The organism is Chryseobacterium sp. CS2K3, from assembly GCF_059515185.1.
In genome coordinates this window covers 1-57,671 of record NZ_JCAKRW010000008.1, presented here as the reverse complement: position 1 = coordinate 57,671, position 57,671 = coordinate 1, and the positions used below count along the sequence as shown (strand labels likewise).

The window sequence follows — 57,671 nt, the reverse complement described above, 5'->3', positions numbered from 1 at the left end:
AAGCTCATTATGAACCATGTCAATGTGGAAGAAATACGATGAGGTTAGGACCCGTGATTGGCAGAAAACAGCAGATGATCAAATACAAAGGAACCACTTTGTATCCACCAGCAATGAATGACATCCTTAATGATTTTAATAATATTCTGTGTTATCAGATCGTAATTCAGGCTAACGAGATCGGATTGGATGAAATCATCATTAAATTAAGCACAGATCAGGAAAACGAAAACTTCGTAAATGAAGTAAGAGATCATTTCCGTGCAAAATTGAGAGTAAGCCCTAAAATTGAAATCATAGATTTTGATATTCTGTCTAAAACTGTTTTTAATCCAAACAGCAGAAAACCAATTACTTTTATTGATTTAAGATGAAATTAAAATAAGAGAAAACAAAGTGCTCTTTTTATAATATCTTTGTATTCTTACATAAAAAAACTAATAAAAACTATGAGAAAATTATTATTACTGGTCTTCATGGTAATGATGACGACAGTTTTCGGACAGGAAAAAATGAAACTTGTTTCAGGTGATTTCGGGGTATTGAAAGATCAGACAGATGTGAATGTGGAGGTCAGATTTGAGAATGTATTATTTATGAAAGAAAATATTACGGAAGCTCAATATCTTGAAAACAGAAAGAAGCAGGTGATGGATAATCCTAAAAGAGGGGAAACTGCCTGGAATGAATGGATTGGAGAATGGGAGAAGTATAAAAAAGAAAATTATGTAGACCGCTTTCTGAAAGGGTTGAATGCATCCGGTAAAAAAGAAATATTCAAAAAAGATGACTCTGCAAAATATACATTGATCCTGAATACCAAATGGATTTTCCCAGGCTGGCATGCCGGATTGGTTGCAATGCCTACACAGATGAGCGGAAATATACAATTGGTAGAAACAAAAAATCCTTCAGTGGTTTTGGCTACAGTAGAGCTCAACAAATATGATAGATTTTCCGGTATGGATGTAACTGTCATGGAATATGGAAGACTAGCCGCAGCCTACGAATCTATAGGAAAGGTTTTATCAAGGCAGATAAAAAGAAATTTAAAATAATAAAACAAAAACGGTCTGAAATTTCAGACCGTTTTTTTATTCTTGGGCTTGCTCCTTCTCCAGTTTGATGAGGTTCGCAAGATTCTTAATCACCGTATCATGTTTTTTCACAAAAGGATTATCTTTATTCCAGACATATCCGGCTAAAACAGCACAGATCTTCTTCTTTACATCAAGATTTTCCGGTTGATGGAAAAACAGTTCCTGAAGATTTCCGGTATACCATTCTTTTACATAAGTTGTAAAAACATCTACACCATATAAAATATAATCTGTATACTCTTTCTGCCAGTCGATAGTCTCACCATTAAGCTGTCTTAAAGCAAGTTTTGCAGCAAGCATTCCGGATTCCGTAGCAAATGCCATTCCTGATGAGAAAACCGGATCAAGGAACTCAGAAGCATTTCCCGTTAAGGCAAATCCGTCTCCGAATAAACTTTTAACCGAGCATGAATAATCTTTCAAATGCTTTGGCTCAAAAAGGAAATCTACATCTCCAAAACGTTTTACATAATAATCTGAAAGAGAAATAGCCTTTCTTAAAGCTTCAGCCGGATCTCCGTTTTCAGATAACTGATCAATATATTCAGTAGGTCCTACAATACCTATACTTGTATTTCCATTAGAAAAAGGAATTACCCAAAGCCAGACTTCCGTTTCAATGATGTCAAAAGAAATTAATGTTCCTTCTTCACCAGGTTCCCTGTTAATATCATTTACATGAGAAAAAATAGCAGAGTGAGGAGAAAGCTTTGAAGGTTTTTCAAGATCCAATAAACGTGGAAGCACTCTTCCGTATCCACTGGAGTCAATGACGAATTTAGCATGGATTTCTTTAGTTTCGCCATCTTTATTCTTTACGGTGGTGATAGAATCCGTTCCGTCAAATTTAATGTCAATAACTTCGGTTTCAAACTCAAGGTCAATTCCTTTATTTATGACTTCCTGAGCAAGAGTGTTGTCAAAATCAGCTCTTGGTACCTGCCAGGTCCAGTCCCAGCCTTCTCCGAATTTGTTGCTGAAATCAAAAATGCAGACTTCATCACCTCGAAGGAAGCGAGCCCCTAGCTTCTTTTCAAAGCCCATTTTATCTAATGCAGGGAATAATCCGGCTTCTTCAAAGTGATCCATTACTCTTGGAATTAAGCTTTCACCCACTACCAATCTTGGGAATTTTGTCTTTTCGACCACTTTTACGTTGACGTTATTCTTCTTTAAGTAAGAAGAAGACACGCATCCGGAAGGTCCGGCACCGATTACAAGAACGTCAACAAATTCTTTGCTCATCTTTGATTTTTTATTTTAATAATAACTTTTATCTTTGCCGCAAAATTAGTGACAAATAATTAATATTTTACAAAATTATCAACTATTACTTTTAATTGATGAAAATAAACAACTTTTTAGAACTGAAAGACTTTCAAAAAATTATCATTGAAAATGAAAAAATAGAACTGGATGAATCACTTTTATCAAGAGTGAATACAAGTTTTCAGTTTTTAAAGGAATTTTCAAAAAATAAAGTAATATATGGTGTGAACACTGGTTTCGGACCTATGGCACAATTCAAGATCAGCGATGAAGATACTCATCAGCTTCAATACAACCTGATCAGAAGCCATTCTTCAGGAATCGGAAATCCCTTACCAGCCCAGGAAGTTAAGGCATGTATGCTTGCAAGGATGAATACACTTTCCTTAGGAAATTCAGGAGTACATGAATCTGTGATTGATCTTCTTAAAGAATTAATAAACAGAGATATCACTCCATTGATCTTTGAGCACGGAGGAGTAGGAGCGAGTGGAGACCTTGTTCAGCTGGCTCACCTTGCTTTAGTTCTGATAGGAGAAGGAGAAGTATTCTATAAAGGAGAAAGAAAATCTACAAAAGAGGTTTTTGAAATCGAAGCTTTAGAACCTATTAAGGTTGAAATCCGTGAAGGACTGGCTTTGATGAACGGAACATCTGTAATGTCAGGAATTGGAATTGTTAATGCTTATAAAGCGAACCAGTTAACAGATATTTCTATCAGACTTTCGTGTGCAATCAACGAAATTGTTCAGGCATATGACGATCACTTATCAGAAGCTTTGAATGGAACAAAAAGACATTACGGGCAGCAGAAAGTTGCAGAAAGAATGCGAGCGCATTTAGCAGACAGTAAACTGATCAGAAAAAGAGAAGATCATCTTTATACTCACTTTGAAGAACAGGAAAAAGTATTCAAAGAAAAAGTACAGGAATATTATTCATTGAGGTGTGTACCGCAGATCTTAGGACCGGTGTTAGATACATTGGAATACACAGAGAAAGTTCTTGAAAATGAGATCAATTCTGCCAATGATAATCCGATTATCAATGTAGAGGATCAACATGTTTATCACGGAGGAAACTTCCACGGAGACTATATCTCTTTGGAAATGGATAAACTTAAAATTGTAGTGACTAAACTTACAATGCTTGCAGAAAGACAGCTGAACTATCTTTTAAATGCAAAAATCAACGAAATTTTGCCTCCTTTTGTAAATTTAGGTAAATTAGGTTTCAATTTCGGGATGCAGGGAGTACAGTTTACGGCAACTTCCACTACAGCAGAAAGCCAGATGTTATCAAATCCTATGTACGTTCACAGTATCCCAAATAATAATGATAATCAGGATATCGTAAGTATGGGAACCAATGCCGCCGTAATATGTAGAAAGGTAATAGAAAATGCTTTTGAAGTACTGGCAATTGAGGCAATTACAATTATTCAGGCAATTGAATACCTAGGTTTCCAGGATAAAATTTCTTCATCTACAAAAGAGCTGTATGATGAGATCAGAAAAATAATTCCGGCATTCTCAGATGATATGGTCATGTATCCGTATCTGGAAGAAGTAAAGAAATATTTAAAGGCAATGTAATTATTCTCCGGAATAAATTGTCTTTAAAAAAGAAAAACGAGGTAACTTAAAAAAACTAAAAACGAAATAAACACTAACGCATGAAATGTGCAATTATAACAGGAGGCTCAAGAGGAATCGGAAGAGCGATCTGTATAAAACTGGCTGAAGAGAAGAATTACCATATACTGATCAACTACACTTCAAACGAGGCTGCAGCAAAGGAAACGCTGACTAAAGTAGAAGAATTAGGAGCTACAGGAGAAATCCTTAAATTTGACGTAGGAAATGCTGAAGAAGTACAGAATGTATTAACAGCTTGGCAGGAAAATAATCCTGCAGCAGTGGTAGAAGTGATTGTAAACAACGCCGGAATTACCAGAGACGGTCTGTTTATGTGGATGCCGAAAGAAGACTGGAACAGCGTGATCAACACCAGCTTAAACGGGTTCTTTAACGTAACGAATTTCTTTATTCAAAAACTTCTTCGTAACAAATACGGAAGAATCATCAATATGGTTTCGGTATCCGGAGTAAAAGGAACTGCCGGACAAACAAATTATTCCGCTGCAAAAGGAGCTTTGGTAGGCGCTACAAAAGCCCTTGCTCAGGAAGTGGCAAAAAGAAATATCACCGTAAATGCTGTTGCACCAGGGTTTATCAAGACAGATATGACTCAGGAAATGAATGAGAATGAGCTTAAAGCAATGATTCCTGCCAACAGATTCGGGGAAGCTGAAGAAGTAGCAGATCTGGTAGCCTTTTTAGCCTCAAAAAAATCTTCATACATTACAGGTGAAATTATTAATATTAACGGCGGAATTTACTCATAAATAATCAACAATATATCAATGTACAATATGGACTTAACTTCAGTAAAAACATATTGTTCATCATAAAAATACATTGTTAAATTCAATATAAACAAATGGAAAATAGGGTTGTGATTACCGGAATGGGGATTTATTCCTGCATTGGGACCTCTTTAGAAGAAGTCAGGGAATCTCTATACCAAGGAAAATCCGGTATTGTTTTAGATCAGGATAGAAAAGAATTCGGGTTCAGGTCTGGGCTTACAGGCGTTGTTCCAAAACCGGATCTGAAGAATCTTCTGAACAGACGTCAGCGTATCAGCATGGGTGAAGAAAGTGAATATGCTTATCTTGCCACTATTGATGCTCTGAAGCAGGCTCAGCTTGATGAAGCTTTTTTAGACGCTCATGAAGTTGGGATTTTATACGGAAATGACAGCGTTTCTCAGGCAGTCGTAGAATCTATAGACATTGCAAGAGAAAAGAAAGATACTACATTGATGGGATCTGGAGCGATCTTTAAATCAATGAACTCAACAGTTACGATGAACCTTTCTACAATTTTTAAGCTGAAAGGGATCAATCTTACCATCAGTGCAGCATGTGCCAGCGGTTCACATTCATTGGGACTTGCTTATATGATGATCAAAAATGGTTTTCAGGATATGATCATCTGTGGTGGTGCTCAGGAAACGAATAAATATTCCATGGCTAGTTTTGACGGATTAGGAGTTTTCTCTGCAAGAGAAGATGAACCTACAAAAGCCTCAAGACCTTTCGATGCAGAAAGAGATGGTTTAATTCCTAGCGGAGGAGCAGCAAGTTTAGTAGTGGAAAGCTTAGAATCAGCACAAAGAAGAGGAGTTCCTATCATTGCTGAAATTATCGGATACGGTTTTTCATCCAACGGTGGACATATTTCAACGCCTAATGTTGACGGACCGGCTTTAGCAATGGACAGAGCCTTAAAACAATCAGGTTTACAGGCTTCAGATATTGATTATATCAATGCTCACGCTACTTCTACGCCTATTGGTGATGCAAATGAGGCAAAAGCAATCTACGAAATTTTCGGAAGCAAGGTTCCCGTAAGTTCTACCAAATCCATGACAGGACACGAATGTTGGATGGCAGGAGCAAGTGAAGTTATCTACTCAATCCTGATGATGCAGAACGATTTTGTAGCGCCGAATATCAACTTGGAAAATCCTGATAATGAGGCTCAAAAGATAAATTTAGTCTCCAAAACAAAAAATCAAAAAATTGATGTATTTTTGTCGAATTCTTTTGGGTTTGGGGGAACCAATTCTGCATTAATAGTTAAAAAATTTGATTAAAAACATGGAAAGGGAAAAAATAGTTGCTATTGTTAACGATTTTCTTGTCAACGAATTTGAAGTTGACGGAGATGAAATCAGTAATGATGCCAACCTTAAAAATACATTAGGCTTAGACAGTTTAGACTATATCGATATGGTAGTGGTAATTGAATCTAATTTCGGAGTGAAATTAGGAGAAGCCGATTTCAAAAAGATGGTAACATTCAATGACTTCTACTCAACGATTGAAAACAAGATTGCTGAAAAAAACGCATAGTTATAAGTAATCTATATTCCTTACAATGTACCAATGTAACAATATAAGAGTATACTCAGAGATATTATTACATTGGTATACTGTTTAAATGGTAAACTCTATTTATGAACAAGTGGAAAGGTAAATCTAAAGGAACCGTATCAGGATACAGAATATTCGTTTGGTGTATTAGAAATATCGGAATCAGAAGTTCATATTTCATCCTGTATTTTGTTGCTTCTTACTTTGTTCTGTTTCAGAAAAAAAGCAATCGGTATATTCTTTATTATTTCCAGAAAAGATTGAACTACGGATATTGGAAAGCAAAGCATTCCATCTTTAAAAGTTACTTTACCTTCGGAAAGGTTTTGATTGATAAAACCGCTATTTCTGCCGGACTACGAGAAAAATATACCTACGAATTTGACGGTATTGAAAACCTCCGAAATCTTTTAGCGGAAAAAAAAGGCGGAGTATTGATCAGTGCCCACATTGGTAATTTCGAAATTGCAGAACATTTCTTTGCAGATATTGATTTTGACTGTCAGATTAATTTAGTAACTACAGATCAGGAGGTTACGGTGATTAAGGAATATCTGGAAAGCGTTTCCGTAAAGAAAAGTAATATAAAATTCATTTACGTAAAAGAAGATCTGTCACATATCTTTGAGATCAATCAGGCTTTGTCAAATAATGAATTGATCTGCTTTACTGGTGACCGTTATTTCGAAGGATCAAAATATCTTGAGGCAGACTTATTAGGGAAAAGTGCCAAATTTCCGGCAGGACCATTTCTTATTGCTTCCCGATTGGGTGTTCCGGTAGTGTATGTTTATGTAATGAAAGAAGATAACCTTCATTATCACTTATATGCAAGAGTCGCTCAGAACATCAAGAACAGAGACTCACAAGGGCTTTTACACTCTTATGTTCAGAATCTGGAAACCATGGTGAAAAAATATCCGCTTCAATGGTTTAATTATTTTGATTTTTGGGATGATGTTGATTAATTTTTCTATTTTTATTCCCTAAAAACTAATAAAAACTCAAAACCATTAAGATTTTTGAAAATTTGAGATCATGAATTTGTATTGTCTGAATAAGATTTTCTGTCTATTGAGTACAAAATAACTCTGAATTTCTCAATTTCTTTTTAACTTATAAAGAACGTTCTCCTTTGAAGAAAGAATATGACATACTTGTAATCGGTAGCGGATTGGGAGGTCTTGTTTCGGCTCTTATTTTGGCGAAAGAAGGTCTGAAGGTCTGTGTATTGGAAAAAAACAATCAGTATGGCGGAAATCTACAGACTTTTTCAAGGGATAAACTCATCTTTGATACCGGAGTTCATTATCTGGGAGGACTTTCAAAAGGACAGAACTTGAACCGCTTCTTTTCTTATCTGGAAATCATGAACGACCTTGAGCTTCAGAAAATGGATGAAGACGGGTTCGACAGAATTTCTTTCGGAGAAGATAATATCGAATATCCACACGCACAGGGATATGAAAACTTTGTAGAGCAGCTTACCAGGTATTTTCCTGATGAAAAAGAGAACCTGGAAAATTATTGTGAAGAAATTCAATATGTATGCAGCCAGTTTCCAAGGTATAATGTCGTAGGAAAAGACCATTACAACGAAGAAATCCTGCATCTGAATACCAAAAGATTCATAGAATCGGTAACACAGAACAAAACTTTGCAATCGGTTTTATTAGGCTCTAATTTTCTGTATGCCGGTGACTCGGAAAATGTCCCCTTTTATGTTCATGCGCTGACGGTGAACTCTTATATTCAAAGTGCTTATAAATGTGTAAAAGGAGGAAGCCAGATTTCAAAACTATTAATTCGTAAGCTTCGTGAATATGGAGCAGAAGTTCATAAGCATTCCGAGGTCTCTGAATTTATCTTTAATGAAAAGAATAGCTTAGCTTCAGTAAAAACAACCTCCGGAAAGGAATATTTTGCAAAGCAGTTTATTTCAAATATAGAAATTCGCGCTACTATTAAGCTTATTGGGGAGGAAAGATTAAAAAAGTCTTTTCTGAACAGGGTTTTAAGCTGGCAGCCGGTTTCGTCCTGCTTTAGTGTCTATCTTGTTTTAAAACCTCACAGCTTCCCGAACTTTAATTACAATATTTATCATTACTCATCCGAAGAGCAGGTTTGGAATGCATTCCGTTATAAAAAAGAAACCTGGCCCGAAACATACATGCTTTCATCCACACAATCCAAGCAATATCCAGATTTTGCAGAAAGTTTGACGGCAATTTCTTATATGGATTTTGATGAGGTGAAGCAATGGGAAAATACTTTCAATACAGTTGCCAATGAACATGAAAGAGGAGAATTGTATGAAAAATTTAAGCTTGAAAAGACTGAAATGATGATGGATGCGCTGGAAAAGAGAATTCCTAACCTTAGACATGCGATAAAAAGAATCTATACTTCTTCACCGCTGTCTTATCGTGATTATATCGGAGGCTTTGAAGGAAATATGTATGGCTATATGAAAAACTCAGACAATCCGCTTAAAACAATGATGTCTCCCCGTACAAAAATTGACAATTTGTTTCTCACCGGACAGTCTGTGAATATGCACGGAATTTTAGGAGTTACGATTGGAGGCTTTAATACCTGCGCTGAAATTATAGGAAAAGAAACTATTGATAACCATCTGAGGAATATACTTTAATAACCGGAAGTGAAAAAAACTAATACTATTTACCCACCTTTTAAAAGACTTTTTTTATACTCTTTTTTCCTTTTTTTCCTTCATTCTTGCGGGATTTCAAAATCCGTACACCATATTCCCGATGTAAAACAATACCCATTGGAAGTCCCGAAAGTGAATAAGATCAATGATTCTACCTACAGCTACAAACAAAATTATCTTACTAAAAATAAACAACAGCTTTGGGAACTTTATATCAAAGGAAACCCTCTTCAGTTAGGATATAATAACGGTGCCCTTACACAAAAGCTGATGCAGGAACAGGAAGAGATCTTTTTCTCTAAAGTGGAAGGATTTGTTCCGTCAAAATTTAAGCAAAACCTTTTGAGTGGCTTTTTAAAATGGTACAACAGGAAAATGTATCTCAATGTAAGAGAAGATTATCAGGCAGAATTATATGGTTTATCACAATATTCATCTGATAAATATGATTTTATTGCTCCTAAATATTTGAGAAACCTTTATCTGCACGGTGCTCATGATATTGGACACGCTTTACAGGATCTGGCAATGGTAGGATGCACCTCGCTTGCCGTTTGGAACGAGAATACAGAAGACGGAGACCTGCTGATCGGAAGAAATTTTGATTTTTATGTAGGCGATGAATTTGCCAAAAATAAATTGGTAGAATTTGTACAGCCTGAAGGCGGAATACCCTATATGTCAGTAAGCTGGGCAGGAATGATCGGCGTAGTTTCCGGGATGAATAAAGAAGGAATTACCGTAACCATCAATGCCGGAAAATCAAAGATTCCTTTGACTGCAAAAACACCTATCTCACTGGTTACAAGAGAAATTTTACAATATGCTAAGAATATTGACGAAGCCATTGCTATTGCGAAAAAAAGGCATGTTTTTGTTTCAGAATCTATCCTCGTAGGAAGTGCCAATGATAAAAATGCCGTGATCATTGAAGTTTCACCTAAAAATTTCGGAGTATATAAAGTTCAGAATACAAGTAAAGTATTTTGTACCAATCATTTTCAGTCGGATGCTTATAAAGATGATGTGAGAAATCAGAAACACATTAAAGAAAGCCATTCTGCATACCGTTATGAAAAGCTTCAGGAACTTTTACAGGAAGAAAAAAAACTGAATCCGGAGAAAATGGCGGCTATTTTAAGAGACAGATCCGGTTTGAAAGACAAAAATATCGGTTACGGAAATGAAAAGGCTTTAAATCAGCTTTTAGCTCATCATGCGGTAATCTTTTCACCTCAGAAAAAATTAATCTGGGTTTCCTCTAATCCTTATCAATTGGGAGAGTTTGTATGCTATGATCTCAATGAAATATTTTCGGAGAAAGGTTTACAACACAATGATTTTTCAAAATCTCAACTCAATATAGCCAAAGATCCTTTTGCCGATTCACAGGACTTCAAAAATTATGAAGAATACAGAAAGGTAACCTTAAAGATCAATGATGCTATTCATCATAAAGAAATGCTTACAGAGAGCTTTCTTGTTCATTATCAGTCTTTAAATCCTGATTTTTGGAAAGTATATTTTATGACAGGGAAATATTATTATCATCAAAAAGAATATTCTAAAGCAAAAACAGCTTTTGAAACAGCTCTTACCAAAGAAATAACCACGGTTCCGGATCAGAAAATCATTGAAAAGTATTTGGCTAAGACGAATAAAAAAACCGGTAAATGATAATTTTTTAATTATTCTCCGGATTCAGCTTATTCAGAAATAGAAAAGTGATAATCCCCGCCAGCGCGGATAATGAGGTACTTAAAATGAAACTTCCGATAACATATTGAACCAGATTGTTTTTGATGAGTTCAAAATTTAAATCCTGACTGAGAATATTGCTGTCCCCCTGAACAAATGGAGCACCCAAAAATAAAGATGCTGCAATGATAAAAGGAATGAAGGGTGGTAAACTCACATTGGATGCAACAAAGGCAAGCACTTTATTCAGTTTAAAAAGAACAGATAAGCTGATCACAAGCAAGGTCTGAAATCCCCAAAAAGGAGAAAGACCTATAAATACTCCCAGCGCAATAGAGAAAGCCTTTATACGATTGCTTCCGTCGCTTTCCAGTACATCTTCCTTTATGAACTTTTTAAAGCTTTTTTTTTTGAAATTATTCACGAAGTTTCTCGGAATAATGTAGAAAAGGGTAATGGTCACCAGAATGGTATTCAGGATACTGATCCTTGTAAAATCCTTGAACGGTCTGAAATGAGAAACACGTTCAGCAGGATCATAAAGAACTTTTATTGGCACATTTTTTACCGGAATATGCCTCCATGCTGTTCTTACAATGATCTCTATTTCAAATTCAAATTTTGGAGTAAAATATTTCTTTGGAATTTTATGTAAAGGATAAAGCCTGTAGCCGGATTGGGTGTCTTCAAGCTTAATTCCTGTCTCAAACCAGAACCAAAAATTAGAAAAACGATTTCCAAAGCTGCTTTTCTTAGGAATACCATCCTGAGACATATTTCTGTTTCCAATTAATAAAACATCATCATTTTCCTCAAGAAGCGCATTCACAAATACAGGAATGTCGTCCGGATAATGCTGCCCATCGGAATCAATAGTTATAGCATAATCATATCCAAGTTCCTTTCCTTTTCTGAAGCCTGTTTTAAGCCCGTTTCCCTTTCCTTTATTCTCAGGTAAGGTAATGACGCTGATCTGAGGATATTGAGCAAGAATCTGCGGCGTAGAATCAGTAGATCCGTCATTGACCACAACAATACTTTCGGTATAATTCAAAACACCGTCGATGACCCTTTTCAGGGTTTTCTCATTATTGTAAGTCGGAATTAAAATGCAGATTTTTTTTTCAGAAATTGCATTTTGTACTTCAGCAAGGGACATGGTTTTATTTTAAAGTGGCTCTTTCAGCCTCGGTAATAGTTTTAGATTGCATTGCAAACCTTTTGATGTAATTTTTCAAGGTTGCATTTTGTTTGCTGTAATGAGTCAGAAGAAATACTTTGTCATCCTTTAAGCTTCCTCTGTAACCTACAATTTTAGGGATATTCTCCTGAACACTTAGCCTGATCAGTCTTAGTTCAGCATTGTTGGGATTACTTTTGATAATGCTTTCAAGGTTGGTAGCACCGGTTTTTACAAGGGCTTTTCTGTTTCCTTTTGAGATTTTAGCTTCCATTATTTTGGCAGCTGCTTTATATCCGGAAGTTACAGCATCAGAACCGGATTGCTTTTCTGCAACTTCAATGAAATTGGCTGTATTGGCATTAGATTCGTTGGCTTTGGCATAGCTGTTTCTCAATGCTTCAAGATCAGACTGAAAGAAAAAAATAAATGCCGCTACGAAGGATAGAATAAGTTTCATGATGGTATTTTTTTATAGCTCACAGACAATTTTAATGCAATAGTCTCGCCAAAGGATGTTATATTTTTTACTTTAACATCTTCCTCATTTTCAGCAATATCCAATTGAAGTTTCAGATGTGGAGTTTCAAAAGGATTGATAATCGCCATGAACTTTACATTCGAAGCTGTTTTTAAAAATAATTTTGAACCAGTAAACTCTTCTGTCAGTTCTTTAATGATCTGCATCATACAAACGCCTGGAGTAACAGGGTTTCCCGGAAAATGCCCCTTGAAAATATCATGATCTTTATTAAGATGAATATTCGCAGTAAAGCTTCCGTTTTCTGCCTTTTCATATGATGTTAACGTATAAAAATCTGTAAGAATAGTTTGCATGATCTTATTTTTTAAGATTAAATGTATAATAAACTCCAAACTGGAATGTCACATTGGTATGGTCATTATTAATATGAACAAAACCTTTTTTAATTCGGGCTTCTACACCAATATTTTTAGTAATATCATAGCCTGTACCGAATAACAATCCAAGATCGGCTTCTGTAGGAGAGTCAATATCCTTATGATCAGTTAAAAGTTCCAAAGTTGGACCAAAATGAATATTAAATTTATCAAAATAAAATTTATTCACTACAGCTGCCCCTACATAAGACAGAGTGACTGTTTTAGAAGATACTGTGGATTTTTGGCTCTCAAATTTTGCTCCCTGACGTGTATAATAAATTTCCGGCTGAAGTGCATAAAACTTAGCAAATCTGATGTTTGCCTGGAAACCTATATAAAAATCAACTTTTGATTTGATGTCAAATGCATTGCTTCCATAGTGGTAACCCTGATTGTCATTGTAATAAAAATAATCCTGTACAGGTCCGTTGGATACGTGTGAAATATTAGCACCTACCCTTATTCCCGGATTAAAAGTTACCTGTGCAAAAGACAGCGTTGATAGTAATGCAAAAAGCAGGAAATATATCTTCTTCATGTGTAATTTATTCAGTTTCGGTTATTTGAAATAGTTTTATATTGATCTTAAAATCCTTATGTTTTAAGTTTAAACTGTCCGCGAAGATATGCTTTTTTGCATCAAAAGTAAAATCGATTTTCTCCTTATTATTTTTTGTGTAAATAACCTCTTTCAGAAAATTGTTTTCTTTGTTGAAGAATAAATAATAAGCTTTATTGTCAATTTTTGACAGATAGATCTTTGCGTTATCATTTTCAAAGGTTTCGCTGACAGGATATTGTCTTTTTAATAGTTGTTGAAAATCGTTTTTCAGAAAATTGATGACAATTTTTTTATCCAGATCAGGAAGTACATAATTAAGCTTGAAGTCATTCTCTGAAACTTCAAAATCAATCAGTTTATTTCCAAAATCAGAAGTTAAGGCGACGCGATGTGTTGTTTCATTCAGTTTTTTGATGATGAGAATACCGCTGACATGGTTTTTATAAATATCCATCTGACATTTATATAAATAATCCTCAGAAGATGAAAAATAAAGATTCTCAACCGTTTTTTCAGTTGTTGAGACCGATTTTACATCACTAAGCTGATACGTTTTGCATGAAACTGCAAGCAAAAGGATCAGACTATAGGTTAAATTCTGACGCAGGAATCGAAGCATTGATCTTTGTATTTTTGAAAACAATATTCGTAGTATCACCGGAAGCTTCCGTCATATTGACCTGGGAAACCGTAGATTGACCTTTCGGGAAATAAAGCTCTATCTGTTTTATATATTTCAGCAGCTGTGATGTTTTAGGGACAAACTTCGCTACATTATAGTTTCCGTTTTTGAAATAGGTCACCGTAAACTCAGGATCATTGAACATGGTTCCGTTGGAGCTTCCTACAATCAGTTTATTGATCTTCTCAAATGTTTTGCTTTTTGCATCCACAGAAGACTTCTTGCCCTGGTCATTGATGTAGATTTTATTGCTTTTAAAAACAATACTGTATTGGTAAGGCTTGATATATTTCCAGCTTAGCATATTGGGAGTCTGAAGAGACATTTTTCCGTAGGTAACAATGCTTTTATCCAGGAAATCCATTTTCTTGGTCTGGGTAAAATCACTTTGCAGGGTTTTGATCTCTTTTGTGTCTGCAGAAACTTTTGATACAAAAGCTTTGGCTTCCGCTCCAGACATTGCTGTGTTTTGAGCAAAAAAGAAACCTGAAATTAATAAAAATGCTCCTAAGGCAATATTTTTAATCATTTTTTTCTTGAATTTGTAATTGAATCAACGGTAAATGTTGAATACTTTTTATCCTCCAAAAATACTAATAAATCTACCAGCGCACGATACGTTTTTTCAGAGGTGTCGTGAAGGAGAATAATGCTTCCTTTTTTAAGGGTTTTCGTAATTCTTTTGAGGATCTTTTTTTCATTATCTATAACGGTGTCCAGAGAACGGACATTCCATCCGATGCTTGTCTTGTGAGTCTGTTTAATGGCTTTGGCAATACTCGGGTTGGTAACCCCGAAAGGTGGTCGGTATAAATCTGTTTTGATATTTCCGACTTGTTTCATCACCGCATCACCGCTTTCAATCTCCTTAATCATTTTTGAAGTAGATAAAAAACCTGTTGCATTGGAATGTGACATCGTGTGATTTCCGATGGTATGTCCTTCTGCGATGATCCTTTGAAAGGTCTCAGGATATTTTTCAATTTGCTTTCCGATACAGAAAAATGTAGCTTTTACCTGATGTTTTTGAAGTAAGTCTAAAAATTGAGGAGTGAATTCTGTAGGTCCATCATCAAAAGTAAGAGCAACCTCTTTTATTTTTGTTCGTTTGTGGGTAATACTATTCACAAAATATCCAAGTTGAATAGCAAATGAACCCCAAACGACAACGGCAGAAAAAGCAAAGAAACAAGCAATATACACCCACAAACTTCCCTGAAACGCATAAATGAAAACGTTACAGAAAAGATAAAATAGAATGAATGAATAGTGTTTCATTGCCGACTGCTTTAATATTTATTTTAGTAAAAAATTGCAAACTGCAAATTTAAGAATCCGCTTTTACCTTTTCTTCAATTAAGCCTTTTCCAGTAATACCAAGCTGTGATCATCACCGGCAAGGTGATTATAAAGAAGTATATTCTTCACTTCTGTCTTTTTTATATCATTGATCATCATCACTTCCGGAATTTGCTGTTCCTTAAGGATATGACATGCTATAAAAGTAGAAAACCCACTTGCTGTATTAAATTCACCGCTTAAATGTTTATAATACAATAATGCTGCATCAGGAAAAAGACTCATTGCCTGAGTATAGTAAGCATCAGAACCAGCATCACTGCTGAAGCCTAAGATGACTGCATCAATATCATTCACGGATAGATTATTTTTTGATACAAACTCCTGAATAAATTTCTGAGTTTCATTCAATTCTAATCGGTTGCTGATTTTAATATCTGTAAGCTTAGCGTAAGAACTTTCTGTTTTGTCTTTTCCAACCACAAAAAAGCTGGCTCCTTCGCCCCAAATAACTCCTTTGGTTTTGGAATTCAGATAGTCTGCGGGAAGATCAGTTTCTTTTTTAATCGTATTGTTCAGACTATAAAGTTCCATAGTTCTGTCGGTCTGCTCATCAGTAGATCCCACCAGAATATTTTCAGCTTCCCCATCATTGATCTGAAGTTGAGCATCCAAAAATGAAAATTCCAGCGATGAAGAAGTATTTACGTAAGTGAAATTATAGGCATGACATTGTAAACCAAGGGCAATCTGACCCGCTACAGTGTTATGAGTGGATTGAATAAAAAATGTAGGGGTTAAAAACTTCTCATGATTATCAATCACGTTTTTCAGGAACTTTTCAGAGTCCTGTGAACATCCCATTCCGGTTCCGACAATAATGGCGTCAGGATTTTCAATTCCAGCTTCTTTTAAAGCATAATTGGATGCTACGGAACTCATTTTTACAGTTTTAGACATTCTTCTGATCATTGCCGGAGGAATGAATTCTTTGTAATTGGGTTCTATAGCTTTTACAATCTTTACCGATTTTTCCGGGTTGAGATTTTGAAGAATATTTTCATTTAAAGTGTCCTGAACAGAGATGCAGGCTGCACTGTTGATGTATACTGCACTCATGATTTTGAGAATATTAAAGTTGAACAATTTCCTCCAAACCCAAATGAATTAGAAAGAACATGATTGATATTCTTCTCCTTAAGTTCAGTAACAGGTGTTAAGTCAAACTCTTCCATTCTTGTTTTAAAATTCAGATTCGGAAAAATAAGGCTGTGCTGCATCGCTAAAATTGAAAATACAGCTTCAATTCCGGCAGCGGCAGCAAGTGTGTGACCTGTAAATGCTTTTGTAGAACTAAATTCCGGGACATTATTTTCCCCGAATATTCTGATCATGGCAATTCCTTCTGATAAATCATTATTAGGTGTTGCTGTACCATGAACATTGATATAGTCGATATTTTCTTTTTGTAATCCTGAAGTTTTCAGAGCTTGCTGCATTGCTAAAAATGCGCCTTGTCCGTTTTCAGAAGAAGCAGTTTGATGGTGGGCATCATTGGCATTTCCATACCCCGAAAGGTAGGCTAATACATTTTTATTTTCTTTCTTTACAACCTCTTCAGATTCCAGAACAAGAAAAGCAGCTGCTTCGCCAAGGTTTAATCCTTTTCGGTTGTTATCAAAAGGAGTATTGTAAGAATCCGTAAGAATCATCAGGGTATTGAATCCGTTCAAAGTAAATTTTGAAAGAGAATCTGTTCCACCCACGATAACACGATCTAGGACTCCGTTTTTAATTAATTTAGCACCCATCATGATAGCATTGGCTGCAGATGAGCATGCTGTACTAATGGTAGAAACCATGCCTTTTAATCCCAGATAATCGGCAATAGCCAAAGAGGAATTTCCGGCATCATGAGCATCAATGTACTTTTGCTTTTCAGGAAAATTTTCGTAGGAGTAGAAATATTTTTCGGTAATATCCATTCCTCCGACACTGGTAGAGGAAATAAGACCGGTTTTGTATTCGTTGATATCGGATATTCCGGCACTTTCTACAGCTTCTTTTGCGGCAACCATTCCCAATAATGATGTTCTTGTTACGTTGTTGTCTTCATCAAGCTGAAGTTTTTGAACAAGTTCTTCATTGGATAATTTTACCTCACCTGTTTTAATAGCTCCGGCATGGCGGGTTTCAAACATCTGAATGTCTGAAATACCGTGTTTCCCGGATTGTAATGAAATAAAATTTTCCTCCACGTTGTTTCCAATGGAGGAGATGATGCCCATTCCTGTTATGGCAATTTTCTGGCTCATTAGTATGATAATGTAACAATGTATCAATGTAACAGTTAATCAATGACTGATCTTCTGTTACATTGTTATATTCATTTTATTTTGTTCTGTTTTCTTCAATGAACTTAGCCATTACCTCAATAGACTGGAAAATTTCCTTTCCTTTTTTAGGATCAGCTAATTTAATTCCATATTCTTTGTCAAGAAGAACGATAAGTTCTAAAGCATCAATAGAGTCAAGCCCTAATCCTCCTCCGAATAACGGATCTGTATCTTTGATTTCTTCTACAGAAACGTCTTCAAGATTAAGTACTTCAATAATTTTGTGCTTCAATTCAGTTTTTAAGTTTTCCATAATTTAATTAAGTTTACCAATGTATCCATGTAAAAGTTTACGAATAGTTAAAATTGTTACATTTTTACGTTGTTATATTGTTACATTTATTACAAGGTTAGCAAATATACAAAAGCTTTATAATTTTCCTGATATAATTCAACCCAGCCACATAATACTTTGTCAGCTTTCCCGGAAAGTAGAATTTGTTCAGCGTAATTGGTTAAAAAATTTTCATCAAATTCATCAAGAACAAAAAAAGCATTCTCTGTCTGCATTTTGTGTTTGATGCTGATTTCTCCCACACATATATTGGGAAGTGTATAGACAAAGACAGCAGGGCTCGGGAAGTAGTTGTCCTGAGAGTTGATGCTTTCCTGATATTTAAAATCGGTATCCAGGCTGGACGAAGTATTGGCAAAAACCAAGGCTGTTTTGCTGTGATCTTCATCTTTTAATATTATTTCAGCCGCAAGAAAAGCTAGTTTGCTTAAGTTATCCATTTTATGAAACTTAGGATAATTCAGCTCCATGGTTTTATAAGCTTCCTTTGCAAATTCCTGGAATGTATGGTTCTGACTTTCAAAAACAATTTTTCCGTCAACGGTTATTTTTGAATGTTCTATGGTACAGGTGGTTTTTTTCTTCATCTTTTTCCTTTTAGCATTTTTCCAAAACAATAGCCGCGTTACAACCACCAAATCCAGATGCTGTTTTCAGGATATACCTGATGGTTGCCGGTTGGCTCCCTCTAATAATATTCAATGGTTGGGAAACTCCCATTTCCTCAAAATTTTTGGAAGGAATTAATGTGCCCTGAATCGCGCTTTCCATAGAAATAATACTTTCCAGTAAGCCTGCTGCACCAAGGCAATGTCCGTAGAAACCTTTCATGCTGTTCAAAGGAATATTTTGAAGCTCCATTCTGTTGAAGGCAATACTTTCCATTTCATCGTTATATAATGTAGCTGTTCCGTGCGCAGAAATAAAATCTATCTGTTCTGAAGTAATATTTGCTTCCATCATAGCATTTTTAATGCTTCCGTATAAGCCGTCTCCGGTTCTTGAAGGTCCGGAAATATGGTTGGCATCATTGATAGCAGAATCCCCAAGCACTTTAAACTTTATCTTTTCATGCTCAGAAATTTCAGACGTGATGTAAGCCGCCGCCGCCGCTTCACCAATATTGATTCCGTTTCGGTTTTTATCATAAGGTTTGCAAGGCTCGGAACCAATTGCCTGAAATGAATTGAATCCGGAGATCACAAATTCCGAAATTTCATCGCCTGCAATTACAAAAGCATCTTTATATTTTCCAGCCTGAATCATATTTTTAGCCACAGCAATTGCCATAGCTCCGGAAACACAGGCATTAGAAACCACGATAGGTTTTGTTGTAAACCCAAAAAAGCCTGCAATTTTCTGTGCTAATTTTGAAAGATAAGCGCCTTCAGGTAATTCAGTCTGATTTTTTAATAAGCTGACATTTCCCTTCGTTGTAGAAAGGATGAAAGCTGTGTTTTCAGTCACAGGATGTCTTTCGATGATTGGTTTCAGACTTAAAAATAACATTTTTTCCAGCCTTGTGAATTCCTGAACCTCAGTTCTTTCCGAATCAAAAACGGTATTGAATTCTTTATTCAGTTTCTCAGAATCAATCATAGAAGCATAAAAAGCATCCTGATTTTCTATAACCTTATGCAAAGCTACTCCTGATTTTTCTTCCAGAATAGCATTCCAGTTAGATTCAACATTAAAGCCTAGCGGAGTTACACAACTATAATCTGTGATATAAATTTCTTTCCTCATGATAATCCCATTTTATCTTTCCATGCCTGAAAAAAGTCCGGATTGTATAAGCACAAGCTTCCATTACTGTCCAGAAATACCTGAATGGTTTCTCCACTGCACACCAATTTATCTTCCTGATTGAAAATCTCATATTTATAGATCAGCTTGGCAGAAACAGAATTGATGAATGTTGTTACAATTCTGAAGGTTTCTCCATACTTTAAAGGTAAAAAATGTTCACACGTACTTTTTACAATAGGCGTTACAAATCCTGCATTCTGAATGTCAAGATAAGTTAGCCCATGCTGACGCCCGAAAGCTTCCCTTCCGTCTTCAAAGTAAACAATGTAATGACCATGCCAGACAATTCCCAGTGGATCTGTCTCGTTGAATCTTACCCTTACTTCTTCAGTGCAGGTTAATATATTTTCGTTAGACTGCATTTTGTTTTCTTTCATAAAAAATAGAAATTGCCACCGTAGCAAGGTAAAATAAAAACAGGAATACCAGTTCTTTGGCAATACCTCCGATTCCGCTGTTTCTTAAAATAATATCGTAATAAGCATTCAATCCCCAGTTCATAGGAGAGAATTTGGCTACCGTCTGCATAAATTCTGGCATTAAGAATACCGGAACCCAGATTCCTCCGATAGCTGCTAAAACAACTACTGATGTTGCGCCAAATGGAGCCGATTGTTCCTGAGTGTCTGCAATTGTTCCTAACAATACTCCAAAACCGATGGCTGCAAGCCCGGCAAATAAAGTAACAGTAACCAGTTGGAACATTTTTCCGGATACATCAAATGCCGGAAGATCCATATAAGGGAAAAGATAAATTCCTACAGCAACCATCAGTAAAAACTGAATCATACAGATGATAAGATACGTAAATGTTTTGCCTAAAATATGTACAAAATATGGAGTAGGGCTTATTCTTGCTCTTACGCTTGTACCCTGACTTTTTTCTTTTACCAGGTTAATTGATAAGGGAACAACAATGAAAAAGATCGCAAAAAGCGTCCAGGCAGGTACATTATGCTGAACGGAATTCGGCATGACATCCATTTCTCCCTTTTTAGGGGTAATTTCTTTAAAACTGATCAGGTTTTTATTTTCATCAAGATTTTCAGCAGTTCCAAGCTGATCCTGAAATGCCTTATAAATCTTTTTATTTTCAATCTCAAAAACCATTTTGTTCACGGAATTCATTACAGAATTTTTAAATCCGGCGTTGGTGGCGGGGTCAAAATATAAATGAATTTCTTTGGCTTTCGGAGCTTCTGTTTTTGTTTTTGATGAATCACTTTCTAATCCGAATGAACTTACAATCGTCTGAACTTTAGAATCAATATTAGAATTTAAATCCTTCGTTAGATTTTCAGGAATAACGATTGCCATCTGGTAATCTCCCGAAAATACAGCATCCTGCGCAGATTTTTCATTGAAATTAGTCAATAGCTGGAAGGTTTTACTGTTTTCAAGCTCACCTTTTATATTCTTTGATACTTCAGATTTATCATTATCAATAAAAATGATCGGAATCTTTGATCCCTCAAGGTTTTTAAAAGTAGAATCTTGAATCAGGGTAATGGTTACTATCAATAGCAACGGCATTACAAAAATGATTACAATTCCTCCGATATCTCTTTTCAGCAGAAGAATTTCCTTAATAAAGCTTCTCCACAGTTTATACAACAACATCTCTTAATTCTTTTCCGGTTAATGAAATGAAAACATCTTCAAGGTTTTCGGCATTGGCAAATTGTGAAACAAGTTCTTCCGGAGTGCCTACCGCATGAATTTTTCCATGGTCTATGATCGCAATTTTGGTACAGAATTCTTCCGCTTCAGAAAGATGGTGGGAAGTGTAAATAATACAAGTTCCCTGTTTGTTTAAATCCTGAAGGTAATCAATAATTGCTTTTTTAGACTGAACATCTACCCCTACCGTAGGCTCATCCAAAAAGAGAACCTTAGGATTGTGAAGCGTTCCGGCGATAAGGTTACAACGGCGTTTCATCCCTCCGGAAAACTGTCCTACCTGTTTGTTGGCGAATTTTGAAAGCCCCATAATCTCCAGGGATTCATCAATGGCTTTGGTAAGATGCTTATGCTTTAATCCGTACAGACTTCCGAAGAACATTAAGTTTTCTTTTGCCGTAAGAGTGGGGTAAAGAGCATATTCCTGAGGAACAATTCCGATAATCTGTCTTATCTTGAAACCGTCTTTTTGTGGGGAAAGCCCATTAATTGTGAACTGTCCCGATGTTGGTTTAATTAATCCCGAAAGCATGGAAATCAAAGTTGTTTTTCCGGCTCCGTTTGGTCCAAGAATTCCATAGATTTCGTTTTTATTGATATTCAAAGAGATATCATTTACAGAAAACTCATCGGAATTTTTGTATTTTTTATATAGATTTTTGATCTCAATCATATTCTCTGCCATATCAGATCGCTTTTCTCAGTTTTTTATAGAAAGCTTCTTCTAAATCTGCGATATGAAGCATTGTTTTTGATAATTCATTGTAAATATTGCTCTTTGAGTTTCTGTTTTTGTACACCCTGGCAATATCCACGGCAAAGTCTCTCCAAAGGTCACCGATAGAAGTGATTTCCTTGGAAAGTTCTTTTAGTTCGTCATTTTTAAGGATAACGGCTGCTTCCTGAAGAAAAGCTCCATAAATAAATCTGAAGCCACCACCACCGGTCCCGATTTCCTCCTGCATTCTGATAAGCTGCCCAAGATAATGGTTCGTTACTTTTGTACCTTTCTTTTCAGCCCATTTCGGGATACTTTTTGCTACCCATCGCATTGCTTTTACGCCAATAAGTGGAACGGGAGCCAGCATGTTTTTACAAGTATCTTTAATTCCCTTTTTAATAGCCTCTTCCAAATGAATATTTTCAGGAATATAGATCGGGTAATACATATGTCCTTTTGGAGGAAGTGCTCCCTTGGCATATCTTACTTTCTCCAGTTCAGTTTCTGAAAGGGAAGTAGTGTAATCCATTACCGGATCACTGATCAGAAACTTTCCGTCTTCCTTACCATATACTACAAGGTTATGAGCATTGAAGTGGAATTTATATTCTTCAGGAAAATAAGTAAGATTGAAAACTCCTACCTGAAGTCCTGTGGGTATATTTTGTTCTAAATTTCTTTCCAGTGCCTTCTGAGCATCCTGAGGATTTGAGAATTTTTCTCTTTTGATTTTAATTCCTAATCTTTTTGCCGCTTTACTAAAGATTGCACCCGGCATCGGACGATAGCTGAAGCCCGGCGCAAAGTTTACCTTTAAAAAAGGCAGATAAACAAAAAACAATCCTGAACCGATCCCGAAGATCATAGGCTCACTGAGTTTCAGTCCTCTGTTAAGCAGTAGATTAGAAGCAACACCGTTTTCGCAATGCGCAGTCTGATGGTGTTCAAAGTTTAATTTCATTGGTCGCTATATCTTTTTCATTGGTTCAATGGAATGTTGCATATGCTTCATTACATTATTTCCCATCGAAGTTTTTTAATTCATTGACTGAAATTCCGAATGCATCAGCATATTTTTTCAGTGCAGTTTCGCTTAGTGTTTTAAATACTTTGGGTTTAAAGTGCCTTTTTACCCTCCATTGCCACATTCCTACATAAGAGGCAAGTACGCCAAGGTCCATTTTATTCAGTTCCATAAAATAAACGATTGGGCTTACGGTATTATTGGCAACGTTTTGCTTTGCTTCATCTATTCTTTCATGAATTAGTTCCATAGACTCATCCAAAGCAGCTTTTTTTGCATTCCAGCCTGTGCTGTTTGCTGTTGTATAATTATCATTCTCGTCCGTTACATATAAGACTTCTGTCATGTTGGCGGATTTCAGATTACTTTCGTCTTGAGGTAGGTCTTGTTTTTTCATCTAAATAATGTTTAATTTTTTTAGATTCCAGATGAAAAATGGTTCACCTGTTTTGATTCTTTTAATCAGTTGGCTAAAATAGTGAAAATACATAATATGAAAATTACACTGATTTTGATGACCGTATTGCTGTGAAACTGAGCCTGTATAAGGATTGATGTTTAAAAGTTCATAGGATGAGTTATTGCTTTTTTTTCCATTTAAAGAGCTGCCGATTAATTTTTTTCATTTTTTCTTTCAGCTTAAACAATTTGTACAAACGTAATTTTTGCAGTTTACTATGCTTAAGTGTTTAACTAATTATAGATATTGGAATCATAAAAAATACAGTTAGTAATTATTATTGATGTTTGTAAAGCTTAGTTGTAACAACTGCGCTGTATAATAATACTAATGAGTAGAAATTGGATAGGAAAATAATTATTAAATAACAACTATGAAGAAGTTTTTTATTTCTGTTTCGCTTTTCTGCATGCTAAGTGCAATGGCTCAGAAATTCGATACACAAAAGCTGACGGATGCTCAAGGCTACACTTATGAAACGGTAAAGAATGACAATGCCGGAGTAAGGGTTTATACTTTGAAAAACGGATTGAAGGTATATCTTGCAAGAAACGAGGATGCGCCGAGAATTCAAACTTATATTCCTGTGAGAACAGGATCTAATAATGATCCAAGTGATAATACGGGATTGGCTCATTATTTAGAGCATATGGTTTTCAAAGGAACTTCTCATTTGGGAACTCAGGATTGGTCAAAAGAGAAAGCTTTGTTACAGCAGATCTCTGATCTTTATGAACAGCATAAGGCTGAAAAAGATCCTGCAAAGAAAAGAGAACTTTACAAGAAGATTGATGAAGTTTCTCAGGAAGCATCAAAGTATGCCATCGCCAATGAATATGATAAAGCGATCTCTTCACTAGGAGCTACAGGAACAAATGCCCACACTTGGCTGGATGAAACAGTTTACAAGAACAATATTCCGGCTAATGAGCTTGAAAAATGGCTGAAAGTAGAAAAAGAACGTTTTTCAGAATTGGTACTTCGTCTTTTCCATACGGAATTGGAAGCAGTATATGAAGAATACAACAGAGCGCAGGATAATGACGGACGTCTTGTAAACTATGCTTTGATGGAAGCTCTTTTCCCAAAACACCCGAATGGGCAACAAACAACTATCGGTACTTCTGAGCACCTAAAGAGTCCTTCAATGGTGGCTATTCATAAGTATTTCGATACCTATTATGTGCCTAACAACATGGCTGTAGTATTAGTAGGAGATCTTGATTATGACAAAACTATAAAATTAGTTGATCAGTATTTCGGTGCTTTCAAGTACAAGGAGCTTCCGATGAAAAAAATGGTTTCAGAAGAGCCAATGACTCAAATTGTTTCCAGAACGGTAAAAAGTCCTTCTAATGCAAGAATGACAATGGCGTGGAGAACAGATTCTTATGGAAGTCAGGAAGCAAGATTAGCAGATGTTGTAGCTGAAATTTTAAGCAACAGAGGAGATGCAGGATTAATTGATCTTAATATTAACCAAAAGCAGAAAACTTTAGGTGCCGGAGCTTATGAATCTCCATTTAAAACATATGGTTACTTTGGATTGGTTGTAACGCCTAAAGAAGGGCAGAGCTTCGATGAGGCTAAGAAGCTATTGCTGGATCAGATTGAACTTGTTAAAAAAGGACAATTCCCGGACTGGATGCTGAAAGCTATCGTAAATGATAAGAGAGTTCAGCGCATGAAGGGTCTTGAAACTGCTGACGGTCTTGCTACAGAGCTTTATGATTCCTATATCAAGGGAAGAACATGGGAACAGGAGCTGGATGAGATCAATCAATATGAGAAAATCACTAAAGCTGATGTTGTAAAGTTTGCCAACGATTTCTTTAAGGATAACTATGTAGTTGTTTATAAAGAGAAAGGTGTAAATGATAAGCTGGTAAGAGTAGAAAACCCGGGAATTACACCTATTAAACTGAATAAAGAAGCACAGTCTCCTTTCCTTAAAGATATTTTAAATACGAAGGTTACAGAGAGCAAGCCGGAATTTATAGATTATAAAACGGCTATTCAGACTTCACAGGTAAAGGATAAGACGGTAAGTTTTGTTAAAAATAAGTACAATGAGATCGCTCAGGTAAGTTATATTTTCCCTTTCGGAACAGATAATGATAAGGAACTTTCTTTAGCAGGAACAGTTTTTGAATATCTTGGAACAGATAAATACACGCCTGAACAACTGAAAGAAGAATTCTTTAAATTAGGAATTACATATAGCTTCAGAACATCCAGCGATCAGACGGTTATCACTCTATCAGGGCTTGAAAGCAATATGAAGAAAGGTGTAGAGCTTATGAATCACTGGATGACGAATGTAAAAGCTGATAAGACCATTTACAGCCAGACGGTTAAAACAATCCTTGAAGCTAGAGATGCTGCTAAAAGAGATAAGGTGAGAATTATGGGAGCTCTTTCCAATTATGCAAAATATGGGAAAGATTCAAGGCTGACTGATGTTATTTCTAAAGCCCGTCTTGAAAGTATTGATGCTGCAGAATTAATGAAAAAGGTAAAAACATTGAACCAATATCCTTACCAGGTATTCCTTTACGGACAGGATCAGGCTGGTATGGAAAAAGCAGTAAAACCTTATATCACGAATACAAGTCTTCAGCCTGCAAAAGCTAAAGAATATGCTGAACCGGCTACAACTGGAAAGGTATATTTTGCAAACTATGACATGGTACAAATGGAAATGGCGAAAGTAGCAAAAGCAAATCCTGTAAACCTAAGCAATTTCGGGAAGTCTACGGTATTCAATGAGTACTTTGGAAGAGGTTTATCTTCTATTGTTTTCCAGGAAATCAGAGAGAGTAAATCATTAGCATATTCTGCTTATGTTTCTTATGCAAATGCTTCGGAAAAAGGACACGCAAACTATATTACCAATTATATCGGGACACAGGCAAATAAGCTTCCGCTTGCTGTAAATGCAATGAATGAGCTGATGGCTGAATTACCACAGATTCCAACACAGTTTGAAAATGCAAGAGGTTCCGCATTAAAGCAGATCGCTTCTAACAGAATTAACAGAACAAACATTTTCTTCAGCCAGTTAGCGCTGAAAAAATTAGGAGTTGATTATGACCTTAGAAAAGATACGTATGCTGAAATTCAAGGATTGACATTACCTCAACTGACAGGTTTCTATAATACGGAGATTAAGCCGGTAAAATACAATACAGCTATCATCGGTAAAAAGGAAAATCTGAATATGGAGTCCATCAATAAAATGGGTGAATTCCAGGAAGTATCTCTTGAAGAGATTTTTGGATACTAATTTTTTTAGTTTTAATAATAGGTAAAGTGGAGCAGAGATGTTCCACTTTTTCTTTTAAATAGGGATGTTGTAAGGGTAATTGTTTCACCGTTATGTGGAATGTTTCACGTGAAATATGCTGTTGTTTTAACACGAATATTATCAATAATTCCACCAGTGTTCATTATTATTTTTTGATAATATTGTTAAAACGCAAAGGTTCGCAAAAGGATTATAAATGTGGTTATTTTCGATCACAAAGGCGTTTCACTCAGAAAGGGAAGTCGTTTGATATTAATGTTTTTTAATTCAATAGAGGTGGGCTTTAGCCCGCCTAATAAAGAATCGAAGTTCATTGGCTTTAGCCAAACCTACAAAACAAAAAATCTCCAAGTAGCAATAGATAGCAGCCTTAGCTAAGTGAAATGCCTCTGCGACCTTTAAAATAATAGGAATAAACATTTCCTCTGTGATCATAGCGTAAAAAACACTCCAATCTCTTTGTAATCATCAAAAAACAAAAAAGCTGCACAAAATGTACAGCTTTTAAAGTCTTTTTCTTTCTTTTTACGATTTTACCTCCTGAATAAACAGGTTAATCTCTGCACGGATCAACAATTCACCATTATTGAACGTTTCGCAGTAGATATGGCAGATATTTTCAAACTGGGAAATCAGTGATGCTTTTGAAATGATTTTATCATTTACTTTTGGAAGCCCGAAAACTTCAATTTTCTTGATATTAGTAATAAAACCTATCACTTTGGTATCCGCTTCAGGGTTTTCAAAAAAGCTTTGTCCAAGAATGGATGAACAGGTTTGCGCAAGATTTTCAATTAAACCCGCTTCAACGAATTCATGGTTATGAACAAATACGTTATCTTCTTTTATTTCAAAGGAAGTCACTACTTTTTCCTTGGTCAGTTCCAGAATATAGTCTGCCATGAGCATCGGTTCACGATGAGGTAAAAAGTTGTGTATATTGATGATATTTTCTTCCCTGATTTCCATTAAAGTTATTTTACAGCAGTTTTCATTTGAGATTTTGCAATCACTTCATCATTTAATTTGGTAACAATGTCTACAAGTGTTACTCCCATTACTTCATTGAGGATGGTTACCTCAGATTTCAGTTGATCTCCGACTTTAGGAAGTATTTCAGCTTCAAAAGATTTAATAGCTCCAATATATCCTGTTGGTGCATCCTTTCCGAGCAGATAATATTTGTAACCTGTATGCAGGGCTACACTTTGCGCCTGGTGTTCAATCAGCCCGGAAGCCTGAAAAACTTCATCCTGAACGAAAAGATTATCTTCCTTAATCTCAAATCCGGAAATAAGATGACTCTCGGAATATTCCGATAACTCGTGTACCATTACAAACGGCGCACGCTGCGGAATAAGACTCTGTACAAAATCTTTATCGGATGTCGGTAATGTGTTTTCCATTAGCAAACGGTTAATAAAGAACAAGAATAGGCGAATCTTCCACTTTCAGGAACGCAAAGAAGCACTTTTTCTCCTTTTTTCAATGTACCTGAATTCATCAGCTCTTCTAGTGCTACGAAGATAGATCCGGCACCAATGTTTCCAATACTTGAAAGGTTGTAGAACCATTTTTCAGCTGGGAAGTCCATTCCTTTTTTTGCAAATTCTTCTTTTAAACCATCTTTAAAATATCCTGAAGAGATGTGTGCTAACACGTGATCAATTTTTTCAGGATCCAGATTATGTTTGTCAAAAGATGCTCTTAAGCTTTCTGCACCTTTTACCAGAATGTATTTATCAAGGATTTTAGTATCTTGTTTAATGGCAAAAATAGAGTCTTTTAACCATGAATCAGAGGGATAATCTGCCCATGATTTTAAGCTTCCGTCTTCCTGCTTTTCACATCCTGCATACATACATGCTTCAATTTCGTGAGCATAAGAATAGAAATCAATAAATTCTACTTTTAAAGAAATGCCATTTTCTCTAGGTTTATTTTGTAATAGGAAAGCGCCCGCTCCGTCAGAAAGCATCCATCTCAGGAATTCTCTTTTGAAGGCGATGATTGGTCTTTCTTCTAATAGCTTTAAATTTTCTGCTTCATGGTTGAATTTATCAGCCGTCATCCATGCAGACATTCTTTCGGAACCGGCACATACTGCACTTTCCTGTACACCTGCCTTTACAGAAAGGAATCCATAGTTAAGCGCATTCATCCCGGAATTACAAAGTCCTGTTGCGGTATTGATTTCAATGGATTTTCCGATGTTCAGTTCACCATGAACCATAGAAGCATGTGAAGGCTGAATTTGATCCGGAGATGTAGTTCCTACGGATAATAATTTCATATCTTCCTTTTTGAAATTTTCATCAAAAAGACCTTCAATTGCTTTTGCTGTAAGCTGCGCATTGGAATGCGTAGGGTTTCCTTCCTTATCTAAAGCATAATATCTTGTGGTGATTTTATTATTTCTTAAAATAAGAGATCTCGCTTTAGAAGGCGCGTCATTGATTAGCCCAAGATACGTCTCCATCTCATCATTCGATACCGGTTCGTTGGGTAAATATTTTGATGCCTTTGTTATAAATACGTCGTACATTCTATTTTAAATTAATTCCTTGTAAATATCGTTTTTGTTTTTGTCTTTTAAACCAAAATATAGGGGTTGTAAGAAGGTGTAAGACTAATACGATGGGTGAGATAACCCATATCGCAGTCATCAAATATACCTTAAAGAATTTTATCAGCAATGGACGTTTCTCTTTTTTCTTTATAATCAGATTAGACCATACTGTGAAAATTTTATTTCCTACCTTTTCTACACGTACCAGAAACGGGCGGATTTCTATTGCTCCATTCTTTACAAGATCGGGTTGTAAATTTGCCAGATCATTGCTTCTGAAATGCTTTTCGATGATGTCGCCGTATTGTACGGAGCCTGCTATTTCTTCATCAGAAACACCCGCGGCAGGTAAAAGTCCTGATTTTTCTTTCTGTCCCGTGGTCAGCCATCGTACGATAGTCAGTACACTCGTATAATTATCGTGTCTGTCTACTAAGGCAATATTTCCAACAAGCTTTGCTTTTAGATCTCTGAGATAGACTTTTAGTTTTTCCTGAGAGAGCATCCACATATTTCGTGTTCCGGAAATAGTAACAACAGGAGTGTCTTTAAGGAGCTGTTCTGCATAGCTGCTTTTAAGGAATGAAATAATAGGAATAGACGGAGTAAGGAACCATACCTGATATCCAAACAGGATGAGGTCATACTTCTTGTTCAGAATTTCTTCGGAAGGAGGCAGAATTTCTTTTGGAATTTGTAAATAAGATTCCGGGAAAGTGTCAAAAAATACATCACCGGGCCAAGGATAAGGAAAGTCTTTCTTTAATTTAATATTATAATAGGTAACATCATATTCTTCCCTTTGAGTTTCAAAAGGCTTGGCAATATTTCTCACAATATCTTCCAGCTGACCGGTTTGAGAATAATATATGACAAGTATATTTTTTTTCATGGAATCTTTTTAGCGTTTACAAAAATATGTTTTTCATATTTATTATTCAGTTTTAAATACTTTTAATAATTCTGAACTGAATTTTAATGTATAATTTTCATTTTCAAGACTGAGATTTTTAGTATTAATAAAAATTACAGTGTCAGGAAGTTCCTGAATCCTATTGATATCAAAATGGTCATCAGAAATAAGAAGCACATCTATTTTCTTATTTACCTCAGAAAGATCCTTAATATATTGTATTTTTCTTCTTTTTACTAAATAATTGTGAGCTGCCGTTGCTCTTTTGTCATTGTTATCTATTAATGTAAAGATTCTTCGGCTAGCCTGATATAAAGTAAGTAAGACATCTTTTTGTCCGTAGTCATCAGCAATGTGAAGAATAGTAGCATCATTATCAATGTGTTTATTCAGCTCAAAATATACTGATTTATTTGTATTAAAATCTTTCTTTACTTCCGTTACAACTTCACTGTCTTTATATAGGTAGCTTAAGAATAGCTGCTTTTTAAAATAATTTTCATCTTCAATTTCTTCTCTAAGTTTAGCAAATTCATTTCTGTAGTAAGCATTAATCTTTTTTGTTCTCTCTGAATAATTTTTACCAAAACTCAGATCTTCTTTACAGATTCTTTCTCCTACTTTTACTGTAATCCTTCCGTCATAGATAATGAAATCTCCTTTTGGAAGTACTTCTGAATTCCCATGAATATATAAAGGAAGAACATCCAGCTCGAACTGCTCGGCAAGATAGAATGCACCTTTATGGAATCTTTTTACATCATTGGTATAAGATCTTTCTGCTTCAGGGAAAACGACCAGGGAATAGCCTTGAGCTACTTTTTCTTTCAGCTTATCCATTCCGTTTTCAATGCCCTGAGAAACCGGATAAAAACCTAAAGCTCTTACCAGTTTTCCAAAAACCGGAGACTGATACACCCAGTCATTTACCAGATAAATAATTTTATGAGTTGCCATTGCAATCGCCAATGTATCCAAAAATGAGGTGTGATTGGCAATAATAACAGCAGGTTTGCTGAAATCTTCATTAGCGTTTTTAATGACCTTCTTCTTTACAAAAGGATTGGAATAAAGCACAGAAGTTAAAAACTTAGCCAAAATAAGTTTAATAATATCCAATGTTTTCCCTTTTGAATTTTTTACAAAAAAACTTCCGAATGCCGAAAATATCAGTCCTCCAAGACCATAATATAAAAACGAGATCAAAGAATTTAATAACAGTCTGAATGTAATGGGTGAAAGTCCTTTTTTTGCTCTGTTAGTAATGAAAAACCTAAACCAGAACGGATATAGCGTAGAGGTAATGATAATTACAGAAAACATACCGATCAAAGCGACTAAAGCAAGAGAATGCAATGCCGGATGCTTTGCGAAGATCAGTGAGCCAATTGACAGAATTGTGGTAAATACTGCTAAAATAATTGATGTTCTATATGTTGGGAGTTCATTTTTTCCTGTAGTATGTTCCTTTTGCATTGCCTGGGTCAGGAAAATACTGAAATCATCACCCACACCAAAAACGAGTGTGCAAACAACCGTGCTGAAAATATTTAATTCCAAGCCCAGAAAATAAAGAATTCCAGCTGTGACAATTCCTGTCAGAACAATTGGAAACATGGTGAGAACCGTCAGTTCAAAATTTCTGAAGAATACAATGATCGTTAGAATGATTGCTAAAAGGGAATAATTGATCAGGGTATTGAAATCTCTCTTTAGCAATCCTAAGAAATTTTCATTCATCTGCTGGCGGTCAATTGCAAGGGCATCATGTTTTTTTTCAATATCCTTGATAAAGGCATCTCTTTTCTTTTCATCGACTTTTACTACATTGGAAACGGTATAAAAACCGTTCTCATTGCTCATGAATTCAGAGATTTGAAGAGCTTTTACCTTTTCGTAGTCTTTAAGAGCTAATGTTGAATAGTTTTTATTTAAAATTTCATGAAAATTATCAAAAGCAGAGCTATTGAACCCAAATTTGTTTCCGTTACTTATCAGTTCTGAGATAGTTTGATTCTTTTTATGATCATTCCAGAAGCTTTTCCATTCTTCAATCTTTTTTTGTTGGTCTTTTTCAGATAAAACAACGCTTCCGATAGAGTTATAGCTCAGGATTTTACCATCTTTTTTTTCCTTTTCAAGAAAAGAGCTTAATTGAGAATTTCTGGCTAGGGCTTCTTCTTCGGAATTTCCGTAAGAAATTGTATAAATAGACTTTGAGGTAATGTCTGAAAGCTTTTGAAGCTTAGCCTCGCTGATCTTCATTTCTTTTGGAATATAGTTCAGGTCGCCAATATCTTCATTGAATCCTACATGCCTGAAGCTAAAAAGACATGCAATAATGATAATGGAGCAGCCAATAATCAAAGGTTTATTCTTTTCATAAGGATATGACCCTATCTTGTCTATGAAATTGGTGTTAAGGTTTTCTTCCTTATGTTTTGGTTTATAAAGTTGAGGAACAATAATCAGGGCGCTTATGGAAGATAAAATAACTGTAATTGCAGCAAAAAGCCCCAGATCTTTTAAAGCTTCGGATCTTACAAATACCAGACACAGAAATGAAACAGCAGTCGTGGCACTACTTAATACAATAGGTTGTGTAATTTCCTTGTAGAGCTCTTCAATATTGTTATTGTGTTTATAATGTGTCAGAATATGCAGTGCATAATCTATAGTGATTCCGATAAGAATTGCGCCTACACTTAAAGAGATTGCTGAAATTTTATCCTTAATAAAATACAGAATCAGTAAGGCTAATAATACCGAAAATACCGTAGGAAGAAATACAATAACGGGAGTAAAGAAATTCCTGAAATAATAGATCAGGAGGATCAAAAGTACAGTCATGGAGATCATCACTGTATTCTGAATGTCTTTTTTTATCTGTTTTGCATTGGCTACAGCAATCACCGGAGATCCGAAATAGCTTATTTCTGTTTTGCCTTTAAACTCTTTGTTCAGGTTATCTTTTATTGTGTTGAGCTGATCCACAAAGAACTCATTTCCTTTTGTCTCGTTACTTTTATTTTTAGGATCAATGAAGAGCAGTAGGTTCTTTCCGTCTTTAGTGACGATGTAGCTGTCTTCCAATTTGAAATCCTTACTGATATTTAAAGCATTGAGCTTCTTGATTCCGAGAAAGGTCAGCCCCAGAGGATCTTTTTTAATGAATTCTTTTGTAACAAGACTTGTAGGAGAAACTAAGGACATATAATTATTCTCTACCTGCTGGGCAATACTGTCCTTCTGAAGTTTTCCTTCAATTTCTTTATAATCATTTTCATTGAGGAATAAAGGCAGATTTTGGCTGACAAAATCAAAGGTTTCTGAGATTTCATTATCATTTACTTTTCCTTGAACAGAGCCGATGTATTTTTTTAAAGGTTCTGTTTTCTGCAAAAAAGTATCCGCTGTTTCGGAAAGCTGAAAGTTATCCTCGGTGGTTTTTTTTTCTATGATAACAATGATCTTATCTGAAAAGTTAAGCTGTTTAAGCACCTTTGCCGTCAGATCGGATTTTTCACTTTTAGGAATGATCTGATTGATATCTTCCTCAAAATGAATCTTGGATGCGAAGAAAAGGCATAGGGCTGCAATTCCTAAGGCTGTAAATACAGAGAGGATTTTGTTCCTGGAAATCAGATAATATAAAAATATAAAAAAGCGATGCATTGCATTTAAATCAAGTCTGCAAATTTAAATTTTTAAGAATTACTTCAAAATAGTTAGACCATAAGTTTTGACTGAAAATCAATAAAATATTCTAGGAAGAATGAAAAAATATTCTACTTTTGCAAAAGTTCCCTTTTGATGAAATGTATTTTAAACCACAAATTATTATTAAAAAAATAAGAATCTGTTGTAGATATGTTGAAAAAGAATGATGAAAAAATAAATGGATTCCTATTTGTAATAGTACTCCCGCTTTTGATGTTTGCAATGTCTTACTACGGATTTGAGTCTTCCTATACAAGACTGAAGACTTCGGAGCGAACCCCTGACTTTTTATTTTCTTCAGTATATGCTTACAGGGTGATTCCCAATTACCTGAGTGTTCAGATGACAGATCTGATGTTTTATCTTATCAATGGTCCTCTTTCTTTATTTAAAGATTTTCTGTCCAAAAACGGAACACCTTTCTATCATGGGCTTTTCTTAATGAATAGTATATTCTTTGTGTTGTGTTCAGTGGTGCTGAATACGATTTTTAAGCTTAAAGCAACTGCTTTTCTTTTACAGCTGAATGCCAGAAGAATTATTCATCTTTTGTCTGTGTTTTTTATTGTACTTACACAATATGCTCCTACCAATTGTGATACAATTGCACTTTTCTGTTATTTAACGGGTGTTTTTTTAACCTTGAAATATTTACTTACCCATAAAAATATATTCCTGTATCTTTTAACCGGACTTATTGCCTTGTCTACTTTGGTGAGAGAAACGGCATGTCTTAATATTGCTTTTTTTGCCGCCATGTTTTTTAATGTAGATGATTTAAAAAAAGGAAATTATCAGGTAATTTTGAAACTGCTGCCATTAGTGATCGCTTTTCTGATCCCTTATCTGGGATTGAGGGCAATGCTTGTACAGGATGAAACAACTTTTGTAGAAGGATTTTATATCAACCGAAACTTTTCAAGTCCGTTCAATCTTGCAGGATTGCTCTTTGCCATTATTGTACTTTATTATATATTTAAACTTTGTGTAGATAAAGAGAACAAACAGGTTTTTGGTAAATATCTTTTCTTTTCCATTCCTTATTTGTTTATGATTACCTTGGTAGGACTTTTTTGGGAAATAAGGTTATTTTTACCTTTGATTCTGACAGGGATTATAATTGTTTATCACCAGTTTAAAAAAACATCAGAGCTATAGCATGACTTTACTCCATCCATATTATATAATAGCGATTATTTATATGCTGATCTTCAGTATTCAGGAAGTCTATGGAAGAAAGGTTGACAAAAAGTGGTTCTGGCTGCTGGGTGTATACTTTGTGATTCTTGCAGGGCTTAGAAATGATGTAGGACCGGATTATGGTAGTTATTTGGGGATCTATATCTATTCTGATGAGAAGAGTTATTACAGTATCTTTATGAAGATGCTCCATTTGGAAGGTCCGGAGCTGCTGGATGTAGAATGGCTCTATACATTAATAAATAAGATACTCCTCAATATTTTTGATGCGCCATTTTATATGGTCACCTTTGTTATCGCTCTCTTTGCCATATTTTTTAAGGTAGAATATACTGATGATAATACCTTTTATCCCTTTACCTTTACCTTATTTATGTTTATCCCAAACTTTTTTATTGGGGAAAGTGGACAAATAAGACAAAACTTAGGAACTTTTATTGTTTATTTTGCCATACGGTTTATAAAAGAACGGAAACTCTGGTATTATCTCTTCTTTATATTCATTGGCTCGGGGATTCACAGTGTCTGCTATCTGTTTTTACCTATGTATTGGCTGGCGAGGATTCCTTTGAATAAAACGATGATGCTTTTGATGATTATAGGCTCTATTTTATTGTCACCCTTTGAAGTGTATCGTGTGCTTGGAGATTTTCTCGGGGGGATGGCGTCGGAAAGTTCCCTTGTAGAAGGGTTTAATGGTTATGTAGAGATCAGTGCGCAAAGGCTAAATGGTGGCTTTGGTATTCCTGAAGCAATGATGGCAATTCTGACGTTTTTCCTTTTTGTTTTTGATACAAAGATGAAAGAGTATTATCCTTATTATGAGTATCACAGAAACTATGCGGTAGCAGGGATTTGCTTATATTTTATATTTAGGAATAACCCAATTTTCTCTTCCCGACTTGCCGGAGCATTTATTGGATTTGCCTATGTCATTATCCCGAATGCTATGTATGTAGTTTCAGGCAGGATGAAGAATATGATCTATGCATTTATTATCTCTCTTGTAGTCTTCAACTTTGTGGTGTTTGGATACTTTAATAATATCAAAGCTGGACGATTCTCGATAGACCTTTATAGAAATTACGTGCTTCCGTAAAATACTTCGGATTATAATATAAATAGGCGGGCTACTTTTCAAAGTAGCCCGCTTTTAAATTTTAAATGTATTTATAGTAATTGTAAAAAATTTATTTTGAATTATTTATATTTTAATTTGAATATGTAATATTTATTTATAAAATAAATCTCATTTTGTTGATATGGGCTTAAAAGTTGTATTTCGCTAAGGACACACTCAAATCCATACAATATGAAAAGGTTGATTGAAAAATTAGCGGCAGTATTCTGCTTAGTATTAATAGGTGTCTGTTCTGCTAAAGGTAATATAATAGCAGTGAAGGGGCTTTCTTCGGTAGAACGAACGGTTGAAAGGTCCATAGTGGAGAGATTAGATTCATTGGCAAAACCAATCCAAAAGCAGATAATAAAAAGGTTGATTCCTGATTGGAAAAAAGCTCCTAACAGTTACATTTTTGATCCAGCAAATAACAGTGAGGGTATATTGGTTCCGGTAAGAAAAGCTTACGCAATGTGGAGTGGAGGAAGTTATATTAATGGTAATGGTATTCCTTCCGGAGTAATAACTGCAGATGTACTTTGGGAAGATGTACACGGATTGATCAAATCAGGAACAAATTATACTTTGGAAATTTTAGGAACGGGGCAGGATGCTAAAATAAAAGTACCTGTCAATAAATCTAAAAAAGGAAATGCTGTTGTAGCATTAAAAGTAAACGGTGAAATCTACTGGAGCTGGCATATTTGGGTTACCGATGACCCTACTAACGGCTCTTCCTATAAAAGCTTTGATGGAATAAAAAGAATAAGAACAGACGGAACTGTAGAACTAGTCCCAGCTAACGAATGGAAATGGATGGACAGAAACCTAGGAGCTCTTTCCGGCTCTATTACTGCTTCAGATTGGAATAAAAGCATAGGACTGCTTTATCAGTGGGGAAGAAAAGACCCAATACCACCACTCGTTACAAGAGGAAATGATTTTTATGAGGTTTCCGGATCTGTAGGAAGAGTAAGACACAGAGGGGCAAAAAATTTCACAAATGCTGTGAGTATTGATGAGCTCAGACAGTTTGTTTTACTTTCCAATGCAGAAGTTTCTAACAATATAAGACTGTCTTTAAGGAATCCATTGAGCCTGATATACGTAAATAAGGATGACAACTCCGGGCAAGCATACTACAATAACAATGTAAATCTGCCTGTCAATTGGTTTGGGAAATCTGCAAATTTACCAGATAACAGGCTGTCAGAGCTTAATCTCTGGTCTGATAATTCTTTAGGCAAAGTTGATCAGGTTTACAATACTGATAATAGCACCAAGCCTTACAGAGATAAATCTTCATTTGACCCGTGCCCCAATGGCTGGAGAATCCCCTCCATGCTCGTCGCAAACCTTGCATCTCCAGATTATATAGATGATATCAGAATAGACTTTTCGCCTTTCGGAGTGAGAACAGATATGGCAAAAAATGTTTTTGAAAATAATAAATATCATATCATAAAACCTACAGACTCAGGAATGCCTGATTTTATGAGCAATTTTAAAGTTTATCCTAATCTGGGATTTGATCTTTCCAATGCGGGGGGCTATAATATGGGGATCTTTCCCGGGACAGGGCAGCTAATCAGAGGGGCTCACCTTGGGCAATATAGTGATCAGCATCATATTGCATTATGGGCAGCGACGATGACAAGGCATTTCGATGCTTCCCCTTCAGTAGGAGTAAGAGGGTTGTCTATGATACCCGATAAAACACAGCCGGACATTCCGGACTCAAATTTTCCGGGAATCAGAGGTAGATATTTTTATTTTCCTCTTGCGGGTATGTATACTTCAGATGCCAACGGTTGCAGATGTATCAAAGATCCCCTGTATCTGGTGAATGATTATGATTTTCCCACAGAATATTTACCCGCAGTTAAGGAATATAAAGTAGGAATAGATAATCCGAATACCTATCAGATCGTTAAAAACTTATCACCTTCATCCGTAGAAATTCCTGTTAGTAAAGCATTTTCAGTACATAGCCAATTACTGAATAATCGTGATATTCTCAATTCTTCAAATTTTAATAGCCTAAAAGCAAACGTTCTTTGGACTACCAATGTTAACCTTATTAATAAGCTTTCTGTGATAAACCCCTCCCCATCATCATTACAGGAGTTGGATAATTCTAAGATTTCAGTAGAAATTACACCTAATCAGAGTGGGAATGCAGTCATTACATTGCATAATGGCAGTATTTCGTCTCCTGTCTATTGGAGCTGGCACATCTGGGTCACGGATACCCCTGTTGGGTCTTATACTTATACAACGGAATCTCCGGTTTCTGAAGCTACTAATTATATCAATTATGTGAATAAGGCAGATGTTATTTTACAGACTGTTTTTATGGATAGAAACCTTGGTGCTACTGATGCATTCCCGGTTGTTATCAATCCACTTACACCTACTCCTACGGAATTAACGAAAATAAGAGCCTCCACAGGATTATACTATCAATGGGGAAGAAAAGACCCGATTCCTGTATTTCAGAATGCCGATAACAGAAGTTCCTACAATATATTTTTAGGGTCGGTGTCAAATAATGGCAGTATTTCCTACAGTACACTTACTTCATCCGTATATAATGCCATGCCGGGAAATTATATCGTTCCTTACAATACGTATGCTGAAGTATCAAATGTTCTTGCAACCGATAAACCAGCAGACAAAATATCAAAAATCTTAAGCTATTCCGTTAAAAATCCACTCGTCTATATGATTCCCAGCACATTTTCCCCATTCAATAATAACACTCCGAATTATACCAATGGGACTGACTGGCTGTCAACAGAGTCTAATCTTGCATCAGACAGATGGGGTAGAGGAGGAAAAAAATCACCATTTGATCCATGTCCTGATGGCTGGAGAATTCCTGATCTTACCAGTGTCGCTTTAGTTTCAGGATTAGATTTCGGGCAGACGCCATGGTATAAAAAAGATAAAAATATTGCGACTTCATACAACATTGCTTCAGATTATTTAGGTATTCGGGTTCGTAATCCTTCTACAACTGCTACAATAGGTTATATGTTTAATAATAATTCGTACTCTGTAGGAAATTATCCCAACTCAGGATCCCGTGGTTTTCGTAGTGTTATTGGAAATCAGACTGCACAGGGAACTTTTAATGTTATAAACTTTCAATATCCTGGAATCTGGACTGGTGCTTTAAATGCCAATTATATAGGAAGACCAATAAATATCCTTTTTGATACCGCATCTACCGCCAATAGATTGACTGCCTTTAATGATAACAATGATCCCTATTTTGGAATGAACTGCCGTTGTGTAAAAATACAATACGACCCTAATGGGAATGAGCAAGGTCCAGCCTCAAAATTTGATGTTTCTCAGGATTCAGGGCTAAGTACTAAAGATGTAGAAGCTAAAGCTGTAGAAAATAAAATCTCTATATTCCCTAACCCCGTTAAAAATATTCTTTACATCAACACTAATGAAAAGAAAGAATATAATTTTGAGATATATAACGAATTAGGACAATTAGTGAAATCTGGAAAATTTGAAAATAAACAGATCAATATTTCTTCGCTAATCTCCGGTATCTATTTAATAAGAATAAATAACTCTGAAGCCGTTATGAAAATTATGAAATATTAAAACCTAAAGAAACACTGAGAAAATACTGAATGTATAAGCGTATTCCATATTTTTATAATAAACCATATTTCTTGCATCTATAACAATGGATGAAAAATTCTATATCACTAAATATAATTCATTTGATAATCAGCTAAAAGATACAAAACAAAGCACTTGGTCTTTTAAAAGAGGCTTGAGGAATGTCTGGGAACGGGGTGAATAATCAAATTAAAATTACAGAACAAAAAGTATATAATAAAAAAGCTTTACTTTTGCAAAAAATTTTTAGAATGTCGAAAAATTTAGTAATCGTTGAGTCCCCGGCAAAAGCAAAAACTATTCAGAAATATTTAGGTAAGGATTTTGAAGTGAAATCCAGTTTCGGACATATCCGAGATTTACCTAAAAAAGGGATGGGGATAGACCTTGCTACCTTTAGCCCAGATTACGAAGTTTCAGCAGACAAAAAGAAATTGGTAACAGAACTGAAGGCTGCTGTAAAGAAAGCCGATATGGTATGGCTTGCTTCCGATGAAGACCGTGAAGGAGAAGCTATTGCATGGCACTTGGCAGATGAATTGAAGCTGAAACCGGAGAACAGAAAAAGAATTGTTTTCCATGAGATTACTAAAAATGCCATTCTAAAAGCTATTGAAAATCCTAGAGATATAGACCAGAATCTTGTAAATGCACAGCAGGCAAGAAGAGTGCTGGACAGAATCGTAGGTTTTGAAATGTCTCCGGTTTTATGGAAAAAAGTGAAACCAGGGCTTTCAGCAGGTAGAGTACAGTCTGTAGCAGTAAGATTAATCGTAGAAAGAGAAAAAGAAATCCGTGACTTTAAACCAAAAGCAAGTTTTAAACTTGACGGAATTTTCTTAAATAAGACTGAGCAGGAGATTGCAGCAAAGCTTAAAAAAGACTTTGAAAAGGAAGAAGAAGCAGAAAAATTCCTTGAACAGGCAAAAACAACGGAATTTAAAGTTCTGAATGTTGAAACAAGACCAGGAACCCGTTCCGCATCTGCACCTTTCACCACTTCTACACTACAGCAGGAAGCTTCTTCAAGATTAGGATATAATGTGACCAATACCATGCGTCTGGCACAAAGACTGTATGAAGAAGGGTATATTACTTACATGAGAACAGACTCAGTAAACCTTTCTCAGGAAGCTATTGAAGGAGCAAAAAAACAAATTATCTCAGAATACGGAGCAGAATATTCTTCTCCGAGAAACTATACTACAAAATCAGCCTCCGCACAGGAAGCTCACGAAGCGATCCGCCCTACAGACTTTGGCGTGAAAAGCATTGGAGACGCACAGCTGAATAAGTTGTATCAATTGATCTACAGAAGAACCCTTGCCTCTCAGATGGCAAATGCTAAAATTGAAAAAACGGTCATTGAAATTGGAAACGCTTCTTTACCCCATCATTTTGAAGCACAGGGAGAAGTAATCATATTTGATGGTTTCTTAAAAGCTTACGGAATCGTAAAAACAGAAGATGATGATGAGGAAAACAACGATAAACTGTTGCCAAAAGTAACTGTAGGAGAAATTCTGAATTATAAAACCATCACCGCAACAGAAAAATTTACAAGACCAAGTGCAAGATATACTGAAGCAGGGTTGGTAAGAAAGCTGGAAGAGCTAGGAATTGGTAGACCGTCTACGTATGCTCCTACCATTCAGACGATTCAGAATAGAGAATATGTGGACAAACGTGAGATAGAACCACAAACCCGTGAAGTGATCAAAATGTCTTTGGTGAAAGATAAGATCAAAAAAGTAGTTCTTGACGAAAAATTCGGGGGTGATAAAAATAAATTCGTTCCTACAGATATAGGAGAAGTTGTAAATGACTTCTTAACAGATAATTTCAAAGAAATTCTTGATTACGGCTTTACAGCAAGAGTAGAAGAAGGATTCGATGAAATTGCAAACGGAGATCAGAAATGGAAAGAAATGATGACGGACTTCTATTCAAAATTCCACCCGAGAATTGAAGACGTAGAAGAAAATGCAGATCGTGCTACAGGAGACAGGCTTTTAGGAGTAGATCCTAAAACCGGTAAAAATGTACATGCAAGAATCGGTAGATTTGGTGCAATGATTCAGATAGGAGAAACAGAGGATGAAGAAAAGCCAATCTTTGCCTCATTAATGGCGGGACAGAATATTGCAACCATTACTTTTGAAGAGGCATTGGAATTATTCAGATTGCCTTTCGACTTAAGCGAGGTTGATGGTAACCCTGTTTCCGTGGGTGTTGGTAGATTTGGACCTTATGTAAAATGGGGAGAAACGTACATCAGCATTCCAAAAGGAGAAGATCCGCTTTCCGTAGATCAGAAGCGTGCTGAAGAAATTATCAGCGAAAAGAAAAAAGCAGATGCGCCTATTGCCACTTATAAAGGGGAACCTGTAACAAAAGGTACCGGAAGATTCGGTCCGTTTATCAAGTATAAAGATATTTTTGTGAACGTTCCGAAGAAATATAACTTTGACAATCTTTCTCAAAGTGATATCAACGAACTGATTGACGCGAAACTTGAAAAAGAAGCCAACCGATATATCCAACAATGGGAGAAAGAAAAAATTTCCATTGAAAACGGAAGATGGGGACCTTTCATCAAATTTGGAAAAGCAATGTTCAAAATTCCAAAGAAAAGTGATGATACCAAATATGACGGAGAAGAACTGAAAGAAATTTCTCTTGATGAAGTTAAAAAATGGATCACGGATCAGGATAAGAACGCTTTTGCAGAAAAGAAAAAACCAGCAGCAAAAAAGACAACTGCCGCTAAGAAAACTACTACAGCAAAGAAACCTGCTGCAAAAAAGAAATAATATTGCATATTGCATAAAATATATCAAGCCGTTTACAATTTGTAAACGGTTTTTTTATGAATAAAAAGCACCACAACATAGCCAGTTGCGGTGTTTTTTTGTATGTTTGTTACATCAAGCAATTAATAAATTATTATAATTTTAATTTAAATATGGATTTTGAGGACTTTATCATTTCACCTAGAAATTTCAAAACAGAAAGCTGGCAGATTGGAAATCAGATCACAAAAAATATAAAAGAAGACAGCATTGTTCTTCTGTTTGTGTCAGATTATAGAGGAGTAGGCGGTGATGCGGAAGTGCAGGACTTTACGGCAGTACGAAAAGAATTTTACAAACTTTCACAGCTGGATTTTGAAATTCCGGTGGTAGATTTAGGTGATCTGGTTTCTGGAAAATCCGTACAGGATACTCATTATATTCTACAGGAAGTATTATCAGCATGTCATTATAAAAGAGCCCTTCCGGTAATTGTCGGTGGATCTAATGACTTCGCTTTTTCATTATTTTCTACCTTGAATTTCCATCAAAAAAGCCTCAATTATACCCAAATCAGCAATGTCATTTCTCTTAAACAAGGAGATGAAATTAATGAACATACTTTTCTTGGGAAAATTTTTGGTTCTAAGAATTTCTCCATTAAAAACTATCACCATTTAGGCTATCAGAAGCATTTGAATGAGATGGATTCCGTAAGGCTGATCAAAGAAGTTGAATTTGATATCATTCGTCTTGCTGAAATGATGAACTCTACAGAAAGAACAGAACCTTTCTTCAGAAAAGCAGACCTGGTAACCGTAAACTGCGATGCCATAGAAAGTTTCAGTGAGCCTTTTTCAATGAATCCTCAGGTAAACGGATTAAACAGAAGAGAAGTATGCGCTTATATGAAAGAAATAGGATTAAGTGAAAACCTTAAATCCGTAGGAATCTTTAATTATAATATTTATTCGGAGAACCAGCTTAATCATCAGCTCTTGGCGCAAATGCTGTGGTATCTGATCGAAGGCATCAATATCCAGAGATCACATCCGAAGGAAAGACAATATGAACTGTTTTATGTTTTAATAGATGACAGGCAATTTGCTTTTAAGCGTGACACGTTCAGTAATTTGTGGTATTTTGGTGATGATGAAAATATAGAAAACTGTATTCCGTGTTCCAGAAAAGATTTTGATGATGCTAAAAAAGGCTGGCTGAATACAAGACTGACGAAATTTTAATGTATGATAGACGTTCCCTCAAAAGTTTCCATCATTGTTCCCGTTTATAATGTCGAAAATTATTTGGGAAAATGCCTTGATTCTTTATTGAATCAAAGCTACCAGAACATCGAAATAATTGTGGTAAACGATGGAAGTAAAGACAGGTCCTGGGGAATTATCGAAGATTACACTCAGAAATTTCCTGAAAAAATAAAACCTTTTACAAAGGAAAATGGTGGATTAAGCGATGCCCGGAATTATGGTTTAGACAGAGCAACAGGAGATTATATAGGTTTTGTAGATAGTGATGATTATGTCACGGAAGCCATGTTTGAAGAAATGCTATTGCTGGCAAAAAAGCATGATGCCAAAATGGTAATCTGTAATATCCAGAAAGTGGATCAAAATGGAAGTGTAACACAAAAGCTGACCCAGATTCCCAATATGCCGGAAAAGATAGAACTTAAGAATAATTTCTCTGTTTTTTCGGATCTTAGCTATTTTGCATGCAATAAACTGTTTAAAAGAGAACTTTTCAATCAGAAAAGATTTAAAAAAGGAGTTCATTTTGAGGACATTCAGTTGATACCACAGCTTTTATTAGCATGTGATACTATTGTACAGACTCAGAACTTTCATTATCAGTACTTAGAACGTACGGATTCCATTACAAAGGCTCATACGGAAAAAGGTCTTGATATTCTGAAGGCAGTACAGGATGTTGAATCTGCATTTAAAGAATCAATATATTCTCATAAAATGAAGGAATTAAAAAACTTTCAGATTTTTGAAGGAGTGTATTCCTTTTTGGCTTATCTCGCATTTGTGAAAAATGAAGAAACATTTTATAACATGGCTGATAAGCTATCTGTTTTTATAAGAGAAAGAGGGATAAAAATTCAAGATATATTGAACTATAGTCGTTTTGGTAAGAATTATCTTTTATCTTTGCCAGTGAAGAAAAAGATTTTTTATCTGTTGTTTTTTGCAGGACAGAAAAAGTTGATAAGAAAATTAATATAAACACAAATGAGAGTACTATTGTTTCGAACATTAGAAGAGATGATGTGTTGCATACTAAGCATCATCCGCATGAATGGGAGTAACATGAGTACGGGATAAGAAAAAGAATGAAAAATTTTGAATTGTTCTTAAGCGGATCGGGGATACCTATTTTCTATGTAAAAATAGGGTTAGGCTTCGTATTCTCCTTTTTAATTACATTTTTTTCCATACCTACCATTGTAAAGATTTCCAGAAGGAAGAATCTTATGGATGAACCCGGTATAAGAAGCTCACACCTTAGAAAAATTCCTAATCTTGGAGGGATTGCCATTTTTTATTCCATTGGAATCTGTGCATCCATCTTTGCCTATGAGCTCTTTGATCTCTATAAATTTTTATTTGCCTCACTGATCATTCTTCTCTATGTAGGAGTAATGGATGATATTGTGGTAATGAGAGCGTATAAAAAACTGGTGGCTCAGATTGTTGTGTCCTCATTAGTTGTTATAGGCTCGGATATCAGGATCAGAAGCCTTTTTGGAATATTCGGAGTTTATGAGTTAAGTTATTTTGTAAGTGTATTATTTAGTATTGTTACCTTTATTATCCTCATCAATGCCTTTAATCTGATTGACGGAATTGATGGTCTAGCAGGGGGATATTCAGTGATCTGTAGTGCATTATTCGGAATCAGTTATTACAGATTGGGAGAATATAATTATCCGTTGGTCGTACTATCTGTTATTATTATAGGAACGGTTCTGGCATTTTTATACTATAATCTTTCACATTATAGAACCAATAAGGTTTTTATGGGAGACACAGGATCTATGCTGTTAGGCTTCTTACTTGCCTTTACTTCTATCTGTTTCATTGATATTTTTATAGATAAGAAACTTATAGATGTGCCAAGATATCATCTACAGTCTGCTCCAGTAGTTGCAGTAGCCATTCTTATTCTGCCTATTGTGGATACCTTAAATGTGATCTTTGTAAGACTTTATAATAAAAAGTCTCCATTTGATGCCGATAAAAATCACATACATCATAAACTGCTGAAACTTGATCTTACTCACAGAAGATCTACATTTTATATTATCATTTATTATTTAATGATCGTAGGAATTGCTTATTATCTAAGGCACACCAATGTTAATATATTACTCTTAATCATTGTTTCATTAGGTTTTTTAGGTGCTTATTTGCCGGATTTGATATATCGATTAAGAAATAACAAAAATTAACAATTAAATATTACTTTTGTAAACAATATTCAAATATGATGAAGAACTTTAAGTATTTATTTTTAATATTACCCTTTTTGGTTATCTCGTGCATCACGACAAAGGATGTAAGATATTTACAACCAAGTGAGAGTCTTGTGATCAACGAAGAAGGTCTTGTTCCCTACAATATCCCTATCTACAGGATCACAAAAAATGATATCCTTAACCTTAATATTGTCACCACTCCCAAAGGAGATGCTGCACAATTTTATTCCAGCTACAATACCTCAGGCGGGGTAGGTGGGTCTTCTTCCACGAATGCCGCAACAGCAGGAGGAAGAGCAGGGAGTAATGGTGGATCAAGCTTTGGAGGTAATATCAATTTTTATTTTAATGGATTAAAAGTTGATGGAAACGGAGACATCAATGTTTTTGGAGTAGGCTATATAAAAGCAGAAGGAAGAACATTGGATGATATTACAAAAGAAATACAGACTAAAGTAAACGAAAACTTCCAGGAAGGTAAGTCGGAAGTAAGATTAAATACTGACGGTATCACCTACTATATCCTTGGAGATGTTGAAAGTACCGGTCTTTCCGGAGAAAAAGTGGTTCATAAAAATACCCTTACTATTACAGAAGCTTTAGCAATCAATGGAGGTTTGAACAGAACTATTGACAAAAAAGAGATTGTAATCCACAGAAAACTTCCTGAAGGAATTAAGATTGCTAAAATAGATCTTACCCGCGAAGATTTGATGAATTCTCCTTTTTATTACGTTCAAAACGGAGACGAAATATATCTTAATACAAGAAGAAAAAGCTTGAACGGATTCGGAAAAGACCCTATCCAGACCTTGCTTACTGGGGTGACAGCCATTACTACGGCATTAACTTTATACACAATCCTACAAAGACTTTAATCCTTATGATCCCTGGAAAAGACACACAAGTAGGAAAAGCAGAACCCCCGAAGGAAAAGTATGGGACTTTTGCAATGTTTGATGTTGAACATTTTTTAAGAAGAATATTCAAAAACTGGTATTGGTTTGTTTTTATGTTTCTTATTGGTTATGCCGTATCTTGGGTATACAGTAAGTATTATGCACAAAACGTATACGCTTCAGATCTTTCTTTGAGTATATCCAATAATACATCCAGTTATTTTACGCCTAATCAATCCATCAACTTCATTTGGGGGCAAGGTGGAAATCAGGATGGAGTTTACCTGAAGAAAATGCTTTTTTCAAGATCTCATAATGAGTTTTTGGTTAAGAATTTGGACCTTTTTGTCAATTATTCTACTAAAGGATTGATTAAATCAACTTACCTGGATAAGACAGATTCACCTGTTTTTTTGGAAATAGATAAAAAGCATCTTCAGCAGATCAATTATCCAATTACTTTATTACCAAAAGGAAACGGAACTTATGAAATAAGCCTGCCGGAAGAAGGACAGTCTACAAGTTTGTATAGTTATGAATCTGAAGGATTTCAGACCGTAAATGCCTATGCCAGACCTGCTAATAAAATAATTAAGGTAAATGAATGGTACAATTCTCCTAACCTTAGATTCAAATTGGTGCAGAACCCTGTTGCTCCAAAGATCAAACTGGATAAGATTATCGTAAACCTCGCGGCAATTAATCAAAGTGTTAATGATATCGTTTCTACTATTAATGTAGACTTCGATAAAGAAATCAGTACCATTATGATTATTACCAAAAAAGGATATAATCTGAACAGTACCGTAAACTTCCTGAATACATCAGTACAGGAACTTCAGAAGAAAAGACTTGCCGACAGAAATACTGTGGATAAAAATACAGAGTTGTACCTTAAAGGAAACTTAGAAAATATCCGAAAGAAACTAGACTCAAGTGCCAATGTTCTGAACTATCTGAAAACATCAGAAAAACTGTATGATATTAAAGATAGAGACGAAAAATCTTTAGAAAAAATTAAGGACCTAGAGGCTAAAAAAGCTGATATTGTAAGTAAAATAAGCTCTTTAAATAATATCAAAAACACACTTCAGTCTCAGAATTTGGATAAAATGATTGCAACCAATGCTGCTGGGTTTGAAGATGGAATGTTCTCCGCTACCGTTAGTGAACTTAAAGCATTGTATACAAAAAGAGCTGAAATGGCATTAATCTATAAACCAACTTCAGAACCTATGAAGGAAATCAATAGATTAATTAATGAAGCAAAAACAGGATCATATGGTAGTTTAAATAATTATTATACAAGATATTATAATGAAATCAATAAACTAGACAAGCAAGTTGCTGAAGCCAATTCAGACCTTTCTTCATATCCTGAAAAAGAAAGAAGATATCTTGATGCGGAAAGAGGGTATAATATGATTGAGGCTACATACAACAGTCTGTTAGGAAGACAGAACGAAACACAGATGAAAGTAGCGACAAACCAATCTGATATTACAGTAATTGACCCCGCTAAAAATTTAGGACAAGGACCGATCAGTCCGAATATTAAACTGGCAAAAACAGGAATTATATTGTTCATGCTGTTACTTCCGGTGATTTTTATCCTGATAGGTGCATTGCTTGATAATAAGATCCGAAATATTAAAGAATTGCTGAGCGCAACAAAAATTCCGCTTCTTGGAGTAATTGGTAACAATACCAATGAAAATATGCTTACCGTTTTGGAACAACCAAAAGCATCAGTTTCCGAAGCATTCAGAGGAATAAGAGCGAGTGTAAGATTCTTAATGGATAATAATGACGGAAAAGGTAAGATTATATTAGTAACATCTTCCATTGGAGGGGAAGGAAAAACTTATATCTCCATCAACCTGGCTTCTGTATTAGGATTAAGTGATAAAAAAACAATCCTTTTGGGGATGGACCTTAGAAAGCCAAAGATTTTTGGAGACTTTAAAATTGATAATAAATATGGTATATCAAACTATCTTACAGGAGAAGTGAATATTGACCAGATTATCAATAAAACAAAGATCCCGAACCTTGACGTTGCTACTTCAGGACCTATTCCTCCCAATCCGTCTGAGCTTTTGATGAGCAAGAGAAATATTAAATTCTTAGAAGAACTGAAAGAAATATATGATTTTATTATTATAGATTCTCCACCGGTAGGTCTTGTTGCAGACTCTTATGAATTAATGAAATATTCAGATGCTAATATCTATGTGGTTCGTCATGAATACACGGAAAAGTATATGCTGAAAATGATTACAGAGAAATATCATAATAATGAAATCGATCATTTAGGACTTATATATAATGATTATAATACGAAGCAGGGATATGGCTACGGGTATGGCTACGGATATGGATATGGCTATTTTGATGAAGATAAAAATTATAAAGAACCTCTGTTAATCAGAGTAAGAAACAGAATGCAACGAATGTTTAATAAAAAATAGAGCCTTAAACCCTCATTCAATGGGGGTTTTTTCATACTTTATTTATTTTCATTCTATGGAAAAAAGAATATTTTTGCCACTTTGCCGTTTACTTTATAACAAATTATGTTTTTTTGTTTATTTTTAACTAAACATTAAGATTATCATTAATATAAAAATGTTTTATATTTGCAAAAATTAAATTTTAAAATAACCATAAATCCATATTCTTTTATGAATAAAAAATTATTGTTTAGCTTCCTTGCCTTCCTTGGAGTGGTAAGTGTTAAAGCACAAAGAAACGAATTGGGGGTTCGTCTAGGTATGAGTAACCTAGTGGGTGATGTAGGAAGAACAAATTATATTTTACAAAAGCCGTTGGATTTAAATAGAATGTCGGATTGGGGGATCCCGTTTTATGGTGGTATTTTATATAGATTTAATTTTAACCCCCATCAGACTGTTAGATTGGATTTAGGATATAACCAAATTCAGTTTAGCGATAAAGCTGCAAAAGAAGAATATAGAAGAAATAGAAACTCATACGGTAAAAATAACGTGTATGAGGCAAGTTTAATGTTTGAATATAACTTTTTCCCTGTAAATAATGAGCAGGTAAGTATGGTAAGCCCATATATTTTTGGAGGGGTAGGTGCATTGATGTTTGATGCGCCCAAAGCTACACTTACAAATGATTTCAGAAGAGATGTAGACGGTGTGGCATTAGCGCCAATCAATGAAATGGACTTCAAAACCACGACTGAATATACATTAGGAAAAAAAGTTACCATGCATATTCCTTTTGGTGTAGGTTTAAAGTATAAATTTAACCATACTTGGGCTATATTTGCAGAAGCAACCTTTAGATATACATTGACAGATCAGCTTGATCATAGTCAAATCCTTTCCAGTGATGTAAAAACATCCTTTAATGCAGATATTTTAGACCCTGCTACAGGAGGTTCTTTATTACAGTCAGGAAACTATTATGCCGTTGCTAAAGAAAGAGAAGAAGAGTTTATTAAAAAGAGAAATATTGGAGATGAAAAATCCAAAGATTGGATGAATACGTTCAGTCTTGGGCTGACATTCTCATTTGGAAGACCTCCATGTTATTGTGATTAATATGTCGTTGATTAAAGATAAAATAAATTCTGAGAATTTACCGAAACACGTAGCCATCATTATGGATGGTAATGGGAGATGGGCAAAATCTCGTGGCGAAGAAAGAACCTTCGGTCACAAAAATGCCATTAATGCTGTAAGAAATGCAATTAATGCTTGTAACGAGATTGATATCCCGTACCTTACACTATATACATTCTCTTCAGAAAACTGGAGCCGTCCGACTGAAGAAGTAAACACTCTCATGAATCTGCTTGTGGAAACCTTGCTGCTGGAAGCAGAAGAGATCTTTAGCAAAGGACTGAGAATGCATGTAATAGGAAACCTTGATAAACTGCCTACTTTAGTAAAAGAGCAGTTGCAGCGTGTGGTAGACCTTACAAAAGAAAACACAAAAGGAAACCTGGTATTGGCTATAAGCTATGGCTCACAAAACGAAATACTGGAAGCCGTTAAAAATATTAGTTCTGACGTAAAGGAAGGAAAGGTAGAAATAGAGAATATTGATGAAAAACTATTCGAAAATTATCTTTATACCAAAGATTTTCCTCCCGTAGATTTACTGATAAGAACCAGCGGTGAAATCAGAATAAGCAACTTCCTGCTTTGGCAGATCGCTTACGCTGAATTACAGTTTTTAAATGTTCTATGGCCCGATTTCACTAAAGATATTTTCTTCCAGTGTATTGTAGATTATCAAAACAAGGAAAGAAGATACGGGTTAACCGGAGAGCAGGTACAAGGCCAATAAATTTAAAAGAAAAGAAAGACTCGATAAAATGAAGTTTAGACTATTACCCATCATTATGTTTGCTGCTTCTGCACATTTTTATGGACAAGTAACTCCACAGGATAGCACAAAAGTAAATAATGCTGTACACGCAGAAAATGAGGTGGGCACTTATACACTTAAAGACATCGTTGTAGATGGGGTAAAAAAATATACACCAGCTCAGATCTTAAGATTTACAGGCTTAGCTAAAGGAGAAGTTGTAGACATTCCAGGACAGAAAATTAGTAATGCTGTTAAAAAGCTTTGGGATACCCAATCTTTTTCTGAAGTGGAAGTGTACGTGGAGAGTATTGAAGGACAAACAGTTGTTCTTAAATTCTATCTTCAGGACCTTAAAGAACTTGGAGAAGTTAAATTCAAGGGAAAAGGGATTGGTAAATCCAAAGGTGAAAAATTAGCCAAAGACAATAATCTGAAGCCAGGTACTAAGATTACTCAAAACTTAGTTTCAAGCCTTAAAACTAATATTCCGAAAGATTATATTAAGAAAGGTTTTGCTGATGCTAAAATTACTATCGAGGATAAAGTAAATGCCGGAGATCCTGCTTTGGTAGATTGGACAATCAATGTTGATAAAGGCAAAAAAATTAAAATCGATCATATCGAATTTGAAGGAAACGAAAGTGTTACCGATAGAAAGCTAAGAAATAAAGCATTCAAAGAAACAAAACAAAAACGTTTCGGTATCGGTGGTATCTTGAAATCTTCCAAGTTCATTGAAGATAAATACCAGGAAGATAAGCAGAATTTGATCAATTATTATAACTCATTAGGGTATAGAGACGCAAAAATTGTTTCAGACTCAGTATGGAGAAATAATAAGAAAAATTATGAGATCAATGTAAAGCTTAACGAAGGTAAAAAATACTATATCGGTGATATTACATTTACCGGTAACACCGTATATTCTACAGACTATCTACAAAGATTGCTTGGGTATAAGAAAGGTGATATCTACGATGCAGTAGGATTCAACAAAAAAGTTGGAGAAGACGGTGGTAAGGAAGATGATTCCGATATCAAGTCTGTATATATGAATAACGGTTACCTTTTCTCAAATGTAACACCAGTTGAAAAATCAGTGTCAGGAGATGCTGTAAACCTTGAGATCAGAATCAATGAAGGAGAGCAGGCAACTTGGAACAAAGTAACATGGCAAGGGAATACAACAACCCATGACCATGTGATCCTTAGAGCGTTGAGAACAAAACCGGGAGAATTATTCAAAAAAACCGAAATCAAGAGAACTTATTTTGATCTTGCAGGGATGACATTCTTTGATCCACAGCAGATCGGACAGGATATTCAGCCTAATCAGGCAGATAACACTGTAGATATCAATTGGAAATTAGTAGAAAAAGGATCTTCTCAGGTTCAGCTTCAGGCAGGTTATGGTGGAAATAGCTTCATCGGAACATTAGGTTTGACGTTTAATAACTTCTCACTAAGAAACTTCCTTAAATTCAAAGACTTTAAACCGGTACCGCAAGGAGACGGACAAACCTTCTCTATTCAGGTACAGGCAGGACAATACTTCCAAAACTACGGAGTATCATTTACTGAACCTTGGTTATTTGGTACAAAACAAACTTCACTTTCTGTAAGTTTAAATAACTCAAGAGTTAAGTATAGCGATATGTACGGAGGATCTCAGAAATTGAATATCTTCTCCGCTTCAGCAGGTTTAAACAGACTTCTTAACTGGCCGGATGATTATTTTTCATTATATACAGGATTACAGTTCCAGAAGTATGACTTTAATAACTATCCATTCCAGTTTGGGGATGCTACAGAATACTTTGGAAGTGCCAATAACTTTAGTATCAACCTAGGTTTGAGCAGAAACTCCGCAGGAATTGATCCAATATTCCCTACAATGGGTTCAAATATTGAACTTTCTGCTAAGTTGACACCTCCATATTCATTGTTCAGTAACAAAGACTACTCTTCAATGAAGCCTGTTGACAAATACAAGTGGATGGAATTCTATAAAATCAAGTTTAAAGCTGATGTATATAATGAAATCATCGGAAAACTTGTATTAAGATCTTCTGCTGAAATGGGATTCATGGACGGATACAGCAAAAGTCTTGGTGCACCGCCATTTGAAAGGTTCTATGTAGGAGGTACTGGATTATTCGGAGGTAGATATGACGGTAGAGAATTAATTCCGTTAAGAGGTTATGATAATGCAAGTACATACGGTGGTGAAGCTTCTGATATTACTCAAAAAGGTGGAGGAACAATCTATAATAGATTTACTTTAGAATTAAGATACCCGATTTCCTTGAACCAGACAGCTAAAATTTATGCATTAACATTTGCAGAAGGTGGTAACGTTTGGAACTCTTGGAGTAATTATAACCCATTCCAGTTGAAAAGATCAGTGGGGGTAGGTGTTAGAGTTTATATGGGAGCATTCGGATTGATCGGATTTGACTTCGCATACGGATTTGATAAGACAATGTCCGGAACACCATCAGGATGGCAAAACCACTTCTTGATGAACCAATCATTATAATTATAGCTATGAAGAACTTTAAAATAACCATCACTTTCGTATTGCTTTTAATTTTTGGGCTTGGAAATGCTCAGAAAATAGGAGTAGTAGATACTAATGAAATTTTAAATAAATTACCTCAGTATAAAGAAGCCGAAGCAAGATTAAATTCTCAGATCGATACCTGGCAGTCAGAACTTCAGAATCTGCAGTCAGAATACGAAAGAAAAAAAGCGGCTTTTGAAAGTGAAAAAGTGTTATTAATAGGCGATCAGCTGAAACTTAGAGAAAAGGAAGTCGTAGATCTTGATAAAAATATCAAAACAACTACCAGTTTGCGTTTTGGAGCCAATGGTGAGATTACAAAACTGAGAACAAATCTTGTTCTTCCGTTCCAGGATCAGATCTGGGGAGCCATCAAAACAATGTCCGAAAAAAATGGATTGGGCATAGTTCTTGATAAAAGCAATAACATTAGTGTTATTTTTCTTCAGGGAAAATATGATTACACTGAAAAAGTACTGGCAATTCTGTTAAAAGGAACAGATAAAAAAGAAAAAGCCGGTAGTAAAAACAAAAAGTAATAAGTTAAATTAACTTTTACTTAAATTTAAAATCTAAAAACAAATTAAATTATTTATTTACCAATTATGAAAAAATTAAGTGTATTATTTGCAGCAGGGATGATGGTTGTGTCTGTAGGTATGGCAAAAGCTCAAAAAATTGCTACTTTAGATGTATTGGGAGTTCTTAACGCAATGCCTGAAAAGAAAAAAGCAGATGCTGACCTTAAAACATTCTTAGATGCAAAGCAAGCTGAAATCAAGAAAAAAGCAGATGCAGCTCAAACTAAATATCAGCAATATCAGACAGAAGCTCCTAAGAAAACAGCTGACGAAAACAAAGCTAGAGAAGAGGAGATGAAAAAATTAGCTGACGATATTCAGCAGATGCAGGATAAAGCTCAAAAAGACTTACAAGCTAAGCAAGAATTAGCTTTCGGTCCTATTGAAAAGAAATTAAATGACGCAGTAGAAAAAGTATCTAAAGCTAACGGTTACGAATATGTAATGGATGCTAACTCACCAGCATTCCTTTATAAAGCGGGAGCTGATGCTACACCAGCTGTTAAGAAAGAATTAGGAATTCAATAATTTCAGCAAATTAACAAAATTTATAAAATCAACCGTCTCTATTAGAGGCGGTTTTTTTATTTTTGCGGAATGGAAAAAGAAGTATCAACCGTTGTAAAGGTTAGGTTTAGTGATTGTGATCCTATAGGACATCTGAACAATGTTAAATATCTGGATTATATGTTCAATGCCAGAGAAGATCATGTAGAAACATTTTACGGATTTACCTATGAAGAATATACTAAACAGACAGGCTGTACATGGATTGCAATTCAAAATGAAATTGCTTACCTGAAAGAAGTGAGATACAATACTCAGGTTGTAATCAGCAGTAAAACCATCGAAATACAGGACAGAACTGCCAAGGTTGAAATTCTAATGAAAAGTCTGGATGAAAAAACAATCCATGCCGTACTTTGGGTAACAGTGATTTACTTTAATGTTAAAACAAGAAAATCAGAAGTTCATCCAGAAGATATAAAAGAGATCTTTCACAAATTCTATGTAGATTTAGAGCAGAAAGACTTTCAGTCAAGAGTTAAATTCTTAAGATCTCAAAATGCGAAAAATTCTTAAAGAGTATATCTGATAGAATTTTAGGCAATATTTAATTAATATTATATGAAAAAAATAGCTGTAATCGGTAGTAATGGTCAGTTAGGAAACTGTATCAGGAAAATAGCACCCGATTTTGAAAATCAATACGAATTTTTATTTACAGATTCTACAATCTTAGATATTACAAACGAAGAACAGGTTAATGATTTTTTCTACGACAATAAGCCGGATTACTGTATCAATGCTTCTGCATACACCGCTGTAGATTTGGCTGAAAAAGAAAAAGATAAAGCTTTTGCAGTGAATGCAGATGGTGTTGCTTATCTTGCTCAGGCATGCGCAGAATATAAATCGGTTCTCATCCATGTGTCTACAGACTATGTTTTTGATGGTAATACAAATCTGTCATATTCAGAAGATGATTTTACCAATCCGATTGGAGTATATGGCGAATCAAAGAGAAAGGGTGAAGAGCTGGCGTTGGAAATTAATCCTAAAACCATTATTTTAAGAACTTCTTGGTTGTACTCGGAGTTTAATAAGAACTTTGTTAAAACAATGCTAAACCTATTTTCGCAGAAAAAAGAATTAGGTATTGTTGCAGATCAGTTTGGTCAGCCTACGAATGCTAATGATCTTGCAGAGGCAATCATGGATATTATTGAGGCGCCAACAAAAGTTTATGGGATATTCCATTTCTCAAATTATCCAGAAACTACTTGGTTTGAGTTTGCAAAAAAAATTGCTGCATTTGCAAAGTCATCAGTGAAATTGAATCCACTAACGACTGAGCAATATCCAACGCCAGCAAAAAGACCAGTGAGAAGTACAATGTCTCTGGATAAAATAGAAGAAACTTATAAAATAGAACCAAAACATTGGGAGAATAGCCTGGAAGAATGCATTGAAATCCTTTCCCAACCATCATAAATATGAAAAATATAGCAATCATCTTTTCCGTATTGTGTATACAGCTTTGGAATGCACAGAATGTTTATCTCTCAAAAGTTGAGAAAACCAATGATAATACAGACAAATTTCTATATAAAAAAGAAGATAGTAGTGCAGATGGTATCTATTTGGGAGAAATAGAAGTTCAGGGATACTCAAAAGATGATGAGTTGGTCTTTTCATTAATATATAAGAAGGCAAAAGAAATAGGAGCCAATACCTTTACAATAAAACCTTTTGAAAATGTTGATAGCTCATCTCAGGATTTCAACGCTGCCAATTATAAGATAGCTCTATATTATACTCCAAAAGAAAAAATTACTATTCAGGACGGATCAATGTATATATTTGCTTCTTCAGAAAAGAAACAGAAAATAAGCATCAACCAAAAAGACTATACATTATCACCCCGATCATTTTTGAAAATGAAAATTGTTCCTGGAGATGTATATACAATTTCTACTAAAAAACTTTTAGGTTCAACGGTGAAAGTTCAGCCGAAAACCAATGACGAGAATCTATACTTTCAGATTTCTTCTGCAAAAATTAAAGCAGATACCTCGGGTGTAGGAGGATTAAACCTTAAATCTGGTGATGTTGTAGGTTTGGAAAAGTCTTATGCGGAATTTCTAAGATCAATATATAAAGAACAGGACTGATAAATTTTAATTTATAGGTTTATATTATTGGGGAACTTAATTGTTCTCCTTTTTTTATTTTTTCTGTTTATAGTCCA

Annotated in this window: 50 protein-coding genes (1 of these 50 running past the window's edge); 27 read left to right on the top strand and 23 right to left on the bottom strand. The window is 35.2% G+C overall.

Going from position 1 to position 57,671, the window contains the following annotated elements:
- Both flxY and AC5YGG_RS14530 read left to right on the top strand, forming a co-directional pair.
- On the top strand, positions 1–374 hold the 3' end of the coding sequence (gene flxY / locus AC5YGG_RS14535; RefSeq protein ID WP_496145194.1) for a flexirubin biosynthesis putative acyl-CoA ligase FlxY. Its footprint begins 919 nt before the window's first position; 374 of the gene's 1,293 nt are visible here — the last part of the coding sequence; the start codon falls outside the window, past its left edge; it ends in the stop codon at positions 372–374.
- 75 nt (positions 375–449) lie between these two features.
- Positions 450–1,058 (top strand): hypothetical protein, encoded by a 609-nt coding sequence (locus AC5YGG_RS14530; RefSeq protein WP_496145193.1) that lies wholly within the window; start codon positions 450–452, stop codon positions 1,056–1,058.
- A 36-nt stretch (positions 1,059–1,094) separates the two neighbouring features.
- Here the strand turns inward: AC5YGG_RS14530 and AC5YGG_RS14525 are convergent, their stop codons facing one another.
- The gene (locus AC5YGG_RS14525; RefSeq protein ID WP_496145192.1) at positions 1,095–2,345 is read right to left on the bottom strand and encodes an NAD(P)/FAD-dependent oxidoreductase; all 1,251 of its coding nucleotides are present in this window, start codon (positions 2,343–2,345) and stop codon (positions 1,095–1,097) included.
- A 98-nt stretch (positions 2,346–2,443) separates the two neighbouring features.
- Here AC5YGG_RS14525 and flxA point away from each other — a divergent pair, with 98 nt between their 5' ends.
- The 7 genes from flxA (at position 2,444) to AC5YGG_RS14490 (ending at position 10,723) form a co-directional block, all read left to right on the top strand.
- Positions 2,444–3,964 carry a flexirubin biosynthesis tyrosine ammonia-lyase FlxA gene (flxA, locus tag AC5YGG_RS14520; protein ID WP_496145191.1) on the top strand — a complete coding sequence of 507 codons (1,521 nt, stop codon included), beginning with the start codon at positions 2,444–2,446 and terminating at the stop codon, positions 3,962–3,964.
- 80 nt (positions 3,965–4,044) lie between these two features.
- Complete coding sequence (flxB, locus tag AC5YGG_RS14515) at positions 4,045–4,776, top strand: flexirubin biosynthesis SDR family reductase FlxB (RefSeq protein ID WP_496145190.1); 732 nt, start codon at positions 4,045–4,047, stop codon at positions 4,774–4,776.
- A gap of 95 nt (positions 4,777–4,871) precedes the next feature.
- Positions 4,872–6,092, top strand: a complete 1,221-nt coding sequence (locus tag AC5YGG_RS14510) for a beta-ketoacyl-[acyl-carrier-protein] synthase family protein (RefSeq protein ID WP_496145189.1) — start codon at positions 4,872–4,874, stop codon at positions 6,090–6,092.
- Positions 6,093–6,096: 4 nt separating this feature from the next.
- Positions 6,097–6,351 carry an acyl carrier protein gene (locus AC5YGG_RS14505; protein WP_496145188.1) on the top strand — a complete coding sequence of 85 codons (255 nt, stop codon included), beginning with the start codon at positions 6,097–6,099 and terminating at the stop codon, positions 6,349–6,351.
- Positions 6,352–6,455: 104 nt separating this feature from the next.
- Entirely contained in the window at positions 6,456–7,340 is an 885-nt protein-coding gene (locus AC5YGG_RS14500; protein WP_496145187.1) for a lysophospholipid acyltransferase family protein, read from the top strand.
- Between the two features lie 167 nt (positions 7,341–7,507).
- On the top strand, positions 7,508–9,025 hold the full coding sequence (locus AC5YGG_RS14495) for a phytoene desaturase family protein (protein WP_496145186.1): 1,518 nt from the start codon (positions 7,508–7,510) through the stop codon (positions 9,023–9,025).
- A 9-nt stretch (positions 9,026–9,034) separates the two neighbouring features.
- On the top strand, positions 9,035–10,723 hold the full coding sequence (locus tag AC5YGG_RS14490) for a C45 family autoproteolytic acyltransferase/hydrolase (protein ID WP_496145185.1): 1,689 nt from the start codon (positions 9,035–9,037) through the stop codon (positions 10,721–10,723).
- Between the two features lie 7 nt (positions 10,724–10,730).
- Here AC5YGG_RS14490 and AC5YGG_RS14485 read toward each other — a convergent pair whose 3' ends face one another.
- The 17 genes from AC5YGG_RS14485 to DarG form a co-directional block, all read right to left on the bottom strand.
- On the bottom strand, positions 10,731–11,903 hold the full coding sequence (locus tag AC5YGG_RS14485; protein ID WP_496145184.1) for a DUF2062 domain-containing protein: 1,173 nt from the start codon (positions 11,901–11,903) through the stop codon (positions 10,731–10,733).
- A 4-nt stretch (positions 11,904–11,907) separates the two neighbouring features.
- Positions 11,908–12,384 (bottom strand): hypothetical protein, encoded by a 477-nt coding sequence (locus AC5YGG_RS14480; RefSeq protein WP_496145183.1) that lies wholly within the window; start codon positions 12,382–12,384, stop codon positions 11,908–11,910.
- Positions 12,381–12,761 carry an ApeI family dehydratase gene (locus AC5YGG_RS14475; protein WP_496145182.1) on the bottom strand — a complete coding sequence of 127 codons (381 nt, stop codon included), beginning with the start codon at positions 12,759–12,761 and terminating at the stop codon, positions 12,381–12,383. Before AC5YGG_RS14475 ends, AC5YGG_RS14480 begins: the two co-directional genes overlap by 4 nt.
- Before the next feature lie 4 nt (positions 12,762–12,765).
- Complete coding sequence (locus AC5YGG_RS14470) at positions 12,766–13,365, bottom strand: outer membrane beta-barrel protein (RefSeq protein ID WP_496145181.1); 600 nt, start codon at positions 13,363–13,365, stop codon at positions 12,766–12,768.
- Between the two features lie 7 nt (positions 13,366–13,372).
- Complete coding sequence (lolB2, locus tag AC5YGG_RS14465) at positions 13,373–14,008, bottom strand: flexirubin biosynthesis protein LolB2 (RefSeq protein ID WP_496145180.1); 636 nt, start codon at positions 14,006–14,008, stop codon at positions 13,373–13,375.
- On the bottom strand, positions 13,974–14,600 hold the full coding sequence (lolA2, locus tag AC5YGG_RS14460) for a flexirubin biosynthesis/transport protein LolA2 (RefSeq protein WP_496145179.1): 627 nt from the start codon (positions 14,598–14,600) through the stop codon (positions 13,974–13,976). The genes lolB2 and lolA2 overlap by 35 nt, the downstream gene beginning before the upstream one ends.
- Positions 14,597–15,349, bottom strand: a complete 753-nt coding sequence (locus AC5YGG_RS14455; protein WP_496145178.1) for a polysaccharide deacetylase family protein — start codon at positions 15,347–15,349, stop codon at positions 14,597–14,599. The genes lolA2 and AC5YGG_RS14455 overlap by 4 nt, the downstream gene beginning before the upstream one ends.
- A gap of 78 nt (positions 15,350–15,427) precedes the next feature.
- Positions 15,428–16,489, bottom strand: a complete 1,062-nt coding sequence (locus AC5YGG_RS14450) for a beta-ketoacyl synthase N-terminal-like domain-containing protein (RefSeq protein WP_496145177.1) — start codon at positions 16,487–16,489, stop codon at positions 15,428–15,430.
- Positions 16,486–17,685 carry a beta-ketoacyl-[acyl-carrier-protein] synthase family protein gene (locus AC5YGG_RS14445; RefSeq protein ID WP_496145176.1) on the bottom strand — a complete coding sequence of 400 codons (1,200 nt, stop codon included), beginning with the start codon at positions 17,683–17,685 and terminating at the stop codon, positions 16,486–16,488. The genes AC5YGG_RS14450 and AC5YGG_RS14445 overlap by 4 nt, the downstream gene beginning before the upstream one ends.
- Positions 17,686–17,761: 76 nt before the next feature.
- On the bottom strand, positions 17,762–18,019 hold the full coding sequence (locus AC5YGG_RS14440) for a phosphopantetheine-binding protein (protein ID WP_065396475.1): 258 nt from the start codon (positions 18,017–18,019) through the stop codon (positions 17,762–17,764).
- Positions 18,020–18,108: 89 nt separating this feature from the next.
- Positions 18,109–18,648 carry a 3-oxoacyl-ACP synthase gene (locus tag AC5YGG_RS14435; protein ID WP_496145175.1) on the bottom strand — a complete coding sequence of 180 codons (540 nt, stop codon included), beginning with the start codon at positions 18,646–18,648 and terminating at the stop codon, positions 18,109–18,111.
- A gap of 10 nt (positions 18,649–18,658) precedes the next feature.
- Positions 18,659–19,807: a beta-ketoacyl synthase N-terminal-like domain-containing protein gene (locus AC5YGG_RS14430; RefSeq protein WP_496145174.1), complete on the bottom strand. Its 1,149-nt coding sequence runs from the start codon at positions 19,805–19,807 to the stop codon at positions 18,659–18,661.
- Positions 19,804–20,247: an acyl-CoA thioesterase gene (locus AC5YGG_RS14425; protein WP_496145173.1), complete on the bottom strand. Its 444-nt coding sequence runs from the start codon at positions 20,245–20,247 to the stop codon at positions 19,804–19,806. The genes AC5YGG_RS14430 and AC5YGG_RS14425 overlap by 4 nt, the downstream gene beginning before the upstream one ends.
- Positions 20,222–21,490: an ABC transporter permease gene (locus AC5YGG_RS14420; protein WP_496145172.1), complete on the bottom strand. Its 1,269-nt coding sequence runs from the start codon at positions 21,488–21,490 to the stop codon at positions 20,222–20,224. Before AC5YGG_RS14420 ends, AC5YGG_RS14425 begins: the two co-directional genes overlap by 26 nt.
- The gene (locus AC5YGG_RS14415; RefSeq protein ID WP_496145171.1) at positions 21,477–22,235 is read right to left on the bottom strand and encodes an ABC transporter ATP-binding protein; all 759 of its coding nucleotides are present in this window, start codon (positions 22,233–22,235) and stop codon (positions 21,477–21,479) included. The genes AC5YGG_RS14420 and AC5YGG_RS14415 overlap by 14 nt, the downstream gene beginning before the upstream one ends.
- A 1-nt stretch (position 22,236) precedes the next feature.
- The gene (gene darH, locus AC5YGG_RS14410) at positions 22,237–23,232 is read right to left on the bottom strand and encodes a BtrH-related acyltransferase DarH (protein ID WP_496145170.1); all 996 of its coding nucleotides are present in this window, start codon (positions 23,230–23,232) and stop codon (positions 22,237–22,239) included.
- Positions 23,233–23,287: 55 nt separating this feature from the next.
- A complete protein-coding gene (gene DarG / locus AC5YGG_RS14405) occupies positions 23,288–23,692 on the bottom strand; it encodes a flexirubin biosynthesis protein DarG (protein ID WP_496145169.1) in 405 nt (134 codons plus the stop codon).
- Between the two features lie 436 nt (positions 23,693–24,128).
- On the opposite strand from DarG, the gene AC5YGG_RS14400 reads away from it, so the two are divergent.
- A complete protein-coding gene (locus tag AC5YGG_RS14400; RefSeq protein WP_496145168.1) occupies positions 24,129–27,041 on the top strand; it encodes a M16 family metallopeptidase in 2,913 nt (970 codons plus the stop codon).
- 546 nt (positions 27,042–27,587) lie between these two features.
- Here the strand turns inward: AC5YGG_RS14400 and AC5YGG_RS14395 are convergent.
- The 5 genes from AC5YGG_RS14395 to AC5YGG_RS14375 are packed head-to-tail and all read right to left on the bottom strand — an operon-like array spanning position 27,588 to position 34,219.
- A complete protein-coding gene (locus AC5YGG_RS14395) occupies positions 27,588–28,031 on the bottom strand; it encodes a hotdog family protein (protein ID WP_496145167.1) in 444 nt (147 codons plus the stop codon).
- Between the two features lie 5 nt (positions 28,032–28,036).
- Positions 28,037–28,468 carry a hotdog family protein gene (locus AC5YGG_RS14390; protein WP_496145166.1) on the bottom strand — a complete coding sequence of 144 codons (432 nt, stop codon included), beginning with the start codon at positions 28,466–28,468 and terminating at the stop codon, positions 28,037–28,039.
- Positions 28,468–29,607: a dialkylresorcinol biosynthesis protein DarB gene (gene darB, locus AC5YGG_RS14385; RefSeq protein WP_496145165.1), complete on the bottom strand. Its 1,140-nt coding sequence runs from the start codon at positions 29,605–29,607 to the stop codon at positions 28,468–28,470. Before darB ends, AC5YGG_RS14390 begins: the two co-directional genes overlap by 1 nt.
- Before the next feature lies 1 nt (position 29,608).
- The gene (locus AC5YGG_RS14380; RefSeq protein ID WP_496145164.1) at positions 29,609–30,523 is read right to left on the bottom strand and encodes a dialkylresorcinol condensing enzyme DarA; all 915 of its coding nucleotides are present in this window, start codon (positions 30,521–30,523) and stop codon (positions 29,609–29,611) included.
- Positions 30,524–30,565: 42 nt separating this feature from the next.
- The gene (locus tag AC5YGG_RS14375; RefSeq protein WP_496145163.1) at positions 30,566–34,219 is read right to left on the bottom strand and encodes an MMPL family transporter; all 3,654 of its coding nucleotides are present in this window, start codon (positions 34,217–34,219) and stop codon (positions 30,566–30,568) included.
- Positions 34,220–34,414: 195 nt separating this feature from the next.
- Here AC5YGG_RS14375 and AC5YGG_RS14370 point away from each other — a divergent pair, with 195 nt between their 5' ends.
- The 17 genes from AC5YGG_RS14370 to AC5YGG_RS14290 all read left to right on the top strand — a co-directional run bounded on the left by AC5YGG_RS14370 (position 34,415) and on the right by AC5YGG_RS14290 (position 57,594).
- On the top strand, positions 34,415–35,422 hold the full coding sequence (locus tag AC5YGG_RS14370) for a hypothetical protein (RefSeq protein ID WP_496145162.1): 1,008 nt from the start codon (positions 34,415–34,417) through the stop codon (positions 35,420–35,422).
- Position 35,423: 1 nt separating this feature from the next.
- A complete protein-coding gene (locus AC5YGG_RS14365) occupies positions 35,424–36,563 on the top strand; it encodes an EpsG family protein (RefSeq protein ID WP_496145161.1) in 1,140 nt (379 codons plus the stop codon).
- Between the two features lie 213 nt (positions 36,564–36,776).
- On the top strand, positions 36,777–40,211 hold the full coding sequence (locus AC5YGG_RS14360) for a T9SS type A sorting domain-containing protein (protein ID WP_496145160.1): 3,435 nt from the start codon (positions 36,777–36,779) through the stop codon (positions 40,209–40,211).
- A gap of 272 nt (positions 40,212–40,483) precedes the next feature.
- Positions 40,484–43,045, top strand: a complete 2,562-nt coding sequence (topA, locus tag AC5YGG_RS14355; RefSeq protein WP_496145159.1) for a type I DNA topoisomerase — start codon at positions 40,484–40,486, stop codon at positions 43,043–43,045.
- A 152-nt stretch (positions 43,046–43,197) separates the two neighbouring features.
- Positions 43,198–44,268 carry a formimidoylglutamase gene (locus AC5YGG_RS14350; protein ID WP_496145158.1) on the top strand — a complete coding sequence of 357 codons (1,071 nt, stop codon included), beginning with the start codon at positions 43,198–43,200 and terminating at the stop codon, positions 44,266–44,268.
- A 3-nt stretch (positions 44,269–44,271) separates the two neighbouring features.
- Positions 44,272–45,273, top strand: a complete 1,002-nt coding sequence (locus AC5YGG_RS14345) for a glycosyltransferase family 2 protein (RefSeq protein WP_496145157.1) — start codon at positions 44,272–44,274, stop codon at positions 45,271–45,273.
- Positions 45,274–45,380: 107 nt separating this feature from the next.
- Positions 45,381–46,499, top strand: a complete 1,119-nt coding sequence (locus AC5YGG_RS14340; protein WP_496145156.1) for a glycosyltransferase family 4 protein — start codon at positions 45,381–45,383, stop codon at positions 46,497–46,499.
- A 35-nt stretch (positions 46,500–46,534) separates the two neighbouring features.
- Positions 46,535–47,404 (top strand): polysaccharide biosynthesis/export family protein, encoded by an 870-nt coding sequence (locus tag AC5YGG_RS14335; protein ID WP_496145155.1) that lies wholly within the window; start codon positions 46,535–46,537, stop codon positions 47,402–47,404.
- A 5-nt stretch (positions 47,405–47,409) separates the two neighbouring features.
- Positions 47,410–49,896 (top strand): exopolysaccharide transport family protein, encoded by a 2,487-nt coding sequence (locus tag AC5YGG_RS14330; RefSeq protein WP_496145154.1) that lies wholly within the window; start codon positions 47,410–47,412, stop codon positions 49,894–49,896.
- Positions 49,897–50,109: 213 nt separating this feature from the next.
- Positions 50,110–51,000, top strand: coding sequence for a type IX secretion system protein PorG (gene porG / locus AC5YGG_RS14325; protein ID WP_496145153.1), 891 nt, complete (start codon positions 50,110–50,112; stop codon positions 50,998–51,000).
- Position 51,001: 1 nt separating this feature from the next.
- Positions 51,002–51,751 (top strand): undecaprenyl pyrophosphate synthase, encoded by a 750-nt coding sequence (gene uppS, locus AC5YGG_RS14320; RefSeq protein WP_496145152.1) that lies wholly within the window; start codon positions 51,002–51,004, stop codon positions 51,749–51,751.
- A gap of 28 nt (positions 51,752–51,779) precedes the next feature.
- Complete coding sequence (gene bamA, locus AC5YGG_RS14315; RefSeq protein WP_496145151.1) at positions 51,780–54,314, top strand: outer membrane protein assembly factor BamA; 2,535 nt, start codon at positions 51,780–51,782, stop codon at positions 54,312–54,314.
- 8 nt (positions 54,315–54,322) lie between these two features.
- Positions 54,323–54,877 (top strand): OmpH/Skp family outer membrane protein, encoded by a 555-nt coding sequence (locus AC5YGG_RS14310; protein ID WP_496145362.1) that lies wholly within the window; start codon positions 54,323–54,325, stop codon positions 54,875–54,877.
- A 66-nt stretch (positions 54,878–54,943) separates the two neighbouring features.
- Positions 54,944–55,447 (top strand): OmpH/Skp family outer membrane protein, encoded by a 504-nt coding sequence (locus AC5YGG_RS14305; protein WP_496145150.1) that lies wholly within the window; start codon positions 54,944–54,946, stop codon positions 55,445–55,447.
- A 69-nt stretch (positions 55,448–55,516) separates the two neighbouring features.
- Positions 55,517–56,002, top strand: a complete 486-nt coding sequence (locus AC5YGG_RS14300) for an acyl-CoA thioesterase (RefSeq protein ID WP_496145149.1) — start codon at positions 55,517–55,519, stop codon at positions 56,000–56,002.
- A 45-nt stretch (positions 56,003–56,047) separates the two neighbouring features.
- Complete coding sequence (gene rfbD, locus AC5YGG_RS14295) at positions 56,048–56,914, top strand: dTDP-4-dehydrorhamnose reductase (protein ID WP_496145148.1); 867 nt, start codon at positions 56,048–56,050, stop codon at positions 56,912–56,914.
- Positions 56,915–56,916: 2 nt separating this feature from the next.
- Positions 56,917–57,594, top strand: coding sequence for a hypothetical protein (locus AC5YGG_RS14290; RefSeq protein WP_496145147.1), 678 nt, complete (start codon positions 56,917–56,919; stop codon positions 57,592–57,594).
- The last annotated feature ends 77 nt before the right edge of the window (positions 57,595–57,671 follow it).

Coding starts and splice junctions, on each gene's coding strand:
- darH (WP_496145170.1), bottom strand. CDS start 23,232: ATGAAATTAAACTTTGAACACCATCAGACTGCGCATTGCGAAAACGGT.
- AC5YGG_RS14360 (WP_496145160.1), top strand. CDS start 36,777: ATGAAAAGGTTGATTGAAAAATTAGCGGCAGTATTCTGCTTAGTATTA.
- AC5YGG_RS14440 (WP_065396475.1), bottom strand. CDS start 18,019: ATGGAAAACTTAAAAACTGAATTGAAGCACAAAATTATTGAAGTACTT.
- AC5YGG_RS14455 (WP_496145178.1), bottom strand. CDS start 15,349: ATGAAACACTATTCATTCATTCTATTTTATCTTTTCTGTAACGTTTTC.
- AC5YGG_RS14480 (WP_496145183.1), bottom strand. CDS start 12,384: ATGAAACTTATTCTATCCTTCGTAGCGGCATTTATTTTTTTCTTTCAG.
- porG (WP_496145153.1), top strand. CDS start 50,110: ATGAATAAAAAATTATTGTTTAGCTTCCTTGCCTTCCTTGGAGTGGTA.
- DarG (WP_496145169.1), bottom strand. CDS start 23,692: ATGAAAAAACAAGACCTACCTCAAGACGAAAGTAATCTGAAATCCGCC.
- AC5YGG_RS14345 (WP_496145157.1), top strand. CDS start 44,272: ATGATAGACGTTCCCTCAAAAGTTTCCATCATTGTTCCCGTTTATAAT.
- flxA (WP_496145191.1), top strand. CDS start 2,444: ATGAAAATAAACAACTTTTTAGAACTGAAAGACTTTCAAAAAATTATC.
- AC5YGG_RS14505 (WP_496145188.1), top strand. CDS start 6,097: ATGGAAAGGGAAAAAATAGTTGCTATTGTTAACGATTTTCTTGTCAAC.
- AC5YGG_RS14370 (WP_496145162.1), top strand. CDS start 34,415: ATGTTGAAAAAGAATGATGAAAAAATAAATGGATTCCTATTTGTAATA.
- AC5YGG_RS14350 (WP_496145158.1), top strand. CDS start 43,198: ATGGATTTTGAGGACTTTATCATTTCACCTAGAAATTTCAAAACAGAA.
- AC5YGG_RS14400 (WP_496145168.1), top strand. CDS start 24,129: ATGAAGAAGTTTTTTATTTCTGTTTCGCTTTTCTGCATGCTAAGTGCA.
- AC5YGG_RS14420 (WP_496145172.1), bottom strand. CDS start 21,490: ATGTTGTTGTATAAACTGTGGAGAAGCTTTATTAAGGAAATTCTTCTG.
- AC5YGG_RS14430 (WP_496145174.1), bottom strand. CDS start 19,807: ATGAGGAAAGAAATTTATATCACAGATTATAGTTGTGTAACTCCGCTA.
- lolA2 (WP_496145179.1), bottom strand. CDS start 14,600: ATGATTAAAAATATTGCCTTAGGAGCATTTTTATTAATTTCAGGTTTC.
- AC5YGG_RS14365 (WP_496145161.1), top strand. CDS start 35,424: ATGACTTTACTCCATCCATATTATATAATAGCGATTATTTATATGCTG.
- AC5YGG_RS14510 (WP_496145189.1), top strand. CDS start 4,872: ATGGAAAATAGGGTTGTGATTACCGGAATGGGGATTTATTCCTGCATT.
- flxB (WP_496145190.1), top strand. CDS start 4,045: ATGAAATGTGCAATTATAACAGGAGGCTCAAGAGGAATCGGAAGAGCG.
- AC5YGG_RS14395 (WP_496145167.1), bottom strand. CDS start 28,031: ATGGAAATCAGGGAAGAAAATATCATCAATATACACAACTTTTTACCT.
- AC5YGG_RS14310 (WP_496145362.1), top strand. CDS start 54,323: ATGAAGAACTTTAAAATAACCATCACTTTCGTATTGCTTTTAATTTTT.
- AC5YGG_RS14435 (WP_496145175.1), bottom strand. CDS start 18,648: ATGAAGAAAAAAACCACCTGTACCATAGAACATTCAAAAATAACCGTT.
- AC5YGG_RS14340 (WP_496145156.1), top strand. CDS start 45,381: ATGAAAAATTTTGAATTGTTCTTAAGCGGATCGGGGATACCTATTTTC.
- AC5YGG_RS14500 (WP_496145187.1), top strand. CDS start 6,456: ATGAACAAGTGGAAAGGTAAATCTAAAGGAACCGTATCAGGATACAGA.
- AC5YGG_RS14330 (WP_496145154.1), top strand. CDS start 47,410: ATGATCCCTGGAAAAGACACACAAGTAGGAAAAGCAGAACCCCCGAAG.
- bamA (WP_496145151.1), top strand. CDS start 51,780: ATGAAGTTTAGACTATTACCCATCATTATGTTTGCTGCTTCTGCACAT.
- AC5YGG_RS14485 (WP_496145184.1), bottom strand. CDS start 11,903: ATGTCCCTTGCTGAAGTACAAAATGCAATTTCTGAAAAAAAAATCTGC.
- AC5YGG_RS14525 (WP_496145192.1), bottom strand. CDS start 2,345: ATGAGCAAAGAATTTGTTGACGTTCTTGTAATCGGTGCCGGACCTTCC.
- AC5YGG_RS14530 (WP_496145193.1), top strand. CDS start 450: ATGAGAAAATTATTATTACTGGTCTTCATGGTAATGATGACGACAGTT.
- AC5YGG_RS14305 (WP_496145150.1), top strand. CDS start 54,944: ATGAAAAAATTAAGTGTATTATTTGCAGCAGGGATGATGGTTGTGTCT.
- AC5YGG_RS14415 (WP_496145171.1), bottom strand. CDS start 22,235: ATGGCAGAGAATATGATTGAGATCAAAAATCTATATAAAAAATACAAA.
- AC5YGG_RS14445 (WP_496145176.1), bottom strand. CDS start 17,685: ATGAGCCAGAAAATTGCCATAACAGGAATGGGCATCATCTCCTCCATT.
- AC5YGG_RS14390 (WP_496145166.1), bottom strand. CDS start 28,468: ATGGAAAACACATTACCGACATCCGATAAAGATTTTGTACAGAGTCTT.
- AC5YGG_RS14375 (WP_496145163.1), bottom strand. CDS start 34,219: ATGCATCGCTTTTTTATATTTTTATATTATCTGATTTCCAGGAACAAA.
- AC5YGG_RS14425 (WP_496145173.1), bottom strand. CDS start 20,247: ATGAAAGAAAACAAAATGCAGTCTAACGAAAATATATTAACCTGCACT.
- uppS (WP_496145152.1), top strand. CDS start 51,002: ATGTCGTTGATTAAAGATAAAATAAATTCTGAGAATTTACCGAAACAC.
- AC5YGG_RS14300 (WP_496145149.1), top strand. CDS start 55,517: ATGGAAAAAGAAGTATCAACCGTTGTAAAGGTTAGGTTTAGTGATTGT.
- AC5YGG_RS14450 (WP_496145177.1), bottom strand. CDS start 16,489: ATGAGTGCAGTATACATCAACAGTGCAGCCTGCATCTCTGTTCAGGAC.
- AC5YGG_RS14470 (WP_496145181.1), bottom strand. CDS start 13,365: ATGAAGAAGATATATTTCCTGCTTTTTGCATTACTATCAACGCTGTCT.
- AC5YGG_RS14335 (WP_496145155.1), top strand. CDS start 46,535: ATGATGAAGAACTTTAAGTATTTATTTTTAATATTACCCTTTTTGGTT.
- AC5YGG_RS14475 (WP_496145182.1), bottom strand. CDS start 12,761: ATGCAAACTATTCTTACAGATTTTTATACGTTAACATCATATGAAAAG.
- darB (WP_496145165.1), bottom strand. CDS start 29,607: ATGTACGACGTATTTATAACAAAGGCATCAAAATATTTACCCAACGAA.
- rfbD (WP_496145148.1), top strand. CDS start 56,048: ATGAAAAAAATAGCTGTAATCGGTAGTAATGGTCAGTTAGGAAACTGT.
- topA (WP_496145159.1), top strand. CDS start 40,484: ATGTCGAAAAATTTAGTAATCGTTGAGTCCCCGGCAAAAGCAAAAACT.
- lolB2 (WP_496145180.1), bottom strand. CDS start 14,008: ATGCTTCGATTCCTGCGTCAGAATTTAACCTATAGTCTGATCCTTTTG.
- AC5YGG_RS14380 (WP_496145164.1), bottom strand. CDS start 30,523: ATGAAAAAAAATATACTTGTCATATATTATTCTCAAACCGGTCAGCTG.
- AC5YGG_RS14290 (WP_496145147.1), top strand. CDS start 56,917: ATGAAAAATATAGCAATCATCTTTTCCGTATTGTGTATACAGCTTTGG.